Here is a 57,671-nt window from a genome sequence, read left to right as displayed (position 1 = left end):
CGCCGATTACCTGGACAATCTTTCCAGTAGCCATCTTGAATCCTCTACGTAATTCGTAAACCTGGTTAAACCGCGGCGGCCCCCGAGACGATCTCGGTGAGTTCCTGAGTAATGCTGGCCTGACGAGCTTTGTTGTAAACCAACTGCAGCTCTTTAATCAGGCTGCCGCCATTATCGGTCGCGGCTTTCATCGCCACCATTCGTGCGGCCTGCTCGCTGGCCAGGTTTTCTACAACGCCCTGATAAACCTGAGATTCAACGTAACGACGCAGCAGGGTATCCAGCAGCGGTTTCGGATCGGGTTCATACAGGTAATCCCAGGCTTTCTGTTTCAGCTCGTCATCTTCTGATGCCGGTAACGGCAGCATCTGAGTGAGCGTAGGCACCTGAGACATGGTGTTAATAAATTTGTTGCTGACAACGTACAGTCTGTCCAGACGGCCTTCATCGTAGGCCTGCAACATCACTTTAACCGGGCCGATCAGTTCGGACAGGGACGGGTTATCACCCATACCGGTCACCTGAGCGACAATGTTGCCACCAACGGAGTTAAAGAAAGAGACGCCTTTAGAGCCAATCAGTGCCAGATCGCACTGAACGCCTTTATCGGACCAGCCTTTCATATCCGCCAGCAGTTTTTTGAACAGGTTAATGTTCAAGCCGCCACACAGACCACGGTCAGTCGACACCACCAGGTAGCCCACGCGCTTAACGTCGCGTTCTTCCAGGTAAGGGTGCTTATATTCCAGATTACCGTTTGCAAGGTGACCAATCACTTTGCGCATGGTCTCTGCATAAGGACGGCTGGCCGCCATGCGATCCTGCGATTTACGCATTTTGGAAGCGGCGACCATCTCCATCGCTTTAGTGATCTTTTGCGTGTTCTGGACGCTTGCGATCTTACTACGTATCTCTTTTGCGCCGGCCATGAGCTTCTCCTCAATGCCAGACGGCTTGTCCTGAGACAAGCCGCCGGACGATTACCAGGATTGGGTTGCTTTGAAGGAATCGAGGATAGCTTTCAGCTTGCCTTCGATTTCGTCGTTATAGCCACCGGTCTGGTTGATCTCTTGCATCAGCGGAGCGTGATCACGGTCGACGTAAGCCAGCAGAGCGGCTTCGAAGCTACCGATTTTCGCCAGTTCCACATCTTCGAGGTAACCGCGTTCAGCCGCGAACAGTACCAGGCCCTGCTGAGCAACAGACATTGGCGCGTACTGTTTCTGCTTCAGCAACTCGGTCACTTTCTGACCGTGGCTCAGCTGTTTACGGGTTGCTTCGTCCAGATCGGATGCGAACTGAGAGAACGCAGCCAGTTCACGATACTGTGCCAGCGCGGTACGGATACCACCGGACAGTTTCTTGATGATCTTGGTCTGAGCAGCACCACCCACACGGGATACGGAGATACCCGGGTTAACCGCCGGACGAATACCGGAGTTAAACAGGTTGGTTTCCAGGAAGATCTGACCATCGGTAATGGAGATTACGTTGGTCGGAACGAACGCAGAAACGTCACCCGCCTGGGTTTCAATGATCGGCAGAGCGGTCAGAGAACCTGTTTTACCCTTCACTTCACCTTTGGTGAAGTTCTCGACGTATTCCGCGTTAACGCGGGAAGCACGCTCCAGCAGACGAGAGTGGAGGTAGAATACGTCGCCCGGGAATGCTTCACGTCCTGGTGGACGACGGAGCAGCAGGGAAACCTGACGATAAGCAACAGCCTGTTTAGACAGGTCATCGTATACGATCAGCGCATCTTCACCGCGGTCACGGAAGTATTCGCCCATTGCGCAACCAGCGTATGGTGCCAGGTATTGCAGTGCAGCAGATTCAGACGCGGTAGCTACCACAACGATGGTGTTAGACAGTGCGCCGTGCTCTTCCAGTTTACGAACCACGTTGGAAATGGTGGACGCTTTCTGGCCGATAGCCACGTACACACATTTGATGCCGGAATCACGCTGGTTGATGATGGCGTCGATTGCCATCGCGGTTTTACCGGTCTGACGGTCACCGATGATCAGTTCACGCTGACCACGACCGATTGGGATCATGGCATCAACGGACTTATAACCCGTCTGCACTGGCTGATCAACGGACTGACGGTCGATAACGCCTGGTGCGATAACTTCGATTGGAGAGAAGCCATCGTGCTCAACCGGACCTTTACCGTCGATTGGCGCACCCAGGGTGTTAACAACGCGACCCAGCAGGCCACGGCCAACCGGCACTTCCAGAATACGGCCAGTACACTTAACCTTCATGCCTTCGGCAAGGTCAGCGTATGGACCCATCACAACGGCACCTACGGAGTCGCGCTCCAGGTTCAGTGCGATAGCGTAACGGTTACCCGGCAGGGAAATCATCTCACCCTGCATACAATCGGCCAGGCCGTGGATGCGGATAACACCGTCACTTACAGAAACAATAGTACCTTCGTTGTGAGCTTCACTCACAACACTGAACTGAGCAATGCGCTGCTTGATCAGTTCGCTGATTTCGGTGGAATTCAGTTGCATGCTCCAGTCCCCTTAAGACTGCAAGACGTCTGCAAGGCGCTCAAGACGGCCGCGTACGCTGCCATCAATGACCATATCACCCGAACGGATGATTACGCCTGCCATTACAGACTTATCGATTTTGCAATTCAGCTTAACTTTGCGTGACAGACGTTTTTCCATCGCGGCGGTGATTTTCGCAAGCTGTTCATCACTCAGTTCAGTCGCGGAAGTTACTTCAACTTCAGCGGTAGCTTCACTAAGGGCACGTAAGTGCTCAAACTGCTCGAGAACATCCGGGAGCACACGGAGACGACCATTTTCCGCCATCACCTTAATCAGGTTCTGGCCGTTGGCATCCAGTTGCTCTCCGCACACGGCGATAAACGACGCGGCGAGGGTTTCAGGCGCTAACGCACCAGAAAGCAACTCGGCCATTTGTTCGTTTTTCGTCACCTCAGCGGCAAACGCCAGCATATTCTGCCAGCGATCGACATTTTGGTGTTCGACAGCAAAGTCAAAAGCTGCTTTGGCGTAGGGGCGAGCTACCGTAACAAATTCAGACATCAGCCCCTCCCTCCTTACAGTTCAGCGACAAGTTTGTCCACGATGTCGCTGTTAGCAGCTTCATCCACGGAACGTTCGATGATCTTCTCGGCGCCAGCAACAGCCAGAATCGCAACCTGCTTACGCAGTTCTTCACGAGCACGTTTACGCTCAGCTTCAATTTCAGCCTGAGCCTGTGTCACGATCTTAGTACGTTCCTGTTCTGCTTCAGCTTTGGCTTCGTCCAGGATCTGAGAACGGCGTTTGTTAGCCTGTTCAATGATTACCTGAGCTTCAGCTTTCGCTTTTTTCAGCTGGTCTGTCGCGTTGGCCTGTGCAAGGTCCAAATCTTTCTTAGCGCGTTCTGCGGAAGCCAGACCGTCAGCAATTTCTTTCTGACGTTTTTCGATGGCAGCCATTAAAGGCGGCCATACATACTTCATACAGAACCAGACAAAGAGAATAAACGCGATGGCCTGGCCGAGGATTGTTGCGTTCATGTTCACAGCACAATACCTCTTAAATTTCTGTGGCTTGGGGTTTTAAAACAACTACTACGCGACAGCAAACATCACGTACAGACCCAGACCTACAGCGATCATTGGGATTGCATCCACCAGACCCATAACGATAAAGAACTGAGTACGCAGCAGAGGAATCAGATCAGGTTGACGCGCTGCGCCTTCCAGGAATTTGCCCCCGAGGATGCCGATACCGATCGCAGCACCGATAGCCGCCAGACCCATCATCACAGCGGCAGCCATGTACAGCAGATCCATATTCAGGTTTTCCATGACAGTCTCCAGTTTGTTTCAATTAAAACGTAGTAGTGTTGGTAAAAAATCAGTGCTCTTCAGACGCCATCGACAGATAGACGATCGTCAGAACCATGAAGATAAAGGCTTGCAGCGTAATGATCAGGATGTGGAAAATGGCCCATGGCACATTCAGAATCCACTGTGACCACCACGGCAGAAGACCCGCGATCAGAATGAAAATCAGCTCACCCGCATACATGTTGCCGAACAGTCGCAGACCCAGTGAAACAGGTTTGGACAGCAGGCTAACGCCTTCCAGGATCAGGTTGACCGGAATAAACGCCCAGTGGTTGAACGGCTGCAAGGTAAGCTCTTTCACAAAGCCGCTTACGCCTTTCATTTTGATGCTGTAGAAAAGAATCAGGATAAATACGCCCAGCGCCATCGACAGGGTGATGTTCACGTCGGCAGACGGAACCACGCGCAGGGCAGGCAGACCGAAGACATGCTCGCCGATCCACGGAAGGAAATCGATAGGCAGAAGGTCCATCAGGTTCATCAGGAAGACCCAAACGAACACGGTCAGGGCCAGCGGAGCAATCAGCTTGCTCTTACCATGGTACATGTCTTTGACGCTGCCATGGACGAAGCCGATGATCATCTCGATGAACGTCTGGAATTTCCCTGGAACACCGCTGGTCGCTCGTTTAGCAACACCGCGGAACATGGCCAGGAACAGAAGACCCAAAACCACCGAGAAGAACATGGAGTCGATGTTGATCGTCCAGAAGGTGGCCGGGGGGTTATGTGGATCCACCAGCGAGAATGTACGCAGGTCCAGCTGAAGGTTATTCAGATGGTGACCTATGTAATCCTGCGGCGTCATATTTTCTGAAGCCATGATGCCTTTTACCCTTTGTTATTGATTACAGCTGGAGCCAGAACTTGTACCACCAGCACCAAAACCCACGTTGCTATCAGCGGCATGAATACCACTTTCAAAACCGCCAGCGCCATCACCAGTAGAGCAAAGGTCAGCAACACCTTACACACTTCGCCGAGAGCGAAGGACCAGGCCACGCGGCCTTTGGCGGGTGTATGCGCCTGATGACGCCAGGCAAAAATCATAAACAACACGTTTGGCAGAACCACCGCCAAACCTCCGCACGCGGCGGAGATGCCCCAGAAGGGGTCTTTGAGGCTAAACAGCAGTCCACTTGCTATCACAGCCAGAAACTGAATGAACAGAAGCTTACGAGCAACGTTTCTACTCAAGAGCGACACAGACATCACGTTTTTACTCCTGCTCCCTTCGAGGTATGCCGCGTGTCGTATAAAACGTCCTTTAAGGCTCAGAGTCAAGCATCAAAAAGCGGTCAAATTATACGGTGCGTACCCGTGATTTCAAACATTAAGTAGCGAAAAGGTGAATAAATGTTTAAATATTTTTCCCCAGTCCTATTTTTCAACTTTTGAACTCAGTGCCAACCTTCAGGCAAAACTGCAAACAGCGCGGAAACGTTGGTGATAAAGCGTGCACGAGATCACAAAATACACATTTGCGATAAAGTGGTATTTATCAAAGACGTAAAACGATTTATTTCATCCGATTGAAATTAAAGCAAAAAAATCGCAACTATTTTTAAAACAGAGCCGTATACAACAAAAACCTTTTATTGACATTCTTAATAAATATTTAACATTTCATTCTTGTTGCCTTTACCCACTTTTAGCAGGCTGATATTTTCATGGTTGACTATCTTCAGGGTGAACGAATCACTTCAGGTTAACCATAAGAAAATCCATGGTGACAACAAGGTTAAATTAACTACGGCCAAATCAGACTGGATGTGCTGCTTTTTAACACCATCAGAACAGCACAAATTCCACATTTTTTATTAATTTTTTAAAATGTGTTTGGCTTAATTATCACCAGATGACGCTCACCTTCGAGCTGAGGGATCTGGAGTTTTTCAATGGATTCCACTGCAAAACCGTCCGGAAGCTGCTCTATTTCGTCCCCCGGAAGTTGTCCTTTCAGCGCATAAAAACGGCCCTTATCCGCCGGCAGGTGTTTGCACCAGCTCACCATGTCATTGAGTGAGGCAAATGCGCGGCTGATAACGCCGTCAAACGGTGGCTCTGCCGGGAACTCCTCTACCCTGCTCTGCACGGGCGTGATGTTTTCCAGCTTCAGCTCATGCTGAACCTGTCGTAAAAAGCGTACGCGCTTGCCCAGACTGTCCAGCAGCGTGAAATGACTCTCCGGTCGAACAATAGACAACGGAACGCCCGGCAAGCCCGGACCGGTGCCCACGTCGATAAAACGTTCACCGGTAAGATACGGCGCCACAACGATGCTATCGAGAATATGGCGAATCAGCATCTCGTTGGGATCGCGTACGGAGGTGAGGTTGTACGCTTTATTCCATTTGTTCAGCATATCGACATAGGCCACCAGCTGATTTTTCTGGTGATCGGTGAGCGAAATACCTGCCTGTTCCAGCAGACGAGAGAGTTTATTGAGCACGGTGGATACCTGTTGAGAGATTTTTCGCCCGGTGGCACTGCCGCTTACCGGGCCTACGATTAAGTAGGGCGGGTAAGCGAAGCGCCACCCGCCAAAAACAATGTTAATTACGCGCTGCGGCGCAGCATACCCTGCTTTTTCAGCCACACCAGCAGAATCGAAATCGCGGCAGGTGTGACACCGGAGATACGTGAGGCCTGGCCAATCGACACAGGTTTGTGATCGTTCAGCTTAGCGATCACTTCGTTGGAAAGCCCCGTCACCTGACGATAGTCCAGCATTTCCGGCAGTAGCGTATTTTCGTTGCGCTGCTGTTTTTCGATCTCATCCTGCTGACGCGCGATGTAACCTTCGTATTTCACCTGGATCTCGACCTGTTCAGCCGCTTCAGCGTCTTCAAGGCCCGGTGCGAACGCCGTCAGTTTGACCAGATTCTCGTAGGTGACTTCAGGACGGCGCAGCAGATCTTCCCCACTGGCTTCGCGCGACAGCGGTGCTGTTAAGTGAGCATTCACTTCAGCAGCAGTTTCCGCCTGCGGATTCACCCAGGTGGTTTTCAGGCGCTGACGTTCCTGTTCAATGCGTTCCAGCTTCTCGTTGAAGCGCGCCCAGCGCTCGTCATCCACCAGACCCAATTCGCGGCCCACCTCGGTCAGACGCAGATCGGCATTGTCTTCGCGCAGCATCAGGCGATATTCCGCACGAGAAGTAAACATGCGGTACGGTTCTTTGGTCCCCAGCGTGCAGAGATCGTCGACCAGAACACCCAGGTAAGCCTGAGAACGCGCCGGTGCCCAGCCCTCTTTCTCGGCAGAGAAGCGAGCGGCATTCAGACCGGCCAGCAGCCCTTGTGCGGCAGCTTCTTCGTACCCGGTGGTGCCGTTAATCTGGCCTGCGAAGAACAGACCCTGGATGAATTTGCTTTCCAGCGTCGGCTTCAGGTCACGCGGATCGAAGAAATCGTACTCAATAGCGTAGCCAGGACGAACGATCTTCGCGTTTTCCATCCCCTGCATTGAACGCACAATCTGCATCTGCACGTCGAACGGCAGGCTGGTGGAGATGCCGTTCGGGTAAATTTCGTTCGAGGTCAGCCCTTCAGGTTCGAGGAAGATCTGATGCTGGTTACGATCGGCAAAGCGCATCACTTTATCTTCGATCGACGGGCAATAACGTGGGCCGATCCCTTCGATCACGCCGGCGTACATTGGGCTGCGATCGAGGTTGCTGCGGATCACGTCATGGGTTTTTTCATTGGTGTGCGTGATGTAGCACGGCACCTGCTGCGGATGTTGCGCCGCATTGCCCATGAACGAGAACACCGGCATCGGGTTATCACCGTGCTGCTGTGCCAGTACGCTGAAATCAATGGTACGCGCATCAATTCGCGGCGGCGTACCGGTTTTCAGGCGGCTTACGCGCAGCGGCAGCTCACGCAGACGACGAGACAGCGGAATCGACGGCGGATCGCCCGCACGGCCACCGCTGTAGTTGTCCAGACCAATATGGATTTTACCGTCCAGGAATGTCCCGACCGTCAGCACCACCGCTTTTGCGCGGAACTTGAGACCCATCTGGGTCACGGCGCCAACAACACGATCGTTTTCCACGATAAGATCTTCTACAGCCTGCTGGAAGATCATCAGGTTCGGTTGGTTTTCCAGCGCGGTGCGCACAGCCTGACGGTAAAGCACGCGGTCTGCCTGTGCACGGGTGGCGCGAACAGCCGGACCTTTACTCGCGTTTAGTATCCTAAACTGAATGCCCGCATGATCGATCGCTTTCGCCATCAGGCCGCCAAGTGCATCCACTTCTTTTACCAGGTGTCCTTTCCCAATGCCGCCAATCGCCGGATTACAGGACATTTGTCCCAGCGTGTCGATATTGTGTGTCAAAAGCAGGGTCTGCTGACCCATTCGCGCTGCGGCCATTGCGGCCTCAGTGCCTGCGTGACCCCCGCCAATGATGATGACGTCAAAAGGATCCTGATAAAACATGGTGGTCTGCCTCGCGTAAAGCGGTATGAAAATGGATTGAAGCCCGGGCCGTGGATTCTACTCAACTTTAGTCTTTCGAGAAAGCATTGGGATCCTGGGCTATTAAAAAGAAGATCTTTTTATTTAGAGATCTGTTCTATTGTGATCTCTTATTAGGATCGCAGACCTTTGTGGATAAGTCCGATCCCATAAATAAGATCATATAGTTAGGAAGGATCGTTTGCTGTGAATGATCGGTGATCCTGGACCGTATAAGCTGGGATCAGATCGCCACTTTATACACAGGTCAAAAACTAAACTAACGTTGTTCTTTGGATAACTACGGGTTAATACGAGCTTTTAACCAGAGTTATCCACATCTGATCGCACGATCTTTAATCGTTTTTGAGTAAAATTTTCCATTCCGCGAGCCAGATCTCGGCTGGATCTTCGGGAATATCATGATCGAGGATGTTGATCTTCAGCGTTTCACCCAGCTGTTTTGCTCCGCAGGCGGTCACCGCAGCTTCTACTTTCTCTATGGCGCCACAGAAAGTGTCATATTCACGGCTACCGATCCCTACAGCGCCAAACCGGACGTTTGACAGATCGGGCTGTTGTTCCAGCAGTTCGTCATATAAAGGTTGCAGGTTATCCGGCAGATCGCCCGCGCCGTGCGTGGAGGTGATCAGCAGCCAGACCCCGTCAGTCGGGAGATCTTCCAGCAGCGGTCCGTGCAGCGTTTGTGTAGAAAAGCCCGCGTCTTCCAGCTTCTCAGCCAGATGTTCCGCTACATATTCCGCACCGCCCAGGGTGCTGCCGCTGATAAGAGTAATGTCCGCCATTGATCGCTCGCTCAGATAAAGAGGCGGCCATTGTACGCTGTGAACGAGCTGGGATCTACCTGTGGAAAATGTGGGAATGAAATTGCCCGATCACGGGCGGATAGTACGCATGATCGGGTTTTGCAGGGAGATCAGGGTTTCGGTGGACTGAATTTCATCGATTGTTTGGATCTTGTTGATAAGTACCTGCTGGAGGGCGTCGATGGATCGGCACATGACCTTTATAAAGATGCTGTAGTGCCCGGTGGTGTAGTACGCCTCAGTGACTTCATCCAGCGCGTTCAGCTTCTCCAGCGCGGAGGGGTAATCTTTGGCGCTTTTCAGAATAATGCCAATGAAGCAGCAGACGTCGTAGCCGAGTTGCTTCGGGCTGACATCAATGCGTGCGCCGGTGATGATCCCGGCCTGCTTCATTTTCTCTACGCGAACGTGAATGGTCCCCGGGCTGACGCCAAATTGTTTCGCCAGTTCGGCATACGCGGTGCGTGCGTTGGCCATGAGCGCTTCCAGAATGCCGCGGTCCAGATTGTCGATCTGATAATTTTCCATAGGTTTTTCTTATGAAGATTAATGATTCCTTCTATTCTAGCGTCTTATTTTAACGAATCAAAAGTGAAGGTGGCTTTTTGTTGATGGGTTATTGAATTAAGCGCCTGTTCTGTTGCTTAATCAGTATCAACAGGACGCAGGAGTATAAATAATGAAAACCGCTTACATCGCAAAACAACGCCAGATCAGTTTCGTTAAATCCCATTTTTCTCGCCAGCTGGAAGAGAAGCTTGGCCTTATTGAAGTGCAGGCGCCGATTCTGAGCCGCGTGGGTGACGGGACGCAGGATAACTTGTCTGGTTGCGAAAAAGCGGTACAGGTAAAAGTGAAAACACTGCCAGACGCCCAGTTCGAAGTGGTTCACTCCCTGGCGAAGTGGAAGCGTCAAACCCTGGGACAACACGACTTCAGCGCGGGCGAAGGGCTTTACACGCATATGAAAGCCCTTCGCCCCGATGAAGACCGCCTGTCCCCCATTCACTCTGTCTACGTTGACCAGTGGGACTGGGAGCGCGTAATGGGTGACGGCGAGCGTCACGTCGGTACGCTGAAATCTACCGTTGAGGCGATCTACGCCGGGATCAAAGCGACCGAAGCGGCCGTGAGCAAAGAGTTTGGTCTGGCACCGTTCCTGCCGGAAACGATCCACTTTGTTCACAGTCAGGAGTTGCTGAGCCGTTTCCCGGATCTGGATGCCAAAGGCCGTGAACGCGCGATCGCCAAAGAGCTGGGCGCGGTATTCCTGATCGGCATTGGCGGGAAATTGTCTGATGGTAAACGTCACGACGTCCGTGCGCCGGATTACGATGACTGGAGCACCGTGGGCGAGAGCGAATATGCCGGTCTGAACGGCGATATTCTGGTCTGGAACCCGGTTCTGGAAGATGCGTTTGAACTCTCTTCGATGGGGATCCGCGTGGATGCTGAAGCACTGAAGCGTCAGCTGGCCGTGACCGGTGATGAAGATCGTCTGCAACTGGAATGGCACCAGGCGCTGCTGCGCGGTGAAATGCCGCAGACCATCGGCGGTGGTATTGGCCAGTCTCGTCTGACCATGCTGCTGTTGCAACTGTCCCATATCGGTCAGGTACAGTGTGGGGTCTGGCCGCAGCAGGTACGTGAGAGCGTCGGTTCTCTTCTTTAATTAACGTCGCCAGCGTCTGAGCAGGCGGCTACGCAACCCGGTATCAAAGCGCCAGATGTGATCGAAGATGCGCATGATGCCGGGTTTTCCATGTGCAGACATCGCCACGGCATGGAAACGGTGCTGGTGCACGCGCTGCATCTCCTTCACTTTATTCACGACGTCGTCCGGCAGCCGCTGGGCAATAAAATCGGAAATCACCACCGCATCCGCGTCGTACCAGTCTCCGCCCTGCATGCGCTCAATGATGCTGCGAAAACAGCTGGCCAGATCGGTGCCGCCGCGAAAGCGCTGGCTTAAAAAGCGGATCGCCTGCTCCAGCCCCTGTGGGCTGGTCAGTTCATACCCCACCACTTCGCTGGAAAATAACATGATGTAGCAGCGACGACGATCGGCGAGCGCCACGCGCATCAGAGCCAGGCAGAACGCTTTTGCACACTGCTCGTTAAATCCCCCCATCGATCCGGACGTATCTACGCAAACAATGAATGGACCGCGCGGTTGCTCATCAAAGTCCTGATGCACCACCGGGCGCTGGCTGATTTTTTCGCGCCAGGCTTCGCCATGCAACCGATAGGTAAGAAGCTGTTTTTCCACCAGCCGACGATAAAACTCATACTCCAGTTCGGTCATTCCCAGCGTGCTGAGTTCCGTAGGCAACAGGCGCAGGATATCATCGCTTTGCTGTAAGCCGTCCACCTGCTCCGGTACGGTGGAGGGCTCGCGTACCAGCGTACGGAAGGTTTCCATCGGCGCATCTTTCTTTGGAATTGACCTGGCCTCCCGGGAACGACCAAGCTGTTCTGCAAGCTTCATCAGCTCCGGCTGTTGTGCCAGAAAGTCGCCGTACTTCACGATCAACTGATAATCGCCACGTTTTAACTGACCGGCACTCATATCCCAGAGTCGACCGGCGGCGTTTTCATTCTCCACCAGCACCTGTTCTAGCTGGCCGCTTAACGTCATCCGCTCCTGAACTTCGCTTAACAGCTGTTCGCGCTCTTCGTCCAGCAACTGCTGGTTGAGAGAGGTGGCCTGAACGACAAGACTGAGCCGCCAGCGCTGTAAAAACAGCGTATGCAGGGCGGGAGTAAAGCTGGGGTTGTCCGTGACCAGCGCTCTGGCCTGGCTGGCAAACGGGGAGTGAACGTTATCTAGCAGCGTCAGGGTTTGCTGTAGCTGGGCAATAAACTGCGGCGTTGAAAGCCGCTGGCACTGCTGGTAACCAGCCACTTCCTCTGTCAGTTCCGGCGGGACTTCCGTCTCCTTAAACCGCTGGCGCAGGTTATCGCGCCAGCGGGGAAGATCGTCCGTCATTGCTTTTCTGAGCTTCGGAAATTTTTCAAAGAAGGCCGCCAGCTGCGGTGAAGCGAGCAGGGTAATGACGACCTCTTCGATCAACCCTTCCTCGCTAACCGCCAGCATGACGTTAAGCGTGTCCAGCGTTAGCATTGACGCGCCTGTTTAATCTGCGCGCTGACATCCTGCAAGCTGGCTTCAATGCGACCTAACCAGTCGCTATGGATAAAGAGGCATTTCTGCTGCTCGCTGAAGCGCGTGTGCTGCTGATGCCATTCGTTATCCAGCGCTTCGAGCTGCTGTTTGATCTCCTCCGGAAGACTGTCAGAGGCCGTGCCCGGCAGCGCCAGGCGCGATCCCTGAAGGCTGACGTCGCGGATCACAAGGTGCTGGCTGCTGTCGACTTCCATCGACAGCGGCTGTGCAAAGCCGATACCGTTGAGTTTACCGCGGATCTCGCCGCCCTTATCCAGCCACTGAACCAGCGCAACGCGTTCGATCGTCACGTGCACCACCTGCATATCATGAAGCTTTAGCGGCTGCTGAAGAAGAAGCGTGAGCGAGGCGTCAGTCAGCTCGGCTGGCAGTTCATAGTGCGGTTTACGGGCAAACATCCCGCCAAGACGGTTCACCTTCAGCGCGGTTTTGTCACTTTGCTGCTGCTGAAGCTGAAGACGACGTTGGGCAATCGCCCCCAGTTGATTAAGCATGGATTGCTGACCCCACGCGTGCCCGGTCATCAAAACGTCCAGCTGCTGCTGCATCAGATTCATCCCTTCTGCGTCGTGCCACAGACAGTCTTTCAGCAGGATCAGATCGATGGGGGCGACAGCATCGCGGCCGCTGAACAGGGCGCTTGCCTGAAGCAGACGAATGGCTTTTTTCCAGCGACGGTCGGAGACGTACGGCGCGGAGGGCAATAAATCAAGCTGCTGGCGCAGCATGAAGATCAGCTCAAAGACGGCATCGGGCAGCTTAATTTTGCCTATCTCTTCCTGCCACTGGTCATACTCTTCGTCCGTGACCTGTAATGATGGTGCCACCGGATTTTCGTTTTCGTCCTGCTGGCTTACCAGCATTGAGCGGAAGTTCGATTTGTCCTGGACTTTATCCAGCCACAGGCGGATCAGCATGCGGTCATACAGCGCTTCCAGGCTGCTGTCGGCTTCGGGAAGTTCGTTAGACGCGGCCACCAGCAACCGCATGGGGATCTTCTCTTCGCTCGCGCCGTTGCGGAAGCGGCGTTCGTTGATTGCCGTCAGCAGGGTATTCAGAATGGCCGGGCCGGCTTTCCAGATCTCATCAAGAAAGACGATTTCCGCTTCCGGGAGATAGCCCGCCGTCAGACGTTCATAGCGTCCCTCATCTTTTAACGCCTGAATGGAGAGCGGGCCGAAAACTTCTTCCGGCGTGGAGAAGCGCGTCATCAAATACTCGAATGCGCGAGCGTTCTGGAAAGCGAATTTGAGGCGGCGTGCGATCAGACTTTTGGCAATGCCCGGCGGACCCAGCAGAAACACGCTTTCCCCGCTCAGCGCCGCAAGTAAACAGAGGCGAATGGCGTGGCTACGCTCGTATAGGCCTTTCTCCAGCGCACTGCTGAGGCGGGAAATTCTTTCTGCTAATAAATGTGAGTGAGCCATAATAGTTTTGCATCCTTTCGCCGTCGTGGCGGCTAATTGAAGCGAGTATAGACGTTTCGGTCTGGCCTGGTAATAGGCTGAAGTGCGGCGCTATTTTCTTTGCGCTACATTAATGCGGCTGCATTTAGGGGTACGATTTTGCATTGAATCGTGCATACTGTGCGCTTTTTGTGGGCCAAGGGACTAAGCACACATTTGTTATTCAAACGAAAAGACTAGTCTATGAGCACTGATAATAAGCAATCATTACCCGCAGTAACGCTTGCAGCGATCGGGGTTGTCTACGGTGATATCGGCACCAGCCCGCTTTATACGCTTCGTGAATGTTTGTCCGGTCAGTTTGGTTTTGGTGTAGAGCGTGACGCCGTATTTGGTTTCCTCTCGCTCATCTTCTGGCTGCTGATCTTGGTGGTCTCCCTTAAGTATCTCTCTTTCGTTATGCGGGCTGATAACGCGGGCGAGGGCGGTATTCTGACCCTGATGTCCCTTGCTGGGCGCAATACGTCTGCAAGAATGACCTCCGTGCTGGTCATCATTGGCCTGATTGGCGGCAGCTTCTTCTATGGGGAAGTCGTGATTACGCCAGCGATTTCGGTGATGTCGGCCATAGAGGGGCTGGAGATTGTCGCGCCTCAGCTTGATACGTGGGTGGTGCCACTCGCTATTATCGTGCTGACGTTGCTGTTTGCTATACAAAAACACGGTACCGGGCTGGTGGGTAAGCTGTTCGCGCCTATTATGCTGGCCTGGTTCCTGATCCTGGCGGCGCTGGGCTTACGCAGTATTATCGCCAACCCGGATGTCCTGCATGCGCTGAACCCAATGTGGGCGGTGCATTTCTTCCTGGAATATAAAGTGGTGTCGTTTGTGGCGCTGGGCGCGGTAGTGCTTTCCATTACCGGTGTTGAAGCGCTGTATGCAGATATGGGCCACTTCGGGAAACTCCCAATTCGCGTCGCCTGGTTTAGCGTTGTTCTGCCTTCACTGGTGCTGAATTACTTCGGCCAGGGCGCGCTGCTGCTTGCCCATCCTGAAGCGATTAAAAACCCGTTCTTCCTGCTGGCGCCGGACTGGGCGCTGGTTCCGATGCTGATCCTGGCGACGCTGGCGACGGTCATTGCCTCTCAGGCTGTTATTTCCGGCGTATTCTCCCTGACGCGTCAGGCCGTGCGTCTGGGGTATCTCTCGCCGATGCGCATTATCCATACCTCTGAGATGGAGTCAGGTCAGATCTACATTCCGTTCGTCAACTGGCTGCTCTATTTCGCGGTGGTGATTGTTATCGTCAGCTTCGAGCACTCCAGTAATCTGGCGGCGGCGTACGGTATCGCGGTAACCGGAACGATGGTGTTGACCTCTATTCTCTCCACCACCGTGGCGTACCGTAACTGGCACTGGAATAAGTTCCTGGTGGGGCTGATCCTGGTTGGCTTCCTCTGTATCGACGTACCGCTGTTCTCTGCGAACCTCGATAAGATTGTCTCCGGTGGCTGGCTGCCGCTGACGCTGGGTCTGGTGATGTTCATCGTGATGACGACGTGGAAGAGCGAACGTTTCCGCCTGCTGCGTCGTATGCATGAGCACGGTAATTCTCTGGAGGCGATGATAGCCTCGCTGGAGAAATCCCCGCCGGTGCGTGTGCCGGGTACGGCGGTGTATATGTCTCGTGCGCTGAACGTGATCCCGTTTGCGCTGATGCATAACCTTAAGCACAACAAAGTGCTGCACGAGCGCGTGATCCTGCTGACGCTGCGTACCGAAGATGCGCCGTATGTTCACAACGTGCGACGCGTACAGATTGAGCAGCTGTCGCCAACCTTCTGGCGCGTGGTGGCAAGCTACGGCTGGCGCGAAACGCCGAACGTGGAAGAGGTATTCCACCGCTGCGGTCTGGAAGGGTTGAGTTGCCGCATGATGGAGACATCGTTCTTTATGTCCCACGAGTCGCTGATCATCGGCAAGCGCCCTTGGTATCTGCGCCTGCGCGGCAAGCTGTATCTCATCCTGCAACGTAACGCCCTGCGTGCGCCTGACCAGTTTGAGATCCCGCCCAATCGCGTGATTGAGCTGGGGACGCAGGTCGAGATTTAAGTCCTTTTAAAAAATGCCGGGTGGCGCTGCGCTTACCCGGCCTACCAGATCCTCAACATACCCGCCAAAATCACCTCAATATTTCACTTAGCGAAACGTTTCGACGCCGATCACAAATCCGTTACGTCATGATGGTTTTCTGAACACTTCTGCGGCTACACTGTTTTTAGCGAAACGTTTCGCTAGTGGAGCAAAAAATGAAGAAAGGCACAGTACTCAACTCAGAAATATCATCGGTAATTTCCCGTCTTGGGCATACCGATACGCTGGTGGTTTGCGATGCAGGCTTACCGGTTCCGCGCAGCACAACCCGTATCGATATGGCGTTAACGCAGGGCGTACCCTCGTTCATGCAGGTACTGGAAGTCGTGACGGCGGAGATGCAGGTTGAGGCGGCCATTCTCGCGGCGGAAATCAAACAACATAATCCGCAACTCCACGAAACGTTGCTCAGCCACATTGAGCAACTGCAACAGCACCAGGGAAACACCATAGAAATTCGTTACACAACTCACGAGCAGTTCAAACAACAAACCGCAGACAGTCAGGCGGTGATTCGCAGCGGGGAGTGTTCCCCGTATGCGAATATCATTCTCTGTGCTGGCGTCACCTTCTGAGGCCATCATGGACGCATTACTGCAACTCAAAGGGATCGATAAGTCGTTCCCGGGCGTTAAAGCCCTCTCTGGCGCGGCGCTGAACGTCTATTCCGGGCGCGTAATGGCGCTGGTGGGCGAAAACGGCGCGGGCAAATCCACCATGATGAAAGTGCTGACCGGGATCTATCAACGCGATGCCGGTTCGCTGCTGTGGCTGGGTAAAGAGACCACCTTCAACGGCCCGAAATCCTCTCAGGAAGCGGGCATTGGCATCATCCACCAGGAGCTGAACCTGATCCCGCAGCTCACCATTGCGGAGAACATCTTCCTCGGCCGTGAGTTCGTGAACCGGTTTGGCAAAATCGACTGGAAAACCATGTATGCCAAAGCGGACAAACTGCTGGCGAAGCTGAATCTGCGCTTTAAGAGCGACCGACTGGTGGGCGACCTTTCCATCGGCGATCAGCAGATGGTGGAGATCGCGAAGGTGCTGAGCTTCGAGTCGAAGGTCATCATTATGGATGAACCGACCGACGCCCTGACCGATACCGAAACCGAATCCCTGTTCCGCGTGATCCGTGAGTTGAAATCCCAGGGGCGCGGCATTGTCTATATCTCTCACCGCATGAAAGAAATTTTCGAGATCTGCGACGACGTCACCGTCTTCCGCGACGGGCAGTTCATTGCCGAGCGTGAAGTGGCCACGCTGACCGAAGATTCGCTGATTGAAATGATGGTGGGACGTAAGCTCGAAGACCAGTATCCGCGTCTGGACAAAGCGCCAGGAGAGATCCGCCTGAAGGTGGATAACCTCTGCGGGCCGGGCGTGGATGACGTCTCCTTTACCCTGCGCAAGGGCGAGATCCTTGGCGTCGCGGGCCTGATGGGCGCGGGACGTACCGAACTGATGAAAGTGCTCTATGGCGCACTGCCGCGCACCAGCGGCTACGTTACCCTTGACGGCCATGAGGTAGTGACCCGCTCGCCGCAGGATGGCCTGGCGAACGGCATTGTCTATATCTCCGAAGACCGTAAGCGTGACGGCTTAGTGCTGGGCATGTCGGTAAAAGAGAACATGTCCCTGACCGCGCTACGCTATTTCAGCCGCAGCGGCGGCAGCCTGAAACACAAAGATGAGCAGCAGGCGGTCAGCGATTTTATCCGTCTCTTTAACGTTAAAACCCCATCGATGGAGCAGGCGATTGGCCTGTTGTCCGGCGGTAATCAGCAGAAAGTGGCGATTGCCCGCGGGTTGATGACGCGCCCGAAAGTACTGATCCTCGATGAGCCAACTCGCGGCGTTGACGTGGGCGCGAAAAAAGAGATCTATCAGCTGATTAACCAATTCAAGGCCGACGGTCTGAGCATCATTCTGGTCTCTTCCGAGATGCCAGAAGTATTAGGCATGAGCGATCGCATTATCGTCATGCATGAAGGGCATCTCGGCGGTGAATTCACTCGCGAGCAGGCCACCCAGGAAGTTCTGATGGCTGCCGCTGTGGGCAAGCTTAATCGCGTGAATCAGGAGTAAGAAGATGACTACCCAGGCTGTTTCTGGTCGCCGCTATTTCACAAAGGCATGGCTGATGGAACAAAAATCGCTGATTGCCCTGCTGGTGCTGATCGCGATTGTCTCGACCATGAGCCCGAACTTTTTTACCGTCAATAACCTGTTCAACATTCTTCAGCAGACCTCCGTCAACGCCATTATGGCGGTGGGGATGACGCTGGTGATTTTGACCTCGGGTATCGATCTGTCCGTCGGTTCCCTGCTGGCGCTCACCGGTGCGATTGCCGCGTCGATTGTCGGTATTGAGGTCAACGCGCTGGTGGCCGTTGCTGCTGCGCTGGCGGCAGGTGCGGCAATTGGCGCGGTAACCGGCGTGATTGTGGCAAAAGGCCGCGTACAGGCGTTTATTGCCACGCTGGTGATGATGCTGCTGCTGCGCGGCGTCACCATGGTGTACACCAACGGTAGCCCGGTGAATACCGGCTTTACCGAAAACGCCGATCTGTTTGGCTGGTTTGGTATCGGACGCCCGCTGGGTATTCCGACGCCAGTCTGGATCATGGCTATCGTCTTCCTGGCGGCGTGGTACATGCTGCATCATACCCGTCTGGGTCGTTATATTTATGCGCTGGGCGGTAACGAATCGGCAACGCGTCTGTCCGGTATTAGCGTCAACAAAGTTAAAATTATCGTTTACTCCCTGTGCGGTCTGCTGGCATCTCTGGCGGGCATCATCGAAGTGGCGCGCCTCTCTTCCGCGCAGCCAACGGCGGGTACGGGCTATGAGCTGGATGCCATCGCGGCAGTGGTTCTGGGTGGTACGAGCCTTGCGGGCGGTAAAGGTCGCATTGTTGGGACATTGATCGGCGCACTGATCCTCGGTTTCCTGAATAATGGCTTGAATTTGTTAGGTGTTTCCTCCTATTACCAGATGATCGTTAAGGCAGTGGTGATTTTGCTGGCGGTACTGGTAGACAACAAAAAACAGTAACTGACGACACTACAGGACATCTTAGATATGAACATGAAAAAACTGGCTACCCTGGTTTCTGCTGTCGCGCTGAGCGCAACCGTAAGTGCTAACGCCATGGCGAAGGACACCATCGCGCTGGTTGTCTCTACCCTGAACAACCCGTTCTTCGTCTCCCTGAAGGATGGCGCGCAGAAAGAAGCAGACAAACTGGGTTACAACCTGGTGGTACTGGATTCTCAGAACAACCCGGCGAAAGAGCTGGCTAACGTTCAGGACTTAACCGTTCGTGGTACCAAAATCCTGCTGATCAACCCAACCGATTCCGACGCGGTCGGTAACGCCGTGAAGATGGCAAACCAGGCGAAGATCCCGGTAATCACCCTGGACCGTCAGGCGACCAAAGGCGACGTTGTTAGCCATATTGCGTCTGATAACGTACTGGGCGGTAAAATCGCCGGTGACTACATCGCGAAGAAAGCTGGTGAAGGCGCGAAAGTGATCGAGTTGCAGGGTATCGCCGGGACTTCCGCGGCCCGTGAACGTGGTGAAGGTTTCCAGCAGGCTGTAGCGGCGCACAAATTTAACGTGCTGGCGAGCCAGCCGGCAGACTTCGACCGTACAAAGGGTCTGAACGTCATGCAGAACCTGCTGACCGCGCATCCTGATGTGCAGGCGGTATTCGCACAGAACGACGAAATGGCGCTCGGTGCGCTGCGTGCGCTCCAGACTGCGGGTAAATCAGATGTGATGGTTGTCGGATTTGACGGCACGCCGGATGGTGAAAAAGCAGTAAATGATGGCAAACTGGCTGCGACCATCGCTCAGCTGCCTGAGCAGATTGGCGCGACTGGCGTGCAAACTGCCGATAAAGTGCTGAAGGGCGAAAAAGTTCAGGCCAAATATCCTGTTGACCTGAAACTGGTCATTAAGCAGTAAAGGCGATTCAGGCAGTCGCTGGCTGCCTGAGGGACACCAAATAAAAGAAAAGTGTGGCATACGCCACCGGGTAATACCGGTGGCGCTCTCAGATGGACACCTCAATACATGAAAACCGCAGGCAACCTCGTCGTCCTTGGCAGTATCAATGCCGATCACATTCTTAACCTTGAAATGTTCCCCACTCCGGGCGAAACCGTCACTGGCAATCAGTATCAGGTGGCGTTCGGCGGTAAGGGCGCAAACCAGGCGGTTGCCGCCGGACGCAGCGGGGCGAATATCGCGTTTATCGCCTGTACGGGTGATGACGATACCGGCGAGCGCGTACGCAAACAGCTGGCAAGCGACAACATCGACATTGCACCCGTCAGCGTGGTTGCAGGGGAATCTACCGGCGTGGCGCTGATTTTCGTCAATGCGGAAGGTGAGAATGTCATCGGGATTCATGCAGGGGCTAATGCCGCGTTAACGACTGAATGCGTCGAAGCGCAGCGTGGAATCATTGCCGGAGCGGAAGCCCTGCTGATGCAGCTGGAGTCACCGGTTGAAAGCGTGCTGGCCGCCGCGAAAATTGCGCATGAAAATCATACGTCTGTCGTACTTAACCCTGCGCCTGCCCGTGTATTATCAGACGAGCTGCTGGCGCTGGTGGATATCATCACCCCGAACGAAACCGAAGCGGAAAAGCTGACGGGTATCCGTGTCGAAAATGATGACGATGCAGCGCGTGCCGCGCTTGCACTGCATGAAAAAGGCATCGGCACCGTTATCATCACCCTCGGCAGCCGTGGGGTGTGGGCTAGCGTCAATGGCGAAGGCCGTCGCGTACCGGGCTTTAAGGTCAAAGCCATTGATACCATCGCCGCAGGAGACACCTTCAACGGTGCACTGGTAACGGCGCTGCTGGAGGGAAAAGCAATGGATGACGCGATCCGCTTCGCGCATGCCGCCGCTGCGATTGCGGTGACGCGTAAAGGCGCTCAGCCTTCTGTTCCATGGCGTAAAGAGATTGATGAATTCTTAAGTCAGCAGGGGTAACGCTTGGCCACAATGAAAGATGTCGCCCGTATGGCGGGCGTTTCTACCTCGACTGTCTCCCACGTAATCAATAACGATCGCTTCGTCAGCGAGGCGATTCGGGAGAAAGTTGACGCTGCAATTAAAGAACTCAACTATGCGCCGTCTGCGCTGGCCCGCAGCCTGAAGCTCAACCAGACGCGCACCATCGGCATGCTGATCACCGCCAGTACCAACCCTTTTTATTCTGAACTGGTGCGCGGCGTGGAGCGTAGCTGCTTCGAGCGCGGCTACAGCCTGGTGCTGTGCAATACCGAAGGCGATGAGCAGCGCATGAACCGTAACCTGGAAACGCTGATGCAAAAACGCGTCGACGGGCTGCTGCTGCTCTGTACCGAAACGCATCAACCCTCGAAAGAGATCATCCAGCGCTACCCTTCTATTCCCACGGTGATGATGGACTGGGCGCCGTTCGACGGCACCAGCGATCTGATTCAGGATAACTCGCTGCTGGGCGGCGATATGGCGACTCAGCATCTGATCGATAAAGGTCATACCCGCATTGCCTGTATTACCGGCCCGCTGGATAAAACCCCGGCGCGCTTGCGTCTGGAAGGCTATCTTTCGGCCATGGAACGGGCGGGGCTTGCCATTCCTGATGGCTATCGCATCACCGGCGATTTCGAATTTAACGGTGGATTTGAAGCAATGCAGAAACTGCTGGCGCAAGAGCCGCGCCCGCAGGCGGTGTTTATCGGTAACGATGCGATGGCATTCGGAGCTTATCAGGCGCTGTATCAGGCGGGATTGCGTGTTCCGGACGACATGGCGATCGTCGGTTATGATGATATCGAACTGGCGCGCTACATGACGCCGCCGCTGACCACCATTCATCAGCCGAAGGATGAACTGGGTGAGCTGGCCATCGACGTGTTGATCCACCGCATGGCTCAGCCCACGCTGCAACAGCAACGTTTGCAGCTTACTCCTGTTCTGATGGAACGCGGTTCGGTTTAGCCTTATCTTTATGACGCTCTTTAATCAGGTTCCGGCCGTCTTTTGGTTTTAACAACATAAAGACCACCGCCGATACCACGGTAAGCGCGCCCATAGTGATAAAGGTATAGTGGAACTGCTCAACGGTATTAGTTCCCTCGAACCCTTCATAAAACCGCAGTACCGCCGCGCTCACGGCAACCCCGAGGCTGATCGACAGCTGTTGAGTGACCGCCAGTACGCTGTTGCCGCTGCTGGCATTCTCGTCGGTGAGGTCCCCAAGGGTGATGGTGTTCATCGACGTAAACTGCGTCGACATGGCCATACCCAGCACAAACAGCGGCAGGATCAGCATCCAGATGGGTAACGCCGCAGATTGCAGGGAGAACTGCGCAATCATCAATCCAATAAAGATCGTCACGCCAACCAGCGTCTTACGATAGCCAAACCAGCGCAGCACCTGCGTGACCGTCGATTTTGCCAGAATTGAGCCCATCGCTGTGGGGGCCATCATGCAGCCAGCAATCAGGGCCGGATAGCCGAAACCGACCTGGAGCATCAGCGGCATCAGGAACGGTACGCAGCCCGTGCCCAGACGCGAGGCAATATTGCCCGCGATCCCGACGGAAAACGTTCGGGTGTTAAACAGAGATAAAGAGATAAGCGGTGTCGGATGGCGACGCGCATGACGGATATATAGAAGGAACAGCAGAATACCGCTAAGAATGATGGCCAGCGCCAGCCACGTCGCTACGATTTTCTCGCCAAACAGCTCCATCCCGCTGGAGAACAGGACCAGGCTCAGGCCAAACAGGAAGAAGCCGCCCATATCGAAGCTGCGTCGTGGTGTGGTGAAGTTCGGCATATATTTGCGGGCATAGATTAGCCCTGCCACACCAATCGGAATATTAATCAGGAAGATCCAGTGCCAGCTTGCCCAGGTCACCAGTACGCCGCCGAGAACCGGGCCAAGTATCGGGCCGACCAGCCCCGGCATTGTCACAAAGTTGAGCACCGGGAGCAGTTCGCTGCGCGGATAGGCGCGCAATAACGCCAGACGCGCGACGGGCATCATCATCGCGCCGCCTATCCCCTGTAGAACGCGGAAGATAACCAGTTCCGTCAGAGAGGTAGAGAGGGCGCAAGCCAGAGAACCGAGGGTGAACAGCGTCACCGCCAGCATAAACACTTTGCGCGTACCGAAACGATCGGCCAGCCAGCCGCTGACCGGAATGAGCATCGCCACCGTCAGGGTATAACTGATGATGGCGGATTGCATCGCCAGTGGGGAGCGGTTAAGGCTTTGGGCTATTGCGGGAAGGGCGGTATTGAGGATAGTGGCATCCAGTGCCTGCATAAAGAACGCCATGGCTGCAATCCACGGCAATCCGGCCATACTGCGTGCTTTTTTCTCTGTCATTTATTTACCTGCTGGTGGGTTGGCGCGGCCAGCAACGCCTGGCACGCACTCAGGGCTCGCTGCCCGTCGCTTTCCTGAATGGCATCGACTATCGCCTGATGCAGATCCAGCTTCACCACCTCATCCTGTGTGATAGAGGCAAAGTAAGTGTGGTACACAGAATGGAATAAAGAAGCAAAGGAGGTCAGGAAAGGATTTCCGCTCATATTATAGATATGTTCATGCCAGGCCATATCGACCTCTATCCAGCGCTCGCGGTTAAAGTGCTTTTTCAGATCCACCATCTCTTCCATAAAAGTATTGAGCTGCGCTTTTTGTTCTGCTGTGCCGAGCGTGGCGGCAAGCAGACAGGCCTGAGGCTCAAGACTGCTGCGCATGACCAGAAAGTGATCGACGACCTGATTAAAGTTATCTTCGGTCATCCACCAGGTGAGTAACTCCTGATCGAGAAAGTTCCAGTTCCCCTGAGGCATAACGCGGGTGCCAATGCGCGGGCGTGGAAGCACCATCCCTTTCGCCGTTAATGTTTTTACCGCTTCGCGAACGGCGGTACGGCTTACACCAAACTGATCCCCCAGCTCCATCTCGCTGGGCAAGATGCTACCTGGGGCATATTTACCCGCTAAGATCAGCTGAGCCAGCTTTTCTGCCAGCACATAGGACAGGTTTTTTTGAGCTGCCAGCTGTTGTGCGCTTAATGGCATCGCTTTTATTCCTTAAATATTGATGCGGCTAATTATGCCATCTCAGGTGTGATTGTGGTTGCAGATACATCAATTAGAACAATTTGTAGCTTGATCTCATCGCTTTTGGTGAAAAAAAACACGGTCAGAAACTTTTTTTAAATTACCTCTTGTCACTTCAGAAGAACTCCCTATAATGCGCCTCCACTGACACGGAACAACGGCACACACGCCGCCGGGTCAGCAGAGAAAAGCAAAATAAACGCTTGACTCTGAAGCGGGAAAGCGTAATATGCACACCCCGCGCCGCAGCGAAAACGTAGCGGCACTGCTCTTTAACAATTTATCAGACAATCTGTGTGGGCACTCAAAGTGACATGGATTCTTAACGTCCTCGGACGAAAAATGAATACCAAGTCTCTGAGTGAACACGTAATTCATTACGAAGTTTAATTCACGAGCATCAAACTTAAATTGAAGAGTTTGATCATGGCTCAGATTGAACGCTGGCGGCAGGCCTAACACATGCAAGTCGAACGGTAACAGGAAGCAGCTTGCTGCTTTGCTGACGAGTGGCGGACGGGTGAGTAATGTCTGGGAAACTGCCTGATGGAGGGGGATAACTACTGGAAACGGTAGCTAATACCGCATAACGTCGCAAGACCAAAGAGGGGGACCTTCGGGCCTCTTGCCATCGGATGTGCCCAGATGGGATTAGCTAGTAGGTGGGGTAACGGCTCACCTAGGCGACGATCCCTAGCTGGTCTGAGAGGATGACCAGCCACACTGGAACTGAGACACGGTCCAGACTCCTACGGGAGGCAGCAGTGGGGAATATTGCACAATGGGCGCAAGCCTGATGCAGCCATGCCGCGTGTATGAAGAAGGCCTTCGGGTTGTAAAGTACTTTCAGCGGGGAGGAAGGCGACAGGGTTAATAACCCTGTCGATTGACGTTACCCGCAGAAGAAGCACCGGCTAACTCCGTGCCAGCAGCCGCGGTAATACGGAGGGTGCAAGCGTTAATCGGAATTACTGGGCGTAAAGCGCACGCAGGCGGTCTGTCAAGTCGGATGTGAAATCCCCGGGCTCAACCTGGGAACTGCATTCGAAACTGGCAGGCTAGAGTCTTGTAGAGGGGGGTAGAATTCCAGGTGTAGCGGTGAAATGCGTAGAGATCTGGAGGAATACCGGTGGCGAAGGCGGCCCCCTGGACAAAGACTGACGCTCAGGTGCGAAAGCGTGGGGAGCAAACAGGATTAGATACCCTGGTAGTCCACGCCGTAAACGATGTCGACTTGGAGGTTGTGCCCTTGAGGCGTGGCTTCCGGAGCTAACGCGTTAAGTCGACCGCCTGGGGAGTACGGCCGCAAGGTTAAAACTCAAATGAATTGACGGGGGCCCGCACAAGCGGTGGAGCATGTGGTTTAATTCGATGCAACGCGAAGAACCTTACCTACTCTTGACATCCAGAGAACTTAGCAGAGATGCTTTGGTGCCTTCGGGAACTCTGAGACAGGTGCTGCATGGCTGTCGTCAGCTCGTGTTGTGAAATGTTGGGTTAAGTCCCGCAACGAGCGCAACCCTTATCCTTTGTTGCCAGCGGTTAGGCCGGGAACTCAAAGGAGACTGCCAGTGATAAACTGGAGGAAGGTGGGGATGACGTCAAGTCATCATGGCCCTTACGAGTAGGGCTACACACGTGCTACAATGGCGCATACAAAGAGAAGCGACCTCGCGAGAGCAAGCGGACCTCATAAAGTGCGTCGTAGTCCGGATTGGAGTCTGCAACTCGACTCCATGAAGTCGGAATCGCTAGTAATCGTGGATCAGAATGCCACGGTGAATACGTTCCCGGGCCTTGTACACACCGCCCGTCACACCATGGGAGTGGGTTGCAAAAGAAGTAGGTAGCTTAACCTTCGGGAGGGCGCTTACCACTTTGTGATTCATGACTGGGGTGAAGTCGTAACAAGGTAACCGTAGGGGAACCTGCGGTTGGATCACCTCCTTACCTTAAAGAACCTGCCTTTGCAGTGCTCACACAGATTGTCTGATGAAAAGTAAATAGCAAGGCGTCTTGCGATTGAGACTGTACGTCCCCTTCGTCTAGAGGCCCAGGACACCGCCCTTTCACGGCGGTAACAGGGGTTCGAATCCCCTAGGGGACGCCACTTGCTGGTTCGTGAGTGAAAGTCACCTGCCGTCATATCTCAAAACTGACTTGCGAGTCATGTTTGAGATATTTGCTCTTTAAAAATCTGGATCAAGCTGAAAATTGAAACGACACACAGCTCATGTGTGTTCGAGTCTCTCAAATTTTCGCAATCAGAAGTGAAACATCTTCGGGTTGTGAGGTTAAGCGACTAAGCGTACACGGTGGATGCCCTGGCAGTCAGAGGCGATGAAGGACGTGCTAATCTGCGAAAAGCGCCGGCGAGGTGATATGAACCTTTGACCCGGCGATGTCCGAATGGGGAAACCCAGTGCAATCCGTTGCACTATCGTTAACTGAATACATAGGTTAACGAGGCGAACCGGGGGAACTGAAACATCTAAGTACCCCGAGGAAAAGAAATCAACCGAGATTCCCCCAGTAGCGGCGAGCGAACGGGGAGCAGCCCGGAGTCTGAATCAGCTTGTGTGTTAGTGGAACGGTCTGGAAAGTCCGACGGTACAGGGTGATAGTCCCGTACACGAAAGCACACATGCTGTGAACTCGAAGAGTAGGGCGGGACACGTGGTATCCTGTCTGAATATGGGGGGACCATCCTCCAAGGCTAAATACTCCTGACTGACCGATAGTGAACCAGTACCGTGAGGGAAAGGCGAAAAGAACCCCGGCGAGGGGAGTGAAAAAGAACCTGAAACCGTGTACGTACAAGCAGTGGGAGCCTCTTTATGGGGTGACTGCGTACCTTTTGTATAATGGGTCAGCGACTTATATTCTGTAGCAAGGTTAACCGTATAGGGGAGCCGAAGGGAAACCGAGTCTTAACTGGGCGTTAAGTTGCAGGGTATAGACCCGAAACCCGGTGATCTAGCCATGGGCAGGTTGAAGGTTGGGTAACACTAACTGGAGGACCGAACCGACTAATGTTGAAAAATTAGCGGATGACCTGTGGCTGGGGGTGAAAGGCCAATCAAACCGGGAGATAGCTGGTTCTCCCCGAAAGCTATTTAGGTAGCGCCTCGTGAACTCATCTTCGGGGGTAGAGCACTGTTTCGGCTAGGGGGCCATCCCGGCTTACCAACCCGATGCAAACTACGAATACCGAAGAATGTTATCACGGGAGACACACGGCGGGTGCTAACGTCCGTCGTGAAGAGGGAAACAACCCAGACCGCCAGCTAAGGTCCCAAAGTCATGGTTAAGTGGGAAACGATGTGGGAAGGCACAGACAGCCAGGATGTTGGCTTAGAAGCAGCCATCATTTAAAGAAAGCGTAATAGCTCACTGGTCGAGTCGGCCTGCGCGGAAGATGTAACGGGGCTAAACCATGCACCGAAGCTGCGGCAGCGACGCTTAGGCGTTGTTGGGTAGGGGAGCGTTCTGTAAGCCGTTGAAGGTGTCCTGTGAGGGGTGCTGGAGGTATCAGAAGTGCGAATGCTGACATAAGTAACGATAAAGCGGGTGAAAAGCCCGCTCGCCGGAAGACCAAGGGTTCCTGTCCAACGTTAATCGGGGCAGGGTGAGTCGACCCCTAAGGCGAGGCCGAAAGGCGTAGTCGATGGGAAACAGGTTAATATTCCTGTACTTGGTGTTACTGCGAAGGGGGGACGGAGAAGGCTATGTCAGCCGGGCGACGGTTGTCCCGGTTTAAGCATGTAGGCGGAGGTTCCAGGTAAATCCGGTACCTTGTTAACGCTGAGGTGTGATGACGAGGCACTACGGTGCTGAAGTGATAAATGCCCTGCTTCCAGGAAAAGCCTCTAAGCATCAGGTAACACGAAATCGTACCCCAAACCGACACAGGTGGTCAGGTAGAGAATACCAAGGCGCTTGAGAGAACTCGGGTGAAGGAACTAGGCAAAATGGTGCCGTAACTTCGGGAGAAGGCACGCTGATATGTAGGTGAAGCCCCTGCGGGCGGAGCTGAAATCAGTCGAAGATACCAGCTGGCTGCAACTGTTTATTAAAAACACAGCACTGTGCAAACACGAAAGTGGACGTATACGGTGTGACGCCTGCCCGGTGCCGGAAGGTTAATTGATGGGGTTAGCGGCAACGCGAAGCTCTTGATCGAAGCCCCGGTAAACGGCGGCCGTAACTATAACGGTCCTAAGGTAGCGAAATTCCTTGTCGGGTAAGTTCCGACCTGCACGAATGGCGTAATGATGGCCAGGCTGTCTCCACCCGAGACTCAGTGAAATTGAACTCGCTGTGAAGATGCAGTGTACCCGCGGCAAGACGGAAAGACCCCGTGAACCTTTACTATAGCTTGACACTGAACACTGGTCCTTGATGTGTAGGATAGGTGGGAGGCTTTGAAGCGTGGACGCCAGTCTGCGTGGAGCCAACCTTGAAATACCACCCTTTAATGGCTGGTGTTCTAACGTAGACCCGTAATCCGGGTTGCGGACAGTGTCTGGTGGGTAGTTTGACTGGGGCGGTCTCCTCCCAAAGAGTAACGGAGGAGCACGAAGGTTGGCTAATCCTGGTCGGACATCAGGAGGTTAGTGCAATGGCATAAGCCAGCTTGACTGCGAGCGTGACGGCGCGAGCAGGTGCGAAAGCAGGTCATAGTGATCCGGTGGTTCTGAATGGAAGGGCCATCGCTCAACGGATAAAAGGTACTCCGGGGATAACAGGCTGATACCGCCCAAGAGTTCATATCGACGGCGGTGTTTGGCACCTCGATGTCGGCTCATCACATCCTGGGGCTGAAGTAGGTCCCAAGGGTATGGCTGTTCGCCATTTAAAGTGGTACGCGAGCTGGGTTTAGAACGTCGTGAGACAGTTCGGTCCCTATCTGCCGTGGGCGCTGGAGAATTGAGGGGGGCTGCTCCTAGTACGAGAGGACCGGAGTGGACGCATCACTGGTGTTCGGGTTGTCATGCCAATGGCACTGCCCGGTAGCTAAATGCGGAAGAGATAAGTGCTGAAAGCATCTAAGCACGAAACTTGCCCCGAGATGAGTTCTCCCTGAGACTTTAAGTCTCCTGAAGGAACGTTGAAGACTACGACGTTGATAGGTCGGGTGTGTAAGCGCAGCGATGCGTTGAGCTAACCGATACTAATGAACCGTGAGGCTTAACCTTACAACGCCGAAGCTGTTTCGGCGAAGAGACAGACACGATTTTCAGCCTGATACAGATTAACAGAATTTGCCTGGCGGCTTTAGCGCGGTGGTCCCACCTGACCCCATGCCGAACTCAGAAGTGAAACGCCGTAGCGCCGATGGTAGTGTGGGGTCTCCCCATGTGAGAGTAGGGAACTGCCAGGCATCAAACAAGTGAAGAGGCCATCCGCAAGGATGGCCTTTTTGCGTTTGTACGTCGAAAAACGATAGGCCGGGTCAGGCGAAGCCGTCACCCGGCAGCTTTCAGACTGCACACCACGCCAAAATAAACTCTGCAATCCCCTCCACATTATTCAAATCCAGAACCGGTACTTCCAGCGTCAACGCAGCGTCACTGGCCACAGCAATCACATGTTCATCCAGCGTTAACTCACTTACATCATGCCCGGCACCGTTTCTGAACAGCAGGATCTTCGCAACAGCCTCGTGCTTAAACCCCTCAACCAGCACCAGATCCAGCGTGGAATGATCCATCCGGCTGACAAGATAAGCGAGATCCAGCGGTGCTTCATCCGGAGTTTCTGTCATTAACGCCCAGCGCTGGTTACTCGCCACCATCGTTTGTGCAGCGCCAGCCTTACGCAGCTCATAGCTATCTTTCCCCGGCTTATCGACATCCATGTTATGGTGCGTGTGCTTAATCAATCCGGGACGAATACCTTTAGCGCAAAGTGCAGGTATCAGCTTTTTTAGCAGCGTAGTCTTCCCGGTGCCGCTCCAGGCAGAGATCGCTAATACGGGTATCATTTCTTCTCCTGCATCATCTGCAAATCTTCCGTCGTGTTTACATTCACAAACGCCGATTTCATGTCGCTGAAATCAACGGAATGCCCTCCTGACTGGCGCATAAATACCATGACGCGTCGCTCTCCTGCGGCCAGGTAATCTTCCAGCGCAGATATTAACGAGCGATTAATCAATGCGATCGTCGGATGGTCGCGTTCGCCGTCGTGTACCCAGACGACGGAAGCACCCTCGCACCGCTGCACCAGACGTTCAACCAGACAGGACGGGATGAAGGGCGTATCACATGAACAAAAGAGAAACCACTCTCCGTGCGACTGCTGCATAACGGAAAGCATTCCCGCCAGCGGGCCGGGGTAGTCCACAAGCTTATCCTGATAAACCGGATATCCACTGCGCTGATAAATATCAACATGTCGGTTAGCGCTGATCGCCATCGACGACACCTGATTTGCCAGGGTATCAGCAACATGCTGCCATAAGGGGGTGTTGTTCAGGAGCTGAAGACCTTTATCTTTTCCGCCCATTCGCGTTGCCCTGCCTCCGGCAAGAACGACCCCGATGATTTCCTGGCATTGATTCACGAATATCGCCTCTTTTATTGTGGGATTGACCCTGCTAACGTATCTCTCTAAATGAAAGGAGCACTACCATGAAATGTAAACGTCTTAATGAAGTCATTGAGCTTCTCCAGCCGGCCTGGCAAAAAGAGCCAGAGCTGAATCTGATGCAATTTTTACAGAAACTGGCGAAAGAGTCAGGTTTTGATGGCGAACTGGCAGACCTTTCTGACGACATCCTGATCTACCACCTCAAAATGCGTGACTCGGCTAAAGATGCTGTTATTCCTGGTATTCAGAAAGATTATGAAGAGGATTTTAAAACCGCATTACTGCGCGCCCGAGGCGTAATTAAAGAGTAAAAGCTTGTAAGCGGAGCCACCGAAATCGCCACAAGATGATATCCTGAATCATTCGTATAATTTCCGGATGATCGGATGAACGACCAGGCTTTTACTTTCCAGACACTACACCCGGATACCATTATGGATGCGCTGTTCGAGCAGGGTATTCGGGTGGATTCCGGGTTAACCCCTTTAAACAGCTACGAAAACCGTGTCTACCAATTTCAGGACGAAGAGCGCCAGCGCTTTGTCGTAAAGTTTTACCGGCCACAGCGCTGGTCCGCAGAACAAATTCAGGAAGAGCATCAGTTTGCCCACGATCTGCTGGATGACGATGTTCCCGTTGCGGCACCGCTCAAATTTAATAACCAAACGCTGCTGACCCATCAGGGTTTTTACTACGCGGTATTTCCGAGCCTGGGCGGAAGACAGTTTGAGGCAGATAATATCGATCAGATGGAATGGGTTGCCCGTTATCTGGGGCGCATTCATCAGACGGGACGTAAAAAATCGTTTGTTGCCCGACCGACGATTGGTGTTCAGGAATATCTTATTGAGCCGCGAGAGGTATTCGAAACATCGGCGCTGATCCCAAAGGCGCTTAAGGATAATTTCCTCACGGCGACCGATAAGCTTATTGATGCTGTAAAAGCCTGCTGGCGGGATGATATTACCGCTCTACGCCTGCACGGTGACTGCCACGCCGGGAATATTCTCTGGCGCGACGGCCCGCTATTTGTCGATCTTGATGACGCTCGTATGGGACCTGCGGTGCAGGATCTGTGGATGCTGCTCAACGGTGATAAAGCCGAGCAGCGCATGCAGCTTGAGACCATAATTGAAGCTTATGAAGAATTTAGCCCCTTTAATTCAGACGAAATTGCCCTGATAGAGCCTTTACGTGCGATGCGATTTGTTTATTATCTCGCGTGGTTAATCAGGCGTTGGGAAGACCCGGCTTTTCCCCGAAATTTCCCCTGGCTTACCGGGGAGGATTACTGGCGCAACCAGATATCCACATTTACCGAGCAGGTTAAGGTTCTACAGGAACCCCCTCTGCAATTAACGCCGATGTATTAATTGGACACACCCAGGAGAGAGTTAATCATGAAAAAAATTTGGCTGGCGCTGGCTGGTATGATTCTGGCATTTAGCGCAACTGCTGCGCAGTTTACCGACGGCAAGCAGTACATTACGCTGGACAAGCCTGTAGCTGGCGAGCCTCAGGTGCTGGAGTTCTTCTCCTTCTACTGCCCGCACTGCTACGAGTTTGAGCAGGTACTTCATGTTTCTGACAACGTGAAGAAAAAGCTGCCGGAAGGCACCAAAATGACGAAATACCACGTTGAGTTCCTTGGCCCATTGGGTAAAGATCTGACTCAGGCATGGGCGGTTGCGATTGCGCTGGGTGTGGAAGATAAGATCACCGCGCCTATGTTTGAAGCCGTACAGAAAACCCAGACCGTACAAACTACGGCAGATATCCGTAAAGTGTTTGTTGATGCCGGTGTGAAAGGTGAAGACTACGACGCTGCCTGGAACAGTTTTGTGGTGAAATCTCTCGTGGCACAGCAGGAAAAAGCTGCCGCTGACTTCCAGTTGCAGGGCGTGCCAGCGATGTATGTTAACGGTAAATACCAGGTAAATATGCGTGGTATGGACACCACCAGTATGGATATCTTCGTACAACAGTACGCTGATACCGTGAAACACCTGGTTGAGATGAAGTAACAAACATAAAGAAAACGCCGGTCATTGACCGGCGTTTTTGTATGAAGATTTTAACTCCGCTATCTGTTCGTCTTTCTCTTTCCAGAGTGTATTGAGCCAAAGCTGGAAACGACGTTTGAAGTTTTTATCGTTAACGTAATCACCGTGCAGTTCCGTATCGATGGGCAACAGATCAACGCGGACTACGATACGCGTCAGCTTGCCGCTGAGCATATCGTAGAACGGCGTCCTGTCGTTTTCCGGATAGCAGAGCGTTACGTTCAACAATTTATCAAACTGCTCACCCAGCACGTTGAGGGCCATTGCGATACCCGCTGCCTTTGGCGGCAACAGGTGCTGATACGGAGAGCGAGTCTGCTGGCGCTTCTCTTCGGTAAAGCGCGAACCTTCGACGAAATTAACTATGGTGGTGGGATGCGCGCGAAACTTCTCGCAAGAACGGCGCGTAGTTTCCACGTCCATACCGCGGCGTTCCGGATGACGAATCAGATAGCTGCGTGAATAGCGTTTCATAAACGGCATATCCAGCGCCCAGCAGGCCAGACCAATGAAAGGCACCCATGCCAGTTGCTGTTTCAGAAAGTATTTGTTCATCGGAATATGTTTGCGAAACAGCACGCACAATACAACGATGTCGGCCCAGCTGTGATGATTGCAGATCAGCAGATACCAGTTCTTTTTATTCAGCTTCTCAAGGCCCTGAACGTCCCACTTTAACCAGGGGTTCAGATACAACAGGATCGCCAGCCCTTCACACCAGCAGTACATCATAAAATTACAAAAAGCAGACACTGCACGCCATACCGGAGGGACGGGCAGCAGGAGCTTAATTATTCCGGCAACGATGATTGGCACAGAACAGGCGATGGTAACCAGAATAGTTAAAATGACGCTTAGCAATAAGGTTATCGCAGCGAGTATTTTCGACATAATGAATTTTTTCAGATAGTTAGCTGTAATTAAGCAGCCGGCTATCCGGTGCTGGGCGCCGATCTTATCAGATATTGGCCCAGACCAGGGCGCTTTCGCACGAAGAGGCTGCGGCTTTTCCTGCCATGCAGCGAAATTTTCTATATAGACAGGGTGCTTACGTCTTATATCCACATAGACTAAATAACCATCAGCGGGGTGGGATCTTAAGTGATCTAATTTCAACTAATTGATTTTATTTGATAAATAAGTTTTCAGTATCAGTTTTATAGAACTGTTATTCACCTGTATTAAAAATATGCACAAACTTATCCACAGTTTGTTTTTGCGATCGATCTTCACGATCGCAAAATCTTTTTCTGTATAAAGCGCTAAAACCTGATGTTTTCATCCTTCTGTGGCATCCTTTACCCATAAATTAATTAAAGGCACGGACATTATGGTTCAGATCCCAGAAAACCCACTTATACTCGTCGATGGCTCTTCTTACCTTTATCGGGCGTATCATGCGTTTCCTCCTCTGACCAACAGCGCAGGGGAACCTACCGGCGCAATGTACGGCGTGCTGAATATGCTACGCAGCCTGATTCTGCAATACCACCCAACCCATGCGGCCGTGGTGTTTGATGCGAAGGGGAAAACCTTCCGCGATGAATTATTTGAGCATTACAAATCTCACCGTCCTCCCATGCCTGACGATCTGCGTGCGCAGATTGAACCGCTGCACGCTATGGTCAAAGCGATGGGGCTGCCTTTGCTGGCTGTCTCGGGCGTTGAGGCTGACGACGTTATTGGCACCCTGGCGCGCGAAGCTGAAAAGGCTGGCCGCCCGGTGCTGATCAGTACCGGTGATAAAGACATGGCGCAGCTGGTAACACCTGGGATCACGCTGATTAATACCATGACCAATACCATTCTTGGCCCGGAAGAAGTGGTTGCCAAATATGGCGTGCCGCCAGAACTCATTATTGATTTCCTCGCCCTGATGGGGGATTCCTCGGATAACATCCCTGGCGTGCCGGGCGTGGGCGAAAAAACAGCTCAGGCGCTGCTGCAAGGGTTAGGTGGGTTGGATACGCTGTACGCTGAGTCCGACAAAATTGCCGGACTTACCTTCCGTGGTGCAAAAACCATGGCCGGAAAGCTCGCCGATAACAAAGAGGTGGCTTACCTCTCTTATCAGTTAGCCACCATCAAAACCGACGTCGAGCTGGAACTTACCTGCGACCAGCTTGAAGTGCAGGAACCCGCCGCAGAAGAACTGCTTGGCCTGTTCAGAAAATACGAATTTAAACGCTGGACCACGGATGTCGAAGCCGGGAAATGGCTTCAGGCGAAAGGGGCAAAAGCTGCGGCGAAGCCGAAAGAAACTATTGTTGTCGATGCCGAAGAGCAGGCAGAAGAAGAAGCGGCAGCGCTCTCATTCGATAACTATGAAACCATCCTTGAAGAGTCGCAGCTCGTCGCCTGGATTGAAAAGCTGAAAAAAGCACCGGTATTTGCGTTCGATACCGAAACGGACAGTCTCGATAACATATCTGCCAATATGGTGGGCCTGTCATTCGCGACGGAGCCGGGTATGGCAGCCTATGTTCCGGTAGCGCATGACTATCTGGATGCGCCGGAGCAGATCTCGCGCGAGCGCACCTTAGAACTGCTGAAGCCGATTCTGGAAGACGAGAAAGCGCTGAAGGTCGGGCAAAACCTGAAGTACGACCGCGGTATTCTGCAAAACTACGGCATTGAACTGCGTGGTATCGCTTTTGACACCATGCTGGAATCTTACATTCTGGACAGCGTGGCGGGCCGCCATGATATGGATTCCTTATCCGATCGTTGGCTGAAACACAAAACCATCACCTTTGAAGAAATTGCCGGTAAGGGCAAAAATCAGCTGACCTTTAACCAGATCGCGCTGGAAGAAGCAGGCCGCTACGCCGCGGAAGACGCTGATGTTACGCTACAGCTGCATCTCAAAATGTGGCCGAAATTGCAGAAGCACGAAGGGCCGCTGAATGTTTTCCAGAACATTGAGATGCCGCTGGTGCCTGTGCTGTCCCGCATTGAGCGTAACGGCGTCAAAATCGACCCAACGGTGCTGCATAATCACTCTGGCGAGCTGGCGCAGCGCCTGACCGAGCTTGAACAGAAAGCGCATGAGCTTGCTGGAGAGGCATTTAACCTGTCGTCACCGAAACAGCTGCAAACCATCCTGTTTGAAAAGCAGGGTATTAAACCGCTGAAGAAAACGCCGGGCGGCGCGCCTTCAACCTCTGAAGAGGTGCTGGAAGAGCTGGCGCTGGACTATCCGCTGCCAAAAGTTATCCTGCAGTACCGTGGTCTGGCGAAGCTGAAATCGACCTATACCGACAAACTGCCGTTGATGATCAACCCGAAAACGGGTCGCGTGCACACCTCCTATCACCAGGCTGTAGCGGCGACCGGGCGACTTTCGTCAACCGATCCTAACCTGCAAAACATTCCGGTGCGTAATGAAGAGGGCCGCCGTATACGCCAGGCTTTCATTGCCCCAGAGGATTATCTGATTGTCTCCGCAGACTACTCGCAAATCGAACTGCGTATTATGGCGCACCTGTCGCGTGACAAAGGCCTGCTGACGGCATTTGCCGAAGGGAAGGATATCCACCGGGCGACAGCTGCCGAAGTGTTTGGCCTGCCGCTGGACAGCGTGACAAACGAACAGCGTCGTAGCGCAAAAGCGATTAACTTTGGCCTTATTTACGGCATGAGCGCATTTGGCCTATCACGCCAGCTCAACATTCCGCGTAAAGAGTCGCAGAAGTATATGGATCTCTACTTTGAGCGCTATCCGGGCGTGCTGGAATATATGGAGCGTACCCGCGCGCAGGCGAAAGAGAAAGGCTACGTTGAAACGCTGGATGGCCGTCGTCTTTACCTTCCGGACATCAAATCCAGCAACGCCGCGCGCCGTGCTGGCGCTGAACGTGCTGCTATCAATGCCCCGATGCAGGGCACTGCGGCAGATATCATCAAACGCGCGATGATCGCCGTTGATGCCTGGCTGGAAAAAGAGAAACCGCGCGTGAAAATGATCATGCAGGTACACGATGAACTGGTATTTGAAGTCCATAAAGACGACCTGGAAAAGGTCTCTCAGAAGATCCATGAACTGATGGAAAACAGCATGAAGCTGGACGTTCCGTTGCTGGTGGAAGTGGGTAGCGGCGAAAACTGGGATCAGGCTCACTAAGCGTTATCGGAATAACGCGCGTTTTATGTAAGTAAGCAACATAAGTACGCGCGTTTTGTGACGATCATTAGAATTCCCTATGTAAAGAATGAAAAAAAACTACAAAAAGTGCTTTTTCAAGAGACAAAAAAAGAGTAGAGTTAACGACGTAGGGTACAGAGGTAAGATGTTCTATCTTTCAGACCTTTTACTTCACGTAATCGGATTTGGCTGAATATTTTAGCCGCCCCAGTCAGTAATGACTGGGGCGTTTTTTATTGCGGGAAGGAAAGTTTCGGGCGAAAAAAACGCGGTCATCGCCGCGCCTGTTGTTACTCTGCTTCCGCTTCTGTCGCCGGTTCCAGATCGTTAAACCAGCTGTCTAGCTTCTGTCGCAGTTTGTCCACACCCTGCTTTTTCAGCGAGGAGAACGGTTCAACCTGTACATCACCGTTGAATGCCAGCACCGCTTCACGCACCTTGTTCACCTGCGCCTTGCGCGCGCCGCTCGCCAGCTTATCCGCTTTTGTCAGCAGCACCAGCACCGCAATATCGCTTGCCACCGCCCAGTCAATCATCTGCTGGTCGAGATCTTTTAGCGGGTGTCGAATATCCATCAGCACCACCAGACCTTTCAGACACATGCGTTTTTCCAGGTATTCACCCAGCGCACGCTGCCATTTGATCTTCATCTCTTCCGGTACCTGCGCGTAACCGTAGCCCGGTAAATCGACCAGGCGTTTGCCTTCAGCCACTTCAAACAGGTTAATCAGCTGAGTACGGCCAGGTGTTTTTGAGGTACGCGCCAGGTTTTTCTGATTGGTCAGCGTATTCAGGGCGCTGGATTTTCCCGCATTGGAGCGGCCAGCAAATGCCACTTCAATCCCTGTGTCTGAGGGCAGGTGGCGAATATCGGGCGCACTGGTGACAAAATGCGTCTGTTGGTAGTTCCAGGTAGTCACGTGGTCGTCTCCAAAAATCGTAATCTGCGGGGGATTATACCTGAATGCGGGCAAAAGGCTTTTCCCTTCGTCATTGACGTGTAAGTGAAAGCCCTACGGAATGTAAGAGATCTGCCCTTAAGCGTATGAGAAATTTAAGAGAAATCGCAGGCGCTAAAAAACTCAAAATATTAAAATTCAAAGAGTTATTAATGAGTAATTATCTGAAAATTCGGTTTAGTACCTTTTCGTTGCTTGTTAGTTTAAGAGAACAAGGTAAAGTGTGCGTCAAGGCGAGGATGCCAGCAGGAAAACGACTTAAGGATAAGGGTCAGGAGCGCCAGGAGGCGAAGACTCAGGATTGTCAGGACGACCGGCGCCTGGAGGCGTTTTTAACAGGAAACGGAACCGTATCACGGACGGTAGTAGCCAAGGGATAAACAGGGTTTGTTGAAGGCAAACAGGGAATGTCTGACCCGTTAAGGGTTGTGAGTCAGGAAAAAAGGCGACAGATTGCTCTGTCGCCTTTTTTCTTTGCTTGCTTTCTGCTAGATTTCGCCGCAATTCTATACTGAAGAAAACGACTTAAAGATAAAACATCATGAAAAAACCGACCTCCGCTGCGGGCGCGAAACGCCCTGCAAAAGCACGCCGCAAAACGCGCGAAGAACTCAATCAGGAAGCGCGCGATCGCAAACGCGATAAAAAGCATCGTGGCCATACTGCGGGTAGCCGTGCTAATGGTGGCGGTGCCGCAGGCGCTTCTGCAAAAGGCAAACAGCAGAAAGATCCTCGTATCGGCAGTAAAACTCCCATTCCACTGGGCGTGACAGACACGCCGGTCACTAAGCAGCACAAACCAAAGAGCGAGAAACCTATGCTTTCACCGCAGGCTGAGCTGGATATGCTGGAGAACGATGAGCGCCTGGATGCGCTGCTGGAACGTCTTGAAGAGGGTGAAACCCTGACCGCTGAAGAGCAGTCCTGGGTAGATGCCAAACTGGATCGCATTGATGAACTGATGCAGAAGCTGGGTCTGTCCTACGATGATGAAGAAGACGAAGAGGAAGACGAAAAGCAGGAAGATATGATGCGTCTGCTGAAAGGTGGAAACTAACATTTGCACCCGGCAGGTACACTCGTCCTGCTTATAACCCTTCCGGTTATATGTTATCTGGTGTGGTTATTCGTTAAACTACGGCGGTTGTCGCGGCGACAGAAGTGGCTGCGCACCCGAATGATGGCCCGCAACGGGACCAGAACGGGCCGCCGTATACGAACGCGACACCAACGGAAGGAGTGAGCATGTCTGTACCATCTATCGACTGGGATTTGGCCCTGATCCAGAAATATAACTATTCCGGGCCGCGTTATACCTCATACCCCACCGCGCTGGAGTTTTCTGACGCTTTCGGCGAGGCGGATTTTCAGCATGCTGTGGCGCGCTATCCCGAGCGCCCGCTGTCGCTCTACGTCCATATTCCGTTCTGCCACAAGCTCTGCTACTTCTGCGGCTGCAATAAAATCGTTACCCGCCAGCAGCACAAAGCCGATCAATACCTCGATGCGCTTGAACAGGAAATTCTGCACCGCGCACCGCTGTTTAAAGGCCGTCACGTCAGCCAGCTTCACTGGGGCGGCGGTACGCCAACTTATCTGAACAAAGCGCAGATCAGCCGCCTGATGGCGCTTCTGCGCGGCAATTTCAGTTTTAACCACGACGCTGAAATTTCGATCGAGGTCGATCCGCGTGAAATCGAGCTGGATGTGCTGGATCATTTACGCGCCGAAGGCTTCAACCGCCTGAGTATGGGTGTACAAGACTTCAACAAAGAAGTACAGCGCCTGGTCAACCGCGAGCAGGATGAAGCGTTTATCTTTGCCTTACTCAACCATGCGCGTGAAATCGGCTTTACCTCAACGAATATAGACCTGATTTACGGCCTGCCGAAGCAGACGCCGGAGAGCTTCGCCTACACGCTTAAACGCGTGGCTGAGCTCAACCCGGACCGTCTGAGCGTCTTTAACTATGCGCACCTGCCGACGCTGTTCGCCGCGCAGCGCAAAATCAAAGATGCGGATCTGCCTTCCGCCCAGCAGAAGCTGGACATTTTGCAGGAGACCATCGCCTCGCTGACCGAAACCGGCTATCAGTTTATCGGGATGGATCACTTTGCCCGCCCTGACGACGAACTGGCGATTGCCCAGCGCGAAGGTGTTCTCCACCGTAACTTCCAGGGATACACCACCCAGGGAGATACCGATCTGCTCGGAATGGGTGTCTCCGCTATCAGCATGATTGGCGACTGCTACGCCCAGAACCAAAAAGAGCTGAAGCTGTATTACCAGCAGGTTGATGAAACGGGCAACGCGCTGTGGCGCGGCATTGCGTTAACGCGCGACGACTGCATCCGTCGTGATGTGATTAAGGCGCTTATCTGCAACTTCCGTCTCGAATTCCGCGAGGTGGAGTCGCAATGGGATCTGCAATTCAGCGATTACTTTGCCGAAGACCTGAAGCTTCTTGCGCCGCTGGCGAAGGACGGGCTGGTGGATGTGTCGGAGAGCGCGGTGGTCGTCACGCCGAAGGGGCGTCTGTTGATTCGTAATATCTGCATGTGCTTCGATGCCTATCTGCGCCAGAAAGCGCGTTTACAGCAGTTCTCGCGCGTGATTTAAGTTGCAATGCCGGATGGCGCTTCGCTTACCCGGCCTACAACTCGCACTTATGTAGGCCGGGTAAGGCGAAGCCGCCACCCGGCTTTTCATCGACAGCTCGTTAGCTAAACAGCCCAACCAGTGCCGCACACAATACCGCCGCAACGGCAGTTTGTGGCGTGTGGCTTTCTGCTGCACCGCTCGAAAGCAAGGTCACTAATGATTCCAGCATGATGCACCCCTCCAGTTTCCGGGCACGATCATACAAAACTCATCGGAACAGTAAAGCGCAAAATAACGGCACTTTGCGCTCAATTAGTAACCTTTACACAGCGGAGTAAGATCACTCCATTCCCAGCTCTTTCAGCTTGCGCGTGAGGGTGTTTCGACCCCATCCCAACAGGCGAGCCGCTTCCTGTTTGTGGCCCTGGGTATGACGAAGCGCGGTGGTCAACAGCGTGCGCTCCATTTCAGGCTGTGCTTCAGAAAGCAAGTTTTGATGACCGGAACGCAGCGCGCGATCTGCCCACTGCGCCAGCAGCGTTGCCCAGCTGTCCGGCAGCGTATGTCCTGCGGTGCTCTCGGGCACGGTGGCTTCAAACAGTTCTGCTGGTAAATCCTGAATCAGCACTTCCTGGCCGGCGGCCATCACCGTCAGCCAGCGACAGGTGTTTTCCAGCTGACGCACGTTGCCCGGCCACGCCAGACGGGTGAGGGCGGCATCCGTTTCCGGATGAAGCTGCTTGGCTTCCACGCCCAGCTCGCGGGCCGCCACCTGCAGGAAATGGCGCGCCAGACGCGGGATATCTTCCCGACGCTCGCGCAGCGGCGGCAGGTGGACGCGGATCACGTTCAGACGATGGAATAAATCCTCACGGAATTTCCCCTCTTGTACGCGCAGCTCCAGGTTCTGGTGCGTCGCGGCGATAATGCGTACGTCCACCTTCACCGGCGCATACCCGCCCACGCGGTAAAACTGTCCATCTGCCAGCACGCGCAACAGTCGGGTCTGTACATCCAGCGGCATATCGCCGATTTCATCCAGGAAAAGCGTGCCGCCGTCAGCCTGTTCAAAGCGTCCCTGACGAATGGTATTGGCTCCGGTAAATGCCCCTTTTTCGTGGCCGAACAGCTCAGATTCAATTAAATCCTTAGGGATCGCTGCCATGTTCAGGGCGATAAAGGGGGCTTTCGCCCGCGGGCTGTGGCGATGCAGGGCGTGTGCGACCAACTCTTTACCGGTCCCTGATTCACCGTTAATCAAGACGCTGATAGACGAACGCGACAGACGCCCGATGATGCGAAACACGTCCTGCATGGCTGGCGCTTCACCGATGATGTCCGTCGTTGGTCCAAAGTCGGGGGCATTGCGGGGCTGCTGTTGCTCCTGATAGTGGCTGATAGCGCGCTCAACCAGCGCAACGGCTTCGTCGATATCAAACGGTTTTGGCAGGTAATCAAACGCGCCCTGCTGGTACGCGCTGACGGCAGCATCCAGGTCGGAGTGGGCGGTCATTATGATGACCGGAAGCATAGGGTGGCGCTGTTTGATCTGCTTTAAGAGCGCCAGTCCGTCCATTCCCGGCATGCGAATATCCGAGAGCAGAACGTCCGGCGTTTTGGTGGTGAGTGCGTCGAGCACCTCGCTGCCACTCTCAAACGTCGTGCAGCTTAATCCCGCTCCTGTGAGCGCGCGTTCAAGCACCCAACGGATGGAGCTATCGTCATCGACTACCCAGACTATCCCTCGTTGCATAAACGTCACCTTTATTTTTTAATCGGCAGGAAAACCGAAAACTCGGTATGTCCCGGCCAACTGGTAAATTCAATTTTGCCGGAGTGTTGGTCAATCAAATTTCGGGCTATGGATAACCCCAGCCCGGTGCCGCCTTCGCGACCGCTGACCATCGGGTAGAACAGGGTGTCCTGGAGATGCGGCGGGATCCCCGGTCCGTTATCTTCCACATCAATACGTGCTGCCAGACGATAACGTACGCCGTGCAGCGTCAGCTGGAACGCGGTGCGGGTACGCAGAATAATTTCGCCACCCTCCGGGCCCAGCGCCTGCAATGCGTTACGCACAATGTTCAACAGCACCTGTTCAATCTGGTCCGGATCGTGCGCCAGCTCCGGCAGGCTTGGGTCATAGTCACGCACCAGCGTGACGTTATCCGGCAGCTCCATCGAGACGAGTTTCACCACCCGCTCCGCGACCTTGTGAATGCTTTCTGAAACGTGCATCCCTGGCTGCTGCGGCCCGAGCAGGCGATCGACCAGATTACGCAGACGGTCCGCCTGCTCAATAATGACGTTGGTATACTCCGCCAGGGCAGGGTCAGGCAGCGCTTTGGTCAAAAGCTGTGCCGCACCGCGTAAGCCGCCCAGCGGGTTTTTGATCTCATGGGCCAGCCCGCGCACCAGGTCGCGCGCCGCAATCTGCTGCGCATGCTGAAGCTGCTCCTGGCTGAGACGACGCTGGTTATCCATCGGCGCCATTTCCAGCAGAATCATGCCATCTGGCAGACGCTGTGCGGTGAGGGACAAAATATGCGAGCGTCCGTCAATCACCAGCGTCACTTCGTTATCGGTGAAGCCCTGACCCGCCTGCAAACTCTCCTGCATCAGGCCAATATTCAGCGAGAAATAGCTCAGCAGTTCTGGCAGCGGCGTGCCAAATAGTTTACGGGCGCTTTGGGCGAGCAGCTGCTGCGCCGCCGGGTTGGCGTAATGCACCGCCAGCTCGTCGTCGACCAGCAAAATACTGTTAATTAAAGAATTGAGGATCTGCCCAGCATCGGGCAGCGTGCCAGTTGCCATTCAGCAGTCTCCTGGAGTCGTTGCACTATTTTAGTGCAGTATAGCGTTTTAGAGGTAAAAAGCGCGTGAGATCAGGTTGTTGGTGGAGAAAAAAGCCCATCCGAAGATGGGCTAAAGTTTCCACGGCAACGACTCCCGACGCGTATGCGCCGGGTAAAACAAATCAATTAAACGCTGTAGTACAGTTCGAACTCAACCGGGTGCGGCGTCATGCGAACGCGGTCGTTTTCTTCGGTACGCAGCGCGATGTAAGCGTCGATAGCTTCATCGGTGAACACGCCGCCAGCGGTCAGGAACTCGCGGTCTGCGTCCAGCGCCTGGAGGGCTTCTTCCAGAGAGCCGGCAACCTGTGGGATCTCTTTCGCTTCTTCTGGCGGCAGGTCGTACAGGTTTTTGTCCATGGCTTCGCCCGGGTGGATCTTGTTCTTGATACCGTCCAGACCGGCCATCAGCAGTGCTGCGAAGCACAGGTATGGGTTAGCCGCCGGGTCCGGGAAGCGCACTTCGATACGACGCGCTTTCGGAGACGCAACCACCGGGATACGGATAGAAGCAGAACGGTTACGGGCAGAGTACGCCAGCATTACTGGTGCTTCGTAGCCAGGGACCAGACGCTTGTAGGAGTTAGTGGTTGGGTTCGCCAGGGCGTTGATCGCTTTAGCGTGTTTGATAACACCACCGATGTAGTGCAGCGCCTGCTCGGACAGACCCGCGTACTTGTCGCCAGAGAACAGGTTAGTGCCGTTCCTGGACAGGGACATGTGGCAGTGCATGCCGGAACCGTTGTCGCCAAACATGGGTTTTGGCATGAAGGTCGCGGTTTTACCGAAACGGTGCGCAACGTTGTGTACAACGTATTTGTAGATCTGAATCTCATCCGCTTTTTTGGTCATGGTGTTGAAGCGGGTAGCGATCTCGTTCTGGCCAGCCGTTGCCACTTCGTGGTGGTGCGCTTCAACAACCAGGCCCATCTCTTCCATGATCAGACACATGGTAGAACGGATGTCCTGAGAAGAATCGACCGGAGGAACCGGGAAGTAACCGCCTTTCACGCCCGGACGGTGACCTTTGTTACCACCTTCGTACTTGGTGGAAGAGTTCCATGCGCCTTCGATGTCATCGATAGCGACGTGGGAGCCAGAAATGGAAGCACCAAAACGGATGTCGTCGAACAGGAAGAACTCTGGCTCTGGCCCGAACAGAACGGTGTCTGCAATACCGGTAGAACGCAGGTACTCTTCAGCGCGTTTTGCGATGGAGCGTGGGTCACGGTCATAGCCTTGCAGCGTGCCAGGTTCCAGGATATCGCAGCGGATGATCAGCGTAGGTTCTTCGTAGAACGGGTCAATGAGCGCAGTGGTTGCATCTGGCATCAGAACCATGTCGGATTCGTTAATGCCTTTCCAGCCGCCAATGGAGGAGCCGTCAAACATTTTGCCTTCTTCAAAGAATTCGGCGTTCACCTGATGAGCAGGGATCGTGACGTGCTGTTCTTTACCTTTGGTATCGGTGAAGCGCAGATCAACAAACTTCACTTCATGTTCGTTCAGCATCGTCAAAACGTGTTCAGCGGACATACTTAACTCTCCAGATTGGTCATTGTCGTCGTGGTAACGAGGTCTTCAAATCGGCTGGGCTGCCATATTTTTACTGTATTTCTGTAAAGCGAAATCTGTGCCAACTTTTAAAACACCCCAAAAAGGCGTTATCATGCGCACCATAGTGCAGAAGGGCTGCACCACATTGGATTCGTTGCACCATTATAGTGCTTCAGTGTGAACATTGAGCACCATATTGGTGCAATTTACGTTAAAGTGCCCTTTTACCGCTCCGTGAAAGCGATCACAAAGCATCTCTGCAATACTTGTTTGCGGGGGATGTTTGTGATCCTGTTTTGTAGTGCGATTAATCCGTGTACAATAACGCGCTATTTCTAAATGCCTGAGGCAAAGTTGTGATCGAAAAATTGCGTAATATCGCCATCATCGCGCACGTCGACCATGGTAAAACTACCCTGGTTGACAAGCTGCTACAGCAGTCCGGTACGTTTGATGCTCGTGCCGAAACTCAAGAGCGTGTGATGGACTCCAACGATTTGGAGAAAGAGCGTGGGATTACCATCCTCGCCAAAAACACCGCTATCAAATGGAATGACTACCGTATCAACATCGTTGATACCCCAGGGCACGCCGACTTCGGTGGTGAAGTTGAGCGCGTGATGTCCATGGTGGATTCCGTGCTGCTGGTGGTTGACGCATTTGATGGCCCTATGCCGCAAACGCGCTTCGTGACCAAAAAAGCATTTGCCCACGGCCTGAAACCTATCGTTGTGATCAACAAGGTTGACCGTCCTGGCGCGCGTCCTGACTGGGTTGTTGACCAGGTCTTCGACCTGTTCGTTAACCTCGACGCGACCGACGAACAGCTGGACTTCCCTATCGTTTATGCGTCTGCGCTGAACGGTATCGCCGGTCTGGATCACGAAGACATGGCGGAAGACATGACTCCGCTGTACCAGACGATTGTTGACCGCGTTCCTGCGCCAAACGTTGACCTGGAAGGCACCCTGCAAATGCAGATCTCCCAGCTCGACTACAACAACTATGTTGGCGTAATCGGCATTGGTCGTATCAAGCGCGGTAAAGTGAAGCCTAACCAGCAGGTCACTATCATCGATAGCGAAGGCAAAACCCGTAACGGTAAAGTCGGTAAAGTTCTGACTCACCTGGGTCTTGAGCGTATCGAGAGCGACATCGCTGAAGCGGGCGACATCATCGCTATTACCGGTCTGGGTGAACTGAACATCTCCGATACCATCTGCGATCCGCAGAACGTCGAAGCGCTGCCAGCCCTGTCCGTTGATGAACCAACCGTATCCATGTTCTTCAACGTCAACACCTCTCCGTTCTGTGGTAAAGAAGGTAAGTTCGTTACCTCTCGTCAGATCCTTGACCGCCTGAACAAAGAGCTGGTGCACAACGTTGCGCTGCGCGTTGAAGAAACCGAAGACGCTGATGCATTCCGCGTTTCCGGTCGTGGTGAGCTGCACCTGTCTGTTCTGATTGAGAACATGCGTCGTGAAGGTTTCGAGATGGCGGTTTCCCGTCCGAAAGTTATCTTCCGCGAAATCGATGGCCGTAAACAAGAGCCATTCGAAAACGTAACGCTGGACGTTGAAGAGCAGCACCAGGGTTCTGTCATGCAGGCACTGGGTGAGCGTAAAGGCGACCTGAAAAACATGAATCCAGATGGCAAAGGCCGCGTACGTCTCGACTACGTGATCCCAAGCCGTGGCCTGATCGGCTTCCGTTCTGAGTTCATGACCATGACCTCCGGTACCGGCCTGCTGTACTCCACCTTCAGCCACTATGACGACATCCGTCCGGGCGAAGTGGGCCAGCGTAACAACGGCGTACTGATCTCCAACGGTCAGGGTAAAGCGGTTGCGTTTGCGCTGTTCGGTCTGCAGGATCGCGGTAAGCTGTTCCTGGGTCACGGTGCTGAAGTTTACGAAGGCCAGATCATCGGTATTCACAGCCGTTCTAACGACCTGACGGTAAACTGCCTGACCGGTAAGAAACTGACCAACATGCGTGCGTCCGGTACTGACGAAGCAACGGTTCTGGTTCCACCGATCAAGATGACGCTGGAGCAGGCTCTAGAATTCATCGATGATGACGAACTGGTAGAAGTGACGCCTCAGTCAATTCGTATCCGTAAACGTCACCTGACCGAGAACGATCGTAAACGTGCTATGCGCGGTGCGAAAGAAGAGTAATTCGGTTATGCCGTAGGCCGGGTAAAGCGCAAGCGCCACCCGGCAACGAAAAGCCGCTGAGCGATCAGCGGCTTTTTTATTAGAACGAATAACGTAACCCTAACCGAATCCGGTACTGCTCGCGGTTGTAATCATTCCATCGGTCCAGCCACTGTAGCTCAAGATACGGCAGCCAGTTTCTGTCGATTTTATAGCTGAACTTGTTGGTAATTTCCCAGTGATGATCTTTGCCATTTTTGCTGTGGTAATCATTCACCCGCTGGAAAAAGTGCGGCTCAAAGGTGTAGAAAAACGCATCCGTCACTTTGAAATTCCAGTAGTTGGCGAATTCGTGCGTGTCGTTTTTATCCATCTGCCCGTTATAGTCCGGCGTATCGTAATTGTTATGGTTATAGCGATAGCGGAACGTCAGATTAAACCAGTCCGTAAATTTATAGTTAGTATCTAAATAGAGTGCTCCACCCGATCCTGCGCTGCTGTCGTTAATTAACCCGCCGGGCTGGAAGGTGAGTTTGTCGGTCGGTTTGAAGAGCGGATACCAACCCTCGATTTCGTTATAGCTGTGCTTCAGTTCGTCCCATTTCCCCACGTTATAAGCGTTGGTGAACATCAGCCCCGCGCCCATATCGAAGTTATAGCCCGCACGCAGGATCACCTCGTGCAGCTCAGAGGCCGTATTGTACGCTTCGCGCGTTTCCACATAGGCCCCGGCAAAAACCGGGCAGGACACAGACGACACGATCAGTACGGTGATGATTCTATTCATAATTTGTCCATGTATCAGGTACAGAAAGGCCTCCCTCCTGATTAACAGGAAGGACATATTGGCCGGATTTATAGTTATAAAGTGACTGCTGACGCTTTATTGTTGGTGGTTATCTCAGGGGTATTTGCTGTCTGTTTTTTCCGTTTTCCAATCTCCTCGATAATAAAGGCGAAGCGCGCTTCGTTGAGTTTATAAAACAGCCCCATGGTCACGGCAGCAACGATCGCCAGGCCGCACGGCCAGAGGAAAATCAGCTGACGCAAACCCAGCAGCGTGCCCGCGCTCTGCACGGCATGGGGAACGTAGCCAATCTGGGTCAGCATGATGCCGGGCAGAAAACCGGCGAGCGCCGCGGAGATTTTGCGCGAGAAGGTATAGCCGGTATACACCGACCCTTCGGCGCGAATCCCGGTTTTCCACTCGCCGTAATCAACCGTATCCGGCACCAGCGCCCAGTTCAGGCTGTTCACAAACGCCGTGCCGAAGAAGGCCATGCAGGAAAAGAGCACAAACAGCAGGGAGCTGGTCCCCCAGAAGAAATTCAGCACGTCGCCCACCGCCCACAGCGCCAGCCCGCCCAGATAGACCGGTTTCTTGCCAAAGCGCTTTACCGCACCGGGCACCAGAAACACGCCAATCAGAATGCAGCCCATACTGAAAAAGCCCATCCACGACAGGAGATGCAGATCGTTCAGCACGTACTGGGTGTAATAGACCTGGATCGCCAGCTTGATGTTAAACGCGGCGAGGGTACAGAGGCTGGCGATGCACAGCACCAGCAGCGGCGGATTGCGGAAAATTGCGCAGAATGATTTCAGAATGCCGGGCTTATGGTGATCGGGCGTAAGCTCGACGTAGCGCTCTTTCACCCCGCTGTAGCACCACCACATGCAGAACAGCCCCCCGGTGACGAACACCAGCGCGGCCACCAGATAGCCGAGTGAGGGCTGGCTGACGAACAGCGCCTGAATCGGCATAAAGCCGACGGTGCAGAGCAACAGTCCTACCGTTGCGCCGCCCTGACGCCACGCCGCAAGCTGCGCGCGCTCGTTCGGGTTTTTGGTGATGGCCGGAACCATTGCACCGTAGGCGCAGTTCATCAGGCTGTAGCAGAGGCCAAACATCATGAAGAGCACGGTGGCGAGGGCCGTTTTCACCGTCAGGCTAAAGTCGTTGGCCATAAACTGCGCCGTGGCCACCAGCGCCACCGGGACGGAGGCGTAGAGAATGAATGGCCGGAATTTCCCCCGCGCGCCGATATTACGCCGGGAGTCCAGCAGCACCCCGGTCAGCATGTCGGTAAACGCGGTAAAGAACTTGGCGACCAGAAAAATGATGCCGCCGTAGAACGCGGGCATGCCCAGCTCGTCCGTGTAAAACTTCAGCAGATACAGCGTGCCAATACACAGCATCAGGTTCGAGCCAAAATCGCCCATCCCGTAGGCGCACTTCTCTCGCAGGCTCAATTTCAGGGTTAACGGATCAGTATTGTGTGTCATGGTCGATCCTCAAAGCGCCCCGCAGGGCGCTCAATCACGTCATTTATGCCGTACGTTTGCGCAGCTCAATTTCTTCTACGATGCGCACATACATCTTCTCGTTGAGGTTGTAGAAGCAGCCCATCGCCACGATGGTGATGACCGCCAGCAGGCTCGGGTAGATAAATATCAGCTGCCGCAGCCCTTCAACCGTGCCGGCGGATTGCACCACGTTGGGCACATAGCCAATCTGCGTAAGCATGATCCCCGGGAAGAAGCCCGCCAGCGCCTGCGATACCTTGCGGAAGAAGGTAAAGCCGGTATAGACCGTCCCCTCGGAGCGTACGCCGGTGCGCCACTCGCCGTACTCCACGGTATCGGAGACCAGCGCCCAGTTCAGGCTGTTCACGAACGCGGAACCGAAGAACGCCAGACAGGAGAACGCCACAAAGCTCACCGAGCCGCCGCCGAAGAAGTAGTTAAGCAGATCGCCTGCCACCCAAATTGCCAGCCCGCTGATATAGACCTTTTTCTTACCAAAGCGCCGCACCGCGCCAGGCATCATAAAGACGCCGATAAAAATACAGCCCATGCTGAAGAAGCCCATGTACGACAGCAGGATCGGGTCGTTCAGCACGTACTGCGTGTAGTAGACCTGAATGGCGAGTTTGACGTTAAAGGCACCCAGCGTGCACAGGTTAGCGATGCACAGGATAAACAGCGGACGGTTCCCGGCGATGGCGCGAAACGACTGCAACAGCCCCGGTTTCTGCGCCGGGTTAGCAGGTTGCGTCTCAACGTAACGCTCGGTTACGCCCTTATAGCACCACCACATAAAGAACAACCCGAACAGCGAGAAGAGGGTGGCGGCAAAGATGTAGCCAAGCTGGTCATTGCCCTCAATGAGGTTCATCACCGGGACAAAGCCCACCGTACAGAGCAGCAGGCCGAGCGTGGCGCCGCCCTGACGCCAGGCCGCCAGCGAGGCTCGCTCGTCCGGGTTTTTGGTAATGGCGGGCACCATCGCGCCGTAAGAGCAGTTCATCATGCTGAAGAACAGGCCGTACAGCATGAACAGCACCGTTGCCATCACCGTTTTGCCGGTCATCTCAAACGGTGTGCCGACGAAGTTGGCAATCGCCAGCAGCGTCACAGGGAAGGCTGCATACAGCACGAACGGGCGGAATTTCCCTTTCGGGCCAATCTTGCGCCGAGAGTCGAGCATGATCCCGGTGCCCATATCGGTGAAGGCGGTAAAAAACTTCGCAATCAGGAAGATAATCCCCCCGTAGGTACCGGGCAGTCCCAGCACGTCGGTGTAGAACTTCAGCAGATACAGCGTGCCGATATCCAGCAGGATGTTAGAGCCGAGATCGCCCATCCCGTAGGCGAGTTTTTCTTTAAACGGCAGGCGCAGGGTTGCCGGGTCAGAAGTATGTTGACTCATTATTGTTCTCCGTCTGCCCGCAGGTTTCCCCGCGGGCGAGCCTTATCAGATATGACGTAAGGTGCTAAACAGATCTGCCCATTCGCTTTGCTGGCGATAGAAGACCGGCGGTTTGCCGAGCGGGGCATCAACGGTCACGTCACCGCCCTGGCAGGTTTCCCCCGTCCACGCATTGACCCAGCTGTCCTGCGGCAAATAGAGCGACCAGTCGCGGCGTCCCTCTTCATGAACCGGCGCCACCAGCAGATCGCGGCCAAACAGGTACTGGTATTTCAGCGTGTAGGCGCGCGCGTCGTCCTCGTAGTGCAGAAACAGCGGACGCATCACCGGCAGGCCGCTTTTCGCGTTCTGCGCAACCGCAGCTTTGATGTACGGCTTCAGAGTGGTGAACACGGTGGTCATGCGCGCGAAGTGCGCGATGGTTTCGGCGTCGCTGTCGAACTGCCAGTTGTCGCCAGGGCGATTGCCCTCGTGGGTACGCATCATCGGCGTAAAGGCGCTGAAATCGCACCAGCGCAGCAGCAGCTCTTTGCTGCGCTTCATCTCGAACAGCGTCGTATAGCCGCCAATGTCGCTGTGGTGCAGCCCGTGCCCGGTCATCGCCAGAGACAGCGCCGCCGGTACGACGGACGCCAGACCGTCGTCCAGGCTCCAGTCGACGTTCTGATCCCCCGCCCACATCATCACCGAGTGCTTCTGGCTGCCGGTGTAGCCCGCGCGCATGAAGAACAGGATCTCCCCGAGCTTGCCGGTCTCCTCCAGTGCTTCGTAGTTACATTTCGCCCACAGGGCAGGCCAGGCGTTATGCATGATCTCCGCGCTAACGCCGTTGTGCAGGAAGGTATCGGTCGGCAGATATTCCCCGAAATCGGCCATCCAGCCGCCGCAGCCCAGTTCGATCAGGTTCTTTTTGATGACCTCTTTGTACCAGCCGTAGGCTGCCGGGTTGGTCAGGTCGATAACGCCTGCGTAGAACTCGCCGAACTCAACGTGGTAATCCTCGCCGTTGGCGTTTTTGGTCAGATAGCCGCGTTTCGCCGCCTCTTCGCAGAGATCTTTATCGCTGGCGACGTACGGGTTGATATAGGAGAGGAACTGCACGCCCTCCTGTTTCCACTGCGCAATCCGCTCATCAAGCTGCGGATAGAGCGCGCTGTTCCACTTCCAGTTCCACATCACGCGTTTGCCGAAGGAGGTCATGCGGATGCCGGACCAGTCCTGCGCCCAGATGCCGTTCACCTTCACGCCGCCCTCGCGCATGGCGTCGAGCTTCTGCTGACACACCTCGGTGCCACCCTGAATACCCAGCGTCACGCCGTCGTAAACCCAGTCCGGCAGTTCAGGCTGACGCCCCAGCAGGCCGGTCAGTTTTTCCAGCAGATCGACGTAGGTTTCTGCGCATTCGAAGCGCAGCGTGGCGTTATCTTCCCAGAACGCCAGCTCGTGGAAGTCCGGCGCGCTGAAGTCGAAGTTCATATAACAGCTGTTATCCACGTGGCAGTAGTACTTCTGGGTGCTCACGAAGGTAGGCTGCGGGAAGAAGGTCCAGTAGTAATCGCCGCCCGCGTTCTCTTTGCAGTCGGCCTGCCAGGTGACGTAGGTCTGCTTATTGCGGCCCACGCCCTGCTCGCTGGTCCACAGCGGAAACGGCTTGCCGCGCAGATCGAAATACGAGAACTGCTCTCCGCAGCCGTAGATATGATCGTCAGGCTGAGCTGCCAGCCGCAGCCAGATGCGGTTATGGCTGGCGGCGTCATTTTTCAGCTTCAGCTCCAGACGGCCTTCACCATCCACGCCCACCAACAACGTCGCGCTCACCGCGTCGCCGCGGGTAAAGCGGATTGCCCAGCCCGTGCTTTGCTGCGTAACGGTCGCGTTCGTCAGGGCAATCTTTTCGTTGAGCTTGTCTTTGATGCTGAAGTTGCCGCGAAACATCTCGATATCCGCCTCACCTGCGCCGATCCACAGGCAAGGGGCATCCGCAGAGTGGGATAAAATCAGACGGTCCTGCCAGCGCAGGGTAAAACCACTTTCGTTATTTTTCAGGTCAATATTGTGTAGGGTACGCATAAAAACTCCGTCTTTATTATTTGGCCAGGCTATCCAGTAATCCGGCGGCTACGGCAGGCGCTAAGCCCGGCGCCAGCGGCAGGCGGGGGATCACCAGGCAGTGCAGCAGATGGTAAATATCCTGCTTGCCGTCCCAGACTTTGGTGGTCACTTCGTTATTGGTGTCCAGCTCCTGCCACCATGAACCGTTTTCGTAATCCATCAGGTACTTGATGCAGTAATCCCACCACTTCTGATACCAGGCTTCGTACTGCGCCTCACCGGTGACGGTGTAGAGCGCGTAAGCCGTACCCATCGCTTCGACGATTGGCCAGCGCACGCGTTCGCGGACGATTGGCTTGCCGTCCCAGCCCACGGAGTAGACAAAGCCATCGGCCCCGTCGGGTGCCCAGGCGTCGCGGATAGTGGCGTGGAACAGTCCTTTCGCATCTTCCAGCAGCCATTCCGGCGGGGTTTCAAAGCGGGCTTCCAGCGCGGCGCGCAGGTGCAGCATCAGGCGACCCCACTCAATCCAGTGCCCCGGCGTGCCGCCGTAGGCGCGGAAGCGGTGGGCGGGGTTATCGATGTTGTAGTCGCGGATCGGGTTCCAGTTGGTGTCGAAATGCTCGTTAACGCGGTACTCCCCTTTGCGCGCCACGTCGTGAATAATCACCGAGGCGATGCGCAGGGCGCGGTTGAGCCATTTGCGGTCGAGGGTCACGTCATAGACGATGAGGAAAGCTTCCACGGCGTGCATGTTGGCGTTACCGCCGCGGTAATCTTCCGTTTTGCTGAACGCTTCATCCCAGGACTCCAGGCACATCTGCTCCTGTTCGCTCCAGAAGTAGCGCTCAATCACCTCGATGGCGTCGTCCAGCAACTTGCGTGCCTGCGGATGGCCGGTGGTGACGGCGCTCGCCGCGCCCAGCAGGACGAAGAAATGCTGATAGCCCTGCTTGGACGCATCAATCACGCCTTCATCGTTTACGCAGGCGTACCAGCCACCGTGCTGCTTGTCGCGCAGCGGACCGTTCAGGGCATTAATGCCGTGCTCAACCAGGGCGTACGCACCAGGACGTCCCATGTTCGCCGCCACCGCGTAGACGTGCAGCATGCGGGCGGTGATCCACAGATGGGTGCCCATATCGCTACGCACCTGCCCGTTATTGCCCAGCCAGCCAAAGCCGGTCGGTACGGCGGCGTTTTTACCGAAATCGAGAATGCGGTCGGTCTCTTGTTCGAGCCAGCGGTTATGGCTCAGGGTATTAAACCATTTCATGTTCGGATCCTTTCTTAACGGCGAGCCATCATTTCGTCGACGATCTCACCCAGACGCTGAAGTTTTGGTACGGAAATATCACGCAGCATCAACTCGGTGTCCGGCAGGCCAATCACAGAGGACCAGACGGCGCGACCGGCTAAAAAGCCCGATGCCCCCGCCTGCATCGCCACGCTCACCGCGCGCGGGAATAACTTATCGTCCACGCCGGAGGAGAGGATCACCCACGGCATGGCGATGTTCTCGTGCAGCTTCTGCGAGGCCGTCAATAGCTCGTGCTGCGTGCCCTTACCAAACAGCGGCATTTCCACTTTGTAGAGGTCGGCACCGCTGTCGCCCAGCTCTTTGGCCGCATCGATAATCGCCTGCTCGCGGTCAAACGCGGCGCCGCGGCGCGGTGGACGCACAACCGGCTCGATAATGCTCAACAGCCCGTTGTCGTGGCACAGCGTATTGAACGCTTTCACCATCTCCAGGCGCTGCTGCGGATCTTCATCGCTGCGCCACAGCACCAGCAGCTTCAGCGCCTTGCCGCCGTCGCGTTTGACCGCCTGCGCGTCAATGCTCTTGTCGATCACCACGCTGTCGACCGGAATACCGTTCCCCGGAATAAACTCGTCGGCTGCCACAATCATCGCGCAGCTTTTGGCCACGGCCCGCTGCTCGACAATCTGGCGATAGCAGAACTGCTGGTCGACGAGAATGGCAGAGGCGTACGGCGACAGAATTTTTGCCGCGTTGACTTTAAAATCCGTCAGGTGCTGGTCGGTTACCGGTACCGGCGCGCCTGCCGCCGCAAACATCAGGCGCATCGCTTCGCGCTGATCCACGGCCAGCATCGCAAAACCGCCGGAAGGTCGGGTGATATCTTTCAGGGTGTACATCGTCATTCCTCAGTCCTTTCGTATCAGTGTGATTTTTTCAGCCCGGCAGATGCGCGAACCTGTTCAAGAATGGCTGTCCAGTCTTCGCGCCCGCGCCCGGCGGCGCGTGCCTGGTTGTAAACTTCGCGTGAAGCCGCGCCCAGCGGCATTGGGACATGCAGCTGGTTGGCCACGTCGAGGGCGATCCCCAGATCCTTATGCGCAAGGTCGATCATGAAGGCGGGTGAAAGATCCCCTTTCAGCACCTTGTTCGGCCATGACGTGGTGAAGTGGCCTTTGCCCGCAGGTGTGCCGCTCATCACCTTGAGCGCCACGTCAAAGGAGAGGCCAAGCGCTTCGCACAGTACGGCGGCCTCGGCGGAAAGGGCGTTCAGGGCGATGCTCATGTAGTTATTGATGAGCTTCACGCGGATGCCCATTCCCGGCCCGCCGGCGTTAATCAGTTCATTACCCATCGCCATTAAGACGGGGGTGGCGCGCTCAACCTGCTCTGCCGTGCCGCCTGCCAGCAGGAGTAGCGTACCGGCGATGGCATGATCAGAGGTGCGCCCGACGGGCACGTCCATCAGGCTGAAGCCTTGCTCTGCCATGTCGCGGATCAGCGCGTCGGTTTGCAGCGGGTGAATGGTGGACATATCAATGACCAGCGCGTCGCGGGATAATCCTTCGCACACGCCGTGCTCGCCGAACAGCACGCTGCGCACCAGGTCGCCGTTTGGCAGCATAGTGATCACGAATTCGGCATCCGTTGCTGCCTGTGCGGGCGTTGCCGCCGCCCGGGCGCCGCTCTCTACCAGCGCCTGAACCGCCTGCGGGTTCACATCAAAAACGTTAAGCTGGTGGCCCTGTTTCAACAGATTCTTCGCCATGGGCGCGCCCATCTGTCCTAAGCCGATAAATGCGATTGCTGACATGCCTCTCTCCTGTCACATCGTGTCAATTTTTGCGCGTTTGTGGTGTCTGTTTTTGATCGTATTTGTAATTTATAGTCAAAAAATTGACACGGGTCACTTTTTAAACATTTGGTGAAATTAAAATGAAGGCATCAGAAATCGCAGAAGGAATCACCATGACTCGCATCGTTTGTGTCGGCATTACCGTGCTGGATCGCATCTGGTATCTCGATGATTTACCAAAAGAAGGTGGGAAATATGTCGCAAAAGACTACACGGAAGTGGGCGGCGGCCCGGCGGCAACGGCGGCAGTGGCAGCCGCGAAACTGGGCGCGGAAGTGGATTTTATTGGTCGGGTGGGGGACGACGATACCGGCAGACGGTTGCTTGCGGAGCTGGAATCCCTGGGGGTGAACACCCGCTATACGCGCGTAGTTAAGGGGGCCCGATCGTCGCAATCGGCGGTGCTGGTGGACGCAGGTGGGGAAAGAGTGATTGCTAACTACCCCAGCCCCGATCTGCCCGCCGAGGCAGGCTGGCTGCATGAAATCGACTTCTCTCAGTGGGACATTGTCTTAGCCGACGTGCGCTGGCATGACGGGGCAAAACAGGCATTTACCCTGGCCCGTCAGCAGGGCGTTCCGACGTTGCTGGATGCGGATGTTACCCCGCAGGATATCGCGGAGCTGATCGCCTTAAGCGATCACGCGGCCTTCTCTGCGCCTGGGCTGCGGCGTTTAACGCAGTTGGATGAAACAGAAGACGCATTAAAAAAAGCACAAATGCTCACAAATGGACATGTGTATGTCACGCAGGGGCGAGACGGCTGTTTCTGGCTGGAAAACGGCGCGCTATGTCATCAGCCTGGTTTTGAAGTGAACGTCATTGATACCACCGGCGCGGGCGACGTGTTCCACGGTGCGCTGGCGGTCAGCCTGGGGCAGAAATTGCCCGCCGCAGACGCCGTGCGTTTTGCCAGCGCCGTCGCAGCACTGAAATGCACAAAGCCCGGCGGGCGCGCGGGTATACCCGACTGTGATCAAACCCGCTCTTTTTTGTCACTTTTTGTATAAAATGCGGGGCGTGATGGTTTTCAGAGGACAGCCCATGAGCCTTACCGAACTGACCGGCAACCCGCGTCACGATCAGCTGCTGACGCTGATTGCCGATCGCGGCTATATGAACATTGATGAACTGGCGCAGCTGCTGGATGTGTCGACGCAAACCGTGCGCCGGGATATCCGCAAGCTTAGCGAGCAGGGGCTGATCACCCGTCATCACGGCGGCGCGGGCAGGGCATCCAGCGTGGTCAACACGGCGTTCGAACAGCGTGAAGTCTCGCTTACCGAAGAGAAACGGGCGATTGCCGAAGCGATTGCGGACTATATTCCCGACGGTTCGACCATTTTTATCACCATCGGGACGACCGTGGAGCACGTTGCCCGGGCACTGCTTAACCATAATCATCTGCGCATCATCACTAACAGCCTGCGGGTGGCGCACATTCTTTATAAGAATCCGCGCTTTGAGGTGATGGTGCCCGGCGGTACGCTGCGCCCGCATAACGGCGGCATTATCGGTCCTGCGGCAACGGCGTTCGTGTCAGGATTTCGCGCAGATTACCTGGTCACCAGCGTCGGGGCGATAGAGCACGACGGCGCGATGATGGAATTTGACGTTAACGAAGCCAGCGTGGTGAAAACCATGATCGCTCACTCCCGTCACATTTTACTGGCGGCCGATCATACGAAATACCACGCCTCCGCGGCGGTTGAAATCGGCAACGTGGCGCAGGCGACGGCGCTGTTCACCGATGAGCTGCCCGGCCCGGCGCTGCAAAATC

Annotated in this window: 49 protein-coding genes, 1 tRNA gene and 3 rRNA genes (2 of these 53 cut by a window edge); 22 read left to right on the top strand and 31 right to left on the bottom strand. The window is 54.3% G+C overall.

Annotated elements, in window-relative coordinates; translation table 11 throughout:
- From atpD to asnC, 12 genes are all read right to left on the bottom strand, one after another.
- A protein-coding gene (atpD, locus tag ACQG11_RS09370; RefSeq protein WP_426728324.1) for a F0F1 ATP synthase subunit beta crosses the window boundary here: on the bottom strand, positions 1-34 show its 5' end (the start). The gene continues 1,349 nt to the left of window position 1, outside the view; the window shows 34 of its 1,383 coding nt (coding positions 1-34); its start codon is at positions 32-34; its stop codon lies off the left edge, out of view.
- Positions 35-65: 31 nt separating this feature from the next.
- Entirely contained in the window at positions 66-929 is an 864-nt protein-coding gene (gene atpG, locus ACQG11_RS09365) for a F0F1 ATP synthase subunit gamma (RefSeq protein ID WP_003862364.1), read from the bottom strand.
- Between the two features lie 51 nt (positions 930-980).
- Positions 981-2,522 (bottom strand): F0F1 ATP synthase subunit alpha, encoded by a 1,542-nt coding sequence (atpA, locus tag ACQG11_RS09360; RefSeq protein WP_006808751.1) that lies wholly within the window; start codon positions 2,520-2,522, stop codon positions 981-983.
- Between the two features lie 12 nt (positions 2,523-2,534).
- Positions 2,535-3,068: a F0F1 ATP synthase subunit delta gene (gene atpH / locus ACQG11_RS09355; RefSeq protein WP_003862369.1), complete on the bottom strand. Its 534-nt coding sequence runs from the start codon at positions 3,066-3,068 to the stop codon at positions 2,535-2,537.
- 14 nt (positions 3,069-3,082) lie between these two features.
- Positions 3,083-3,553 carry a F0F1 ATP synthase subunit B gene (gene atpF / locus ACQG11_RS09350; protein WP_003862370.1) on the bottom strand — a complete coding sequence of 157 codons (471 nt, stop codon included), beginning with the start codon at positions 3,551-3,553 and terminating at the stop codon, positions 3,083-3,085.
- Between the two features lie 48 nt (positions 3,554-3,601).
- Positions 3,602-3,841 carry a F0F1 ATP synthase subunit C gene (gene atpE, locus ACQG11_RS09345; RefSeq protein ID WP_000429386.1) on the bottom strand — a complete coding sequence of 80 codons (240 nt, stop codon included), beginning with the start codon at positions 3,839-3,841 and terminating at the stop codon, positions 3,602-3,604.
- A 49-nt stretch (positions 3,842-3,890) separates the two neighbouring features.
- Positions 3,891-4,706, bottom strand: a complete 816-nt coding sequence (atpB, locus tag ACQG11_RS09340) for a F0F1 ATP synthase subunit A (protein WP_022649873.1) — start codon at positions 4,704-4,706, stop codon at positions 3,891-3,893.
- An 8-nt stretch (positions 4,707-4,714) separates the two neighbouring features.
- Positions 4,715-5,095 carry a F0F1 ATP synthase subunit I gene (gene atpI, locus ACQG11_RS09335; protein WP_003862375.1) on the bottom strand — a complete coding sequence of 127 codons (381 nt, stop codon included), beginning with the start codon at positions 5,093-5,095 and terminating at the stop codon, positions 4,715-4,717.
- Between the two features lie 616 nt (positions 5,096-5,711).
- Positions 5,712-6,335: a 16S rRNA (guanine(527)-N(7))-methyltransferase RsmG gene (gene rsmG / locus ACQG11_RS09330; RefSeq protein ID WP_022649872.1), complete on the bottom strand. Its 624-nt coding sequence runs from the start codon at positions 6,333-6,335 to the stop codon at positions 5,712-5,714.
- A gap of 107 nt (positions 6,336-6,442) precedes the next feature.
- Positions 6,443-8,332 carry a tRNA uridine-5-carboxymethylaminomethyl(34) synthesis enzyme MnmG gene (gene mnmG, locus ACQG11_RS09325; protein WP_022649871.1) on the bottom strand — a complete coding sequence of 630 codons (1,890 nt, stop codon included), beginning with the start codon at positions 8,330-8,332 and terminating at the stop codon, positions 6,443-6,445.
- Between the two features lie 374 nt (positions 8,333-8,706).
- Positions 8,707-9,156, bottom strand: a complete 450-nt coding sequence (mioC, locus tag ACQG11_RS09320) for an FMN-binding protein MioC (protein WP_045349584.1) — start codon at positions 9,154-9,156, stop codon at positions 8,707-8,709.
- A 90-nt stretch (positions 9,157-9,246) separates the two neighbouring features.
- Positions 9,247-9,705 carry a transcriptional regulator AsnC gene (gene asnC / locus ACQG11_RS09315; protein WP_003862383.1) on the bottom strand — a complete coding sequence of 153 codons (459 nt, stop codon included), beginning with the start codon at positions 9,703-9,705 and terminating at the stop codon, positions 9,247-9,249.
- Between the two features lie 151 nt (positions 9,706-9,856).
- Between asnC and asnA the strand changes: the two genes are divergently transcribed.
- Positions 9,857-10,849: an aspartate--ammonia ligase gene (gene asnA, locus ACQG11_RS09310; protein WP_003862385.1), complete on the top strand. Its 993-nt coding sequence runs from the start codon at positions 9,857-9,859 to the stop codon at positions 10,847-10,849.
- Here the strand turns inward: asnA and viaA are convergent, their stop codons facing one another.
- Positions 10,850-12,301 carry an ATPase RavA stimulator ViaA gene (gene viaA, locus ACQG11_RS09305; protein WP_022649870.1) on the bottom strand — a complete coding sequence of 484 codons (1,452 nt, stop codon included), beginning with the start codon at positions 12,299-12,301 and terminating at the stop codon, positions 10,850-10,852.
- The gene (ravA, locus tag ACQG11_RS09300) at positions 12,295-13,791 is read right to left on the bottom strand and encodes an ATPase RavA (RefSeq protein WP_022649869.1); all 1,497 of its coding nucleotides are present in this window, start codon (positions 13,789-13,791) and stop codon (positions 12,295-12,297) included. Before ravA ends, viaA begins: the two co-directional genes overlap by 7 nt.
- 222 nt (positions 13,792-14,013) lie before the next feature.
- Here ravA and kup point away from each other — a divergent pair, with 222 nt between their 5' ends.
- The 7 genes from kup to rbsR all read left to right on the top strand — a co-directional run bounded on the left by kup (position 14,014) and on the right by rbsR (position 21,934).
- Positions 14,014-15,882: a low affinity potassium transporter Kup gene (gene kup / locus ACQG11_RS09295; protein WP_006808744.1), complete on the top strand. Its 1,869-nt coding sequence runs from the start codon at positions 14,014-14,016 to the stop codon at positions 15,880-15,882.
- Between the two features lie 197 nt (positions 15,883-16,079).
- Positions 16,080-16,499, top strand: coding sequence for a D-ribose pyranase (gene rbsD, locus ACQG11_RS09290; protein ID WP_003862392.1), 420 nt, complete (start codon positions 16,080-16,082; stop codon positions 16,497-16,499).
- 7 nt (positions 16,500-16,506) lie between these two features.
- Positions 16,507-18,012, top strand: a complete 1,506-nt coding sequence (rbsA, locus tag ACQG11_RS09285) for a ribose ABC transporter ATP-binding protein RbsA (protein ID WP_069597075.1) — start codon at positions 16,507-16,509, stop codon at positions 18,010-18,012.
- Positions 18,013-18,016: 4 nt separating this feature from the next.
- Positions 18,017-18,982 (top strand): ribose ABC transporter permease, encoded by a 966-nt coding sequence (gene rbsC / locus ACQG11_RS09280; protein ID WP_022649866.1) that lies wholly within the window; start codon positions 18,017-18,019, stop codon positions 18,980-18,982.
- A gap of 27 nt (positions 18,983-19,009) precedes the next feature.
- Positions 19,010-19,900 (top strand): ribose ABC transporter substrate-binding protein RbsB, encoded by an 891-nt coding sequence (gene rbsB / locus ACQG11_RS09275; RefSeq protein WP_003862397.1) that lies wholly within the window; start codon positions 19,010-19,012, stop codon positions 19,898-19,900.
- Positions 19,901-20,008: 108 nt separating this feature from the next.
- Positions 20,009-20,938 carry a ribokinase gene (gene rbsK, locus ACQG11_RS09270; protein WP_047364872.1) on the top strand — a complete coding sequence of 310 codons (930 nt, stop codon included), beginning with the start codon at positions 20,009-20,011 and terminating at the stop codon, positions 20,936-20,938.
- A gap of 3 nt (positions 20,939-20,941) precedes the next feature.
- The gene (gene rbsR / locus ACQG11_RS09265) at positions 20,942-21,934 is read left to right on the top strand and encodes a ribose operon transcriptional repressor RbsR (protein ID WP_003862402.1); all 993 of its coding nucleotides are present in this window, start codon (positions 20,942-20,944) and stop codon (positions 21,932-21,934) included.
- Here the strand turns inward: rbsR and mdtD are convergent.
- Both mdtD and ACQG11_RS09255 read right to left on the bottom strand, forming a co-directional pair.
- Complete coding sequence (mdtD, locus tag ACQG11_RS09260; RefSeq protein ID WP_426728323.1) at positions 21,900-23,333, bottom strand: multidrug transporter subunit MdtD; 1,434 nt, start codon at positions 23,331-23,333, stop codon at positions 21,900-21,902. The genes rbsR and mdtD overlap by 35 nt on opposite strands.
- Positions 23,330-24,037 (bottom strand): FadR/GntR family transcriptional regulator, encoded by a 708-nt coding sequence (locus tag ACQG11_RS09255; RefSeq protein ID WP_023298937.1) that lies wholly within the window; start codon positions 24,035-24,037, stop codon positions 23,330-23,332. The genes mdtD and ACQG11_RS09255 overlap by 4 nt, the downstream gene beginning before the upstream one ends.
- A gap of 450 nt (positions 24,038-24,487) precedes the next feature.
- On the opposite strand from ACQG11_RS09255, the gene ACQG11_RS09250 reads away from it, so the two are divergent.
- The 4 genes from ACQG11_RS09250 (at position 24,488) to rrf (ending at position 29,462) form a co-directional block, all read left to right on the top strand.
- Positions 24,488-26,029 (top strand): 16S ribosomal RNA (locus ACQG11_RS09250).
- Positions 26,030-26,113: 84 nt separating this feature from the next.
- Positions 26,114-26,189: transfer RNA gene (locus tag ACQG11_RS09245), tRNA-Glu, on the top strand.
- Between the two features lie 182 nt (positions 26,190-26,371).
- Positions 26,372-29,277, top strand: a 23S ribosomal RNA gene (locus ACQG11_RS09240).
- Positions 29,278-29,346: 69 nt separating this feature from the next.
- A 5S ribosomal RNA gene (rrf, locus tag ACQG11_RS09235) occupies positions 29,347-29,462 on the top strand.
- The 16S, 23S and 5S rRNA genes sit together here with 1 tRNA gene alongside, the layout of an rRNA operon.
- A gap of 99 nt (positions 29,463-29,561) precedes the next feature.
- On the opposite strand, the gene mobB is transcribed toward rrf, so the two are convergent.
- Together mobB and mobA are read right to left on the bottom strand one after the other, a co-directional pair.
- Entirely contained in the window at positions 29,562-30,065 is a 504-nt protein-coding gene (mobB, locus tag ACQG11_RS09230; protein WP_022649861.1) for a molybdopterin-guanine dinucleotide biosynthesis protein MobB, read from the bottom strand.
- Positions 30,062-30,646: a molybdenum cofactor guanylyltransferase MobA gene (gene mobA, locus ACQG11_RS09225; protein ID WP_426728322.1), complete on the bottom strand. Its 585-nt coding sequence runs from the start codon at positions 30,644-30,646 to the stop codon at positions 30,062-30,064. The genes mobB and mobA overlap by 4 nt, the downstream gene beginning before the upstream one ends.
- A 68-nt stretch (positions 30,647-30,714) precedes the next feature.
- On the opposite strand from mobA, the gene ACQG11_RS09220 reads away from it, so the two are divergent.
- The 3 genes from ACQG11_RS09220 (at position 30,715) to dsbA (ending at position 32,697) form a co-directional block, all read left to right on the top strand.
- Positions 30,715-30,984, top strand: coding sequence for a YihD family protein (locus ACQG11_RS09220; RefSeq protein WP_003861904.1), 270 nt, complete (start codon positions 30,715-30,717; stop codon positions 30,982-30,984).
- Between the two features lie 75 nt (positions 30,985-31,059).
- Positions 31,060-32,046, top strand: coding sequence for a serine/threonine protein kinase (locus ACQG11_RS09215; RefSeq protein ID WP_022649859.1), 987 nt, complete (start codon positions 31,060-31,062; stop codon positions 32,044-32,046).
- Positions 32,047-32,073: 27 nt separating this feature from the next.
- Positions 32,074-32,697, top strand: a complete 624-nt coding sequence (gene dsbA / locus ACQG11_RS09210) for a thiol:disulfide interchange protein DsbA (RefSeq protein WP_022649858.1) — start codon at positions 32,074-32,076, stop codon at positions 32,695-32,697.
- Positions 32,698-32,718: 21 nt separating this feature from the next.
- Here the strand turns inward: dsbA and ACQG11_RS09205 are convergent, their stop codons facing one another.
- A complete protein-coding gene (locus ACQG11_RS09205; protein ID WP_022649857.1) occupies positions 32,719-33,627 on the bottom strand; it encodes an acyltransferase in 909 nt (302 codons plus the stop codon).
- A 439-nt stretch (positions 33,628-34,066) separates the two neighbouring features.
- Between ACQG11_RS09205 and polA the strand changes: the two genes are divergently transcribed.
- Positions 34,067-36,859 (top strand): DNA polymerase I, encoded by a 2,793-nt coding sequence (gene polA, locus ACQG11_RS09200; protein ID WP_022649856.1) that lies wholly within the window; start codon positions 34,067-34,069, stop codon positions 36,857-36,859.
- Positions 36,860-37,170: 311 nt separating this feature from the next.
- Here polA and yihA read toward each other — a convergent pair whose 3' ends face one another.
- Positions 37,171-37,800 (bottom strand): ribosome biogenesis GTP-binding protein YihA/YsxC, encoded by a 630-nt coding sequence (gene yihA, locus ACQG11_RS09195; protein WP_003861913.1) that lies wholly within the window; start codon positions 37,798-37,800, stop codon positions 37,171-37,173.
- Positions 37,801-37,991: 191 nt separating this feature from the next.
- Between yihA and ACQG11_RS09190 the strand changes: the two genes are divergently transcribed.
- From ACQG11_RS09190 to hemN, 3 genes are all read left to right on the top strand, one after another.
- On the top strand, positions 37,992-38,219 hold the full coding sequence (locus ACQG11_RS09190) for a hypothetical protein (protein WP_022649855.1): 228 nt from the start codon (positions 37,992-37,994) through the stop codon (positions 38,217-38,219).
- A gap of 161 nt (positions 38,220-38,380) precedes the next feature.
- Positions 38,381-38,896 (top strand): Der GTPase-activating protein YihI, encoded by a 516-nt coding sequence (gene yihI / locus ACQG11_RS09185; protein ID WP_022649854.1) that lies wholly within the window; start codon positions 38,381-38,383, stop codon positions 38,894-38,896.
- 188 nt (positions 38,897-39,084) lie between these two features.
- Entirely contained in the window at positions 39,085-40,458 is a 1,374-nt protein-coding gene (gene hemN, locus ACQG11_RS09180) for an oxygen-independent coproporphyrinogen III oxidase (RefSeq protein WP_032626916.1), read from the top strand.
- Positions 40,459-40,558: 100 nt separating this feature from the next.
- Here the strand turns inward: hemN and ACQG11_RS09175 are convergent, their stop codons facing one another.
- From ACQG11_RS09175 to glnA, 4 genes are all read right to left on the bottom strand, one after another.
- Positions 40,559-40,669 carry a YshB family small membrane protein gene (locus ACQG11_RS09175; protein WP_017382667.1) on the bottom strand — a complete coding sequence of 37 codons (111 nt, stop codon included), beginning with the start codon at positions 40,667-40,669 and terminating at the stop codon, positions 40,559-40,561.
- A gap of 111 nt (positions 40,670-40,780) precedes the next feature.
- Complete coding sequence (glnG, locus tag ACQG11_RS09170) at positions 40,781-42,193, bottom strand: nitrogen regulation protein NR(I) (RefSeq protein WP_022649852.1); 1,413 nt, start codon at positions 42,191-42,193, stop codon at positions 40,781-40,783.
- Between the two features lie 11 nt (positions 42,194-42,204).
- Positions 42,205-43,254 (bottom strand): nitrogen regulation protein NR(II), encoded by a 1,050-nt coding sequence (glnL, locus tag ACQG11_RS09165; RefSeq protein ID WP_003861923.1) that lies wholly within the window; start codon positions 43,252-43,254, stop codon positions 42,205-42,207.
- A 167-nt stretch (positions 43,255-43,421) separates the two neighbouring features.
- Positions 43,422-44,831 (bottom strand): glutamate--ammonia ligase, encoded by a 1,410-nt coding sequence (gene glnA, locus ACQG11_RS09160; RefSeq protein ID WP_023298930.1) that lies wholly within the window; start codon positions 44,829-44,831, stop codon positions 43,422-43,424.
- 377 nt (positions 44,832-45,208) lie between these two features.
- Between glnA and typA the strand changes: the two genes are divergently transcribed.
- Positions 45,209-47,032: a ribosome-dependent GTPase TypA gene (gene typA / locus ACQG11_RS09155; RefSeq protein WP_022649851.1), complete on the top strand. Its 1,824-nt coding sequence runs from the start codon at positions 45,209-45,211 to the stop codon at positions 47,030-47,032.
- A 79-nt stretch (positions 47,033-47,111) separates the two neighbouring features.
- Here typA and ompL read toward each other — a convergent pair whose 3' ends face one another.
- From ompL to yihU, 7 genes are all read right to left on the bottom strand, one after another.
- Entirely contained in the window at positions 47,112-47,798 is a 687-nt protein-coding gene (gene ompL / locus ACQG11_RS09150; protein ID WP_032626918.1) for a porin OmpL, read from the bottom strand.
- 74 nt (positions 47,799-47,872) lie between these two features.
- The gene (locus ACQG11_RS09145) at positions 47,873-49,297 is read right to left on the bottom strand and encodes an MFS transporter (RefSeq protein ID WP_426728321.1); all 1,425 of its coding nucleotides are present in this window, start codon (positions 49,295-49,297) and stop codon (positions 47,873-47,875) included.
- Between the two features lie 43 nt (positions 49,298-49,340).
- Positions 49,341-50,723, bottom strand: a complete 1,383-nt coding sequence (locus ACQG11_RS09140) for an MFS transporter (protein ID WP_022649848.1) — start codon at positions 50,721-50,723, stop codon at positions 49,341-49,343.
- Positions 50,724-50,768: 45 nt separating this feature from the next.
- A complete protein-coding gene (locus ACQG11_RS09135) occupies positions 50,769-52,793 on the bottom strand; it encodes an alpha-glucosidase (protein WP_022649847.1) in 2,025 nt (674 codons plus the stop codon).
- Between the two features lie 16 nt (positions 52,794-52,809).
- Positions 52,810-54,051, bottom strand: a complete 1,242-nt coding sequence (gene yihS / locus ACQG11_RS09130; protein WP_332954013.1) for a sulfoquinovose isomerase — start codon at positions 54,049-54,051, stop codon at positions 52,810-52,812.
- Positions 54,052-54,065: 14 nt separating this feature from the next.
- Positions 54,066-54,941 carry a sulfofructosephosphate aldolase gene (gene yihT, locus ACQG11_RS09125; protein ID WP_063148341.1) on the bottom strand — a complete coding sequence of 292 codons (876 nt, stop codon included), beginning with the start codon at positions 54,939-54,941 and terminating at the stop codon, positions 54,066-54,068.
- Between the two features lie 17 nt (positions 54,942-54,958).
- Positions 54,959-55,849, bottom strand: coding sequence for a sulfolactaldehyde 3-reductase (gene yihU / locus ACQG11_RS09120; protein WP_022649844.1), 891 nt, complete (start codon positions 55,847-55,849; stop codon positions 54,959-54,961).
- A gap of 155 nt (positions 55,850-56,004) precedes the next feature.
- Between yihU and ACQG11_RS09115 the strand changes: the two genes are divergently transcribed.
- Complete coding sequence (locus ACQG11_RS09115; protein ID WP_022649843.1) at positions 56,005-56,901, top strand: sugar kinase; 897 nt, start codon at positions 56,005-56,007, stop codon at positions 56,899-56,901.
- 34 nt (positions 56,902-56,935) lie between these two features.
- Positions 56,936-57,671: the 5' portion of a DeoR/GlpR family DNA-binding transcription regulator gene (locus tag ACQG11_RS09110; protein ID WP_003861944.1), read on the top strand. The gene runs 65 nt beyond the window's last position; 736 of the gene's 801 nt are visible here — the first part of the coding sequence; the start codon lies at positions 56,936-56,938; its stop codon lies beyond the right edge, outside the window.

Source organism: Enterobacter cloacae complex sp. 372C4 (assembly GCF_050030615.1).
Lineage (GTDB): Bacteria > Pseudomonadota > Gammaproteobacteria > Enterobacterales > Enterobacteriaceae > Enterobacter > Enterobacter intestinihominis.
The sequence above is the reverse complement of the archived record's forward strand: the minus strand, read 5'-3'. Positions and strand labels throughout refer to the sequence as shown.

Coding starts and splice junctions, on each gene's coding strand:
- atpG (WP_003862364.1), bottom strand. CDS start 929: ATGGCCGGCGCAAAAGAGATACGTAGTAAGATCGCAAGCGTCCAGAAC.
- atpA (WP_006808751.1), bottom strand. CDS start 2,522: ATGCAACTGAATTCCACCGAAATCAGCGAACTGATCAAGCAGCGCATT.
- atpH (WP_003862369.1), bottom strand. CDS start 3,068: ATGTCTGAATTTGTTACGGTAGCTCGCCCCTACGCCAAAGCAGCTTTT.
- atpE (WP_000429386.1), bottom strand. CDS start 3,841: ATGGAAAACCTGAATATGGATCTGCTGTACATGGCTGCCGCTGTGATG.
- atpB (WP_022649873.1), bottom strand. CDS start 4,706: ATGGCTTCAGAAAATATGACGCCGCAGGATTACATAGGTCACCATCTG.
- atpI (WP_003862375.1), bottom strand. CDS start 5,095: ATGTCTGTGTCGCTCTTGAGTAGAAACGTTGCTCGTAAGCTTCTGTTC.
- mnmG (WP_022649871.1), bottom strand. CDS start 8,332: ATGTTTTATCAGGATCCTTTTGACGTCATCATCATTGGCGGGGGTCAC.
- mioC (WP_045349584.1), bottom strand. CDS start 9,156: ATGGCGGACATTACTCTTATCAGCGGCAGCACCCTGGGCGGTGCGGAA.
- asnC (WP_003862383.1), bottom strand. CDS start 9,705: ATGGAAAATTATCAGATCGACAATCTGGACCGCGGCATTCTGGAAGCG.
- asnA (WP_003862385.1), top strand. CDS start 9,857: ATGAAAACCGCTTACATCGCAAAACAACGCCAGATCAGTTTCGTTAAA.
- viaA (WP_022649870.1), bottom strand. CDS start 12,301: ATGCTAACGCTGGACACGCTTAACGTCATGCTGGCGGTTAGCGAGGAA.
- ravA (WP_022649869.1), bottom strand. CDS start 13,791: ATGGCTCACTCACATTTATTAGCAGAAAGAATTTCCCGCCTCAGCAGT.
- kup (WP_006808744.1), top strand. CDS start 14,014: ATGAGCACTGATAATAAGCAATCATTACCCGCAGTAACGCTTGCAGCG.
- rbsD (WP_003862392.1), top strand. CDS start 16,080: ATGAAGAAAGGCACAGTACTCAACTCAGAAATATCATCGGTAATTTCC.
- rbsA (WP_069597075.1), top strand. CDS start 16,507: ATGGACGCATTACTGCAACTCAAAGGGATCGATAAGTCGTTCCCGGGC.
- rbsC (WP_022649866.1), top strand. CDS start 18,017: ATGACTACCCAGGCTGTTTCTGGTCGCCGCTATTTCACAAAGGCATGG.
- rbsB (WP_003862397.1), top strand. CDS start 19,010: ATGAACATGAAAAAACTGGCTACCCTGGTTTCTGCTGTCGCGCTGAGC.
- rbsK (WP_047364872.1), top strand. CDS start 20,009: ATGAAAACCGCAGGCAACCTCGTCGTCCTTGGCAGTATCAATGCCGAT.
- mdtD (WP_426728323.1), bottom strand. CDS start 23,333: ATGACAGAGAAAAAAGCACGCAGTATGGCCGGATTGCCGTGGATTGCA.
- ACQG11_RS09255 (WP_023298937.1), bottom strand. CDS start 24,037: ATGCCATTAAGCGCACAACAGCTGGCAGCTCAAAAAAACCTGTCCTAT.
- mobB (WP_022649861.1), bottom strand. CDS start 30,065: ATGATACCCGTATTAGCGATCTCTGCCTGGAGCGGCACCGGGAAGACT.
- ACQG11_RS09220 (WP_003861904.1), top strand. CDS start 30,715: ATGAAATGTAAACGTCTTAATGAAGTCATTGAGCTTCTCCAGCCGGCC.
- ACQG11_RS09215 (WP_022649859.1), top strand. CDS start 31,060: ATGAACGACCAGGCTTTTACTTTCCAGACACTACACCCGGATACCATT.
- dsbA (WP_022649858.1), top strand. CDS start 32,074: ATGAAAAAAATTTGGCTGGCGCTGGCTGGTATGATTCTGGCATTTAGC.
- ACQG11_RS09205 (WP_022649857.1), bottom strand. CDS start 33,627: ATGTCGAAAATACTCGCTGCGATAACCTTATTGCTAAGCGTCATTTTA.
- polA (WP_022649856.1), top strand. CDS start 34,067: ATGGTTCAGATCCCAGAAAACCCACTTATACTCGTCGATGGCTCTTCT.
- ACQG11_RS09190 (WP_022649855.1), top strand. CDS start 37,992: ATGAGTAATTATCTGAAAATTCGGTTTAGTACCTTTTCGTTGCTTGTT.
- yihI (WP_022649854.1), top strand. CDS start 38,381: ATGAAAAAACCGACCTCCGCTGCGGGCGCGAAACGCCCTGCAAAAGCA.
- hemN (WP_032626916.1), top strand. CDS start 39,085: ATGTCTGTACCATCTATCGACTGGGATTTGGCCCTGATCCAGAAATAT.
- ACQG11_RS09175 (WP_017382667.1), bottom strand. CDS start 40,669: ATGCTGGAATCATTAGTGACCTTGCTTTCGAGCGGTGCAGCAGAAAGC.
- glnG (WP_022649852.1), bottom strand. CDS start 42,193: ATGCAACGAGGGATAGTCTGGGTAGTCGATGACGATAGCTCCATCCGT.
- glnL (WP_003861923.1), bottom strand. CDS start 43,254: ATGGCAACTGGCACGCTGCCCGATGCTGGGCAGATCCTCAATTCTTTA.
- glnA (WP_023298930.1), bottom strand. CDS start 44,831: ATGTCCGCTGAACACGTTTTGACGATGCTGAACGAACATGAAGTGAAG.
- ompL (WP_032626918.1), bottom strand. CDS start 47,798: ATGAATAGAATCATCACCGTACTGATCGTGTCGTCTGTGTCCTGCCCG.
- ACQG11_RS09145 (WP_426728321.1), bottom strand. CDS start 49,297: ATGACACACAATACTGATCCGTTAACCCTGAAATTGAGCCTGCGAGAG.
- ACQG11_RS09140 (WP_022649848.1), bottom strand. CDS start 50,723: ATGAGTCAACATACTTCTGACCCGGCAACCCTGCGCCTGCCGTTTAAA.
- ACQG11_RS09135 (WP_022649847.1), bottom strand. CDS start 52,793: ATGCGTACCCTACACAATATTGACCTGAAAAATAACGAAAGTGGTTTT.
- yihS (WP_332954013.1), bottom strand. CDS start 54,051: ATGAAATGGTTTAATACCCTGAGCCATAACCGCTGGCTCGAACAAGAG.
- yihT (WP_063148341.1), bottom strand. CDS start 54,941: ATGACGATGTACACCCTGAAAGATATCACCCGACCTTCCGGCGGTTTT.
- yihU (WP_022649844.1), bottom strand. CDS start 55,849: ATGTCAGCAATCGCATTTATCGGCTTAGGACAGATGGGCGCGCCCATG.
- ACQG11_RS09115 (WP_022649843.1), top strand. CDS start 56,005: ATGACTCGCATCGTTTGTGTCGGCATTACCGTGCTGGATCGCATCTGG.